The sequence below is a fragment of the Amycolatopsis sp. La24 genome, from assembly GCF_029087445.1.
In the GTDB taxonomy this organism is placed as follows: Bacteria; Actinomycetota; Actinomycetes; order Mycobacteriales; family Pseudonocardiaceae; genus Amycolatopsis; species Amycolatopsis nivea.
On the sequence record NZ_JARACH010000033.1, the window covers coordinates 55123 to 95921 of the forward strand.

General features: G+C 69.0%; 42 protein-coding genes (1 of these 42 running past the window's edge). 25 read left to right on the forward strand and 17 right to left on the reverse strand.

Features of this window, described 5'->3' with window-relative positions; all coding sequences use genetic code 11:
* The 3 genes in view from PUT80_RS27665 to PUT80_RS27675 are tightly spaced (at most 42 nt apart) and all read right to left on the reverse strand, a layout consistent with a single transcriptional unit that may run on beyond the window.
* Positions 1-43 carry the beginning of a CoA-binding protein gene (locus tag PUT80_RS27665; protein WP_275293979.1) on the reverse strand. Its footprint begins 359 nt before the window's first position, so only the first 43 of its 402 coding nucleotides appear in the window; it begins with the start codon at positions 41-43; the stop codon falls past the left edge of the window.
* Positions 44-84: 41 nt separating this feature from the next.
* Entirely contained in the window at positions 85-651 is a 567-nt protein-coding gene (locus tag PUT80_RS27670; RefSeq protein ID WP_275293980.1) for a hypothetical protein, read from the reverse strand.
* A gap of 42 nt (positions 652-693) precedes the next feature.
* Positions 694-1197: a VOC family protein gene (locus PUT80_RS27675; RefSeq protein WP_037808045.1), complete on the reverse strand. Its 504-nt coding sequence runs from the start codon at positions 1195-1197 to the stop codon at positions 694-696.
* A 152-nt stretch (positions 1198-1349) separates the two neighbouring features.
* Here PUT80_RS27675 and PUT80_RS27680 point away from each other — a divergent pair, with 152 nt between their 5' ends.
* Both PUT80_RS27680 and PUT80_RS27685 read left to right on the forward strand, forming a co-directional pair.
* Entirely contained in the window at positions 1350-2147 is a 798-nt protein-coding gene (locus tag PUT80_RS27680; protein WP_275293981.1) for a 2-keto-4-pentenoate hydratase, read from the forward strand.
* A complete protein-coding gene (locus PUT80_RS27685; RefSeq protein WP_051728617.1) occupies positions 2144-2905 on the forward strand; it encodes a fumarylacetoacetate hydrolase family protein in 762 nt (253 codons plus the stop codon). Before PUT80_RS27680 ends, PUT80_RS27685 begins: the two co-directional genes overlap by 4 nt.
* Here the strand turns inward: PUT80_RS27685 and PUT80_RS27690 are convergent.
* Positions 2895-3752: an alpha/beta hydrolase gene (locus PUT80_RS27690; RefSeq protein ID WP_134728428.1), complete on the reverse strand. Its 858-nt coding sequence runs from the start codon at positions 3750-3752 to the stop codon at positions 2895-2897. The two genes, PUT80_RS27685 and PUT80_RS27690, sit on opposite strands and share 11 nt — an antisense overlap.
* Positions 3753-3843: 91 nt before the next feature.
* Between PUT80_RS27690 and PUT80_RS27695 the strand changes: the two genes are divergently transcribed.
* From PUT80_RS27695 to PUT80_RS27715, 5 genes are read left to right on the forward strand one after another with little or no spacing between them, the layout of a single operon-like run.
* Complete coding sequence (locus PUT80_RS27695) at positions 3844-4281, forward strand: hypothetical protein (protein ID WP_275293982.1); 438 nt, start codon at positions 3844-3846, stop codon at positions 4279-4281.
* A 32-nt stretch (positions 4282-4313) separates the two neighbouring features.
* A complete protein-coding gene (boxC, locus tag PUT80_RS27700) occupies positions 4314-5951 on the forward strand; it encodes a 2,3-epoxybenzoyl-CoA dihydrolase (RefSeq protein WP_275293983.1) in 1638 nt (545 codons plus the stop codon).
* 4 nt (positions 5952-5955) lie between these two features.
* Positions 5956-7377, forward strand: a complete 1422-nt coding sequence (gene boxB, locus PUT80_RS27705) for a benzoyl-CoA 2,3-epoxidase subunit BoxB (RefSeq protein WP_037808036.1) — start codon at positions 5956-5958, stop codon at positions 7375-7377.
* Between the two features lie 10 nt (positions 7378-7387).
* A complete protein-coding gene (locus PUT80_RS27710) occupies positions 7388-8950 on the forward strand; it encodes a benzoate-CoA ligase family protein (RefSeq protein WP_275293984.1) in 1563 nt (520 codons plus the stop codon).
* A 13-nt stretch (positions 8951-8963) separates the two neighbouring features.
* Positions 8964-9818 (forward strand): amidohydrolase family protein, encoded by an 855-nt coding sequence (locus PUT80_RS27715; protein WP_037808033.1) that lies wholly within the window; start codon positions 8964-8966, stop codon positions 9816-9818.
* Positions 9819-9820: 2 nt separating this feature from the next.
* Here PUT80_RS27715 and PUT80_RS27720 read toward each other — a convergent pair whose 3' ends face one another.
* Complete coding sequence (locus PUT80_RS27720; RefSeq protein ID WP_134661925.1) at positions 9821-10462, reverse strand: dihydrofolate reductase family protein; 642 nt, start codon at positions 10460-10462, stop codon at positions 9821-9823.
* 78 nt (positions 10463-10540) lie between these two features.
* Here PUT80_RS27720 and PUT80_RS27725 point away from each other — a divergent pair, with 78 nt between their 5' ends.
* Positions 10541-11035, forward strand: a complete 495-nt coding sequence (locus PUT80_RS27725) for a helix-turn-helix domain-containing protein (protein ID WP_275293985.1) — start codon at positions 10541-10543, stop codon at positions 11033-11035.
* 231 nt (positions 11036-11266) lie between these two features.
* A complete protein-coding gene (locus PUT80_RS27730; protein WP_275293986.1) occupies positions 11267-11770 on the forward strand; it encodes a sigma-70 family RNA polymerase sigma factor in 504 nt (167 codons plus the stop codon).
* Positions 11771-11776: 6 nt separating this feature from the next.
* Here the strand turns inward: PUT80_RS27730 and PUT80_RS27735 are convergent, their stop codons facing one another.
* Entirely contained in the window at positions 11777-12229 is a 453-nt protein-coding gene (locus PUT80_RS27735; protein WP_043827229.1) for a MarR family transcriptional regulator, read from the reverse strand.
* Positions 12230-12313: 84 nt separating this feature from the next.
* Between PUT80_RS27735 and PUT80_RS27740 the strand changes: the two genes are divergently transcribed.
* From PUT80_RS27740 to PUT80_RS27750, 3 genes are read left to right on the forward strand one after another with little or no spacing between them, the layout of a single operon-like run.
* On the forward strand, positions 12314-12913 hold the full coding sequence (locus PUT80_RS27740; protein ID WP_275293987.1) for an alpha/beta hydrolase: 600 nt from the start codon (positions 12314-12316) through the stop codon (positions 12911-12913).
* Positions 12910-14040 (forward strand): dipeptidase, encoded by a 1131-nt coding sequence (locus PUT80_RS27745; protein ID WP_275293988.1) that lies wholly within the window; start codon positions 12910-12912, stop codon positions 14038-14040. Before PUT80_RS27740 ends, PUT80_RS27745 begins: the two co-directional genes overlap by 4 nt.
* 37 nt (positions 14041-14077) lie before the next feature.
* Complete coding sequence (locus tag PUT80_RS27750; RefSeq protein ID WP_275293989.1) at positions 14078-14494, forward strand: lipopolysaccharide assembly protein LapA domain-containing protein; 417 nt, start codon at positions 14078-14080, stop codon at positions 14492-14494.
* Here PUT80_RS27750 and PUT80_RS27755 read toward each other — a convergent pair.
* Complete coding sequence (locus tag PUT80_RS27755; protein ID WP_275293990.1) at positions 14466-15257, reverse strand: hypothetical protein; 792 nt, start codon at positions 15255-15257, stop codon at positions 14466-14468. The genes PUT80_RS27750 and PUT80_RS27755 overlap by 29 nt on opposite strands.
* Positions 15258-15339: 82 nt before the next feature.
* Here PUT80_RS27755 and PUT80_RS27760 point away from each other — a divergent pair, with 82 nt between their 5' ends.
* The 8 genes from PUT80_RS27760 (at position 15340) to PUT80_RS27795 (ending at position 26972) form a co-directional block, all read left to right on the forward strand.
* Complete coding sequence (locus PUT80_RS27760; protein ID WP_275293991.1) at positions 15340-16131, forward strand: Abi-alpha family protein; 792 nt, start codon at positions 15340-15342, stop codon at positions 16129-16131.
* A 5-nt stretch (positions 16132-16136) separates the two neighbouring features.
* Positions 16137-17381, forward strand: coding sequence for a hypothetical protein (locus tag PUT80_RS27765; RefSeq protein ID WP_037808009.1), 1245 nt, complete (start codon positions 16137-16139; stop codon positions 17379-17381).
* A gap of 48 nt (positions 17382-17429) precedes the next feature.
* A complete protein-coding gene (locus PUT80_RS27770; RefSeq protein WP_275293992.1) occupies positions 17430-20438 on the forward strand; it encodes a patatin-like protein in 3009 nt (1002 codons plus the stop codon).
* 243 nt (positions 20439-20681) lie between these two features.
* A complete protein-coding gene (ectA, locus tag PUT80_RS27775; RefSeq protein WP_043827237.1) occupies positions 20682-21176 on the forward strand; it encodes a diaminobutyrate acetyltransferase in 495 nt (164 codons plus the stop codon).
* A gap of 41 nt (positions 21177-21217) precedes the next feature.
* Complete coding sequence (gene ectB, locus PUT80_RS27780; protein WP_037808000.1) at positions 21218-22468, forward strand: diaminobutyrate--2-oxoglutarate transaminase; 1251 nt, start codon at positions 21218-21220, stop codon at positions 22466-22468.
* 30 nt (positions 22469-22498) lie between these two features.
* Entirely contained in the window at positions 22499-22891 is a 393-nt protein-coding gene (locus tag PUT80_RS27785) for an ectoine synthase (protein WP_037807993.1), read from the forward strand.
* 63 nt (positions 22892-22954) lie between these two features.
* Positions 22955-23857, forward strand: a complete 903-nt coding sequence (gene thpD / locus PUT80_RS27790; protein WP_134728417.1) for an ectoine hydroxylase — start codon at positions 22955-22957, stop codon at positions 23855-23857.
* A 361-nt stretch (positions 23858-24218) separates the two neighbouring features.
* Complete coding sequence (locus PUT80_RS27795) at positions 24219-26972, forward strand: BTAD domain-containing putative transcriptional regulator (RefSeq protein ID WP_275293993.1); 2754 nt, start codon at positions 24219-24221, stop codon at positions 26970-26972.
* Positions 26973-27320: 348 nt separating this feature from the next.
* On the opposite strand, the gene PUT80_RS27800 is transcribed toward PUT80_RS27795, so the two are convergent.
* The 6 genes from PUT80_RS27800 to PUT80_RS27825 form a co-directional block, all read right to left on the reverse strand.
* Entirely contained in the window at positions 27321-27992 is a 672-nt protein-coding gene (locus tag PUT80_RS27800; protein ID WP_037807985.1) for a hypothetical protein, read from the reverse strand.
* Between the two features lie 234 nt (positions 27993-28226).
* Positions 28227-29111 carry a hypothetical protein gene (locus PUT80_RS27805; RefSeq protein WP_037809292.1) on the reverse strand — a complete coding sequence of 295 codons (885 nt, stop codon included), beginning with the start codon at positions 29109-29111 and terminating at the stop codon, positions 28227-28229.
* Positions 29108-29584 carry a hypothetical protein gene (locus tag PUT80_RS27810; RefSeq protein ID WP_037807980.1) on the reverse strand — a complete coding sequence of 159 codons (477 nt, stop codon included), beginning with the start codon at positions 29582-29584 and terminating at the stop codon, positions 29108-29110. Before PUT80_RS27810 ends, PUT80_RS27805 begins: the two co-directional genes overlap by 4 nt.
* 71 nt (positions 29585-29655) lie before the next feature.
* Positions 29656-30096: a LapA family protein gene (locus PUT80_RS27815; protein WP_275293994.1), complete on the reverse strand. Its 441-nt coding sequence runs from the start codon at positions 30094-30096 to the stop codon at positions 29656-29658.
* A 6-nt stretch (positions 30097-30102) separates the two neighbouring features.
* Complete coding sequence (locus tag PUT80_RS27820; protein WP_275294001.1) at positions 30103-30807, reverse strand: OmpA family protein; 705 nt, start codon at positions 30805-30807, stop codon at positions 30103-30105.
* Positions 30808-30963: 156 nt separating this feature from the next.
* Complete coding sequence (locus PUT80_RS27825) at positions 30964-31803, reverse strand: SGNH/GDSL hydrolase family protein (protein ID WP_043827249.1); 840 nt, start codon at positions 31801-31803, stop codon at positions 30964-30966.
* 277 nt (positions 31804-32080) lie between these two features.
* Here PUT80_RS27825 and PUT80_RS27830 point away from each other — a divergent pair, with 277 nt between their 5' ends.
* The gene (locus PUT80_RS27830; RefSeq protein ID WP_043827250.1) at positions 32081-32764 is read left to right on the forward strand and encodes a DUF3159 domain-containing protein; all 684 of its coding nucleotides are present in this window, start codon (positions 32081-32083) and stop codon (positions 32762-32764) included.
* Between the two features lie 90 nt (positions 32765-32854).
* Here the strand turns inward: PUT80_RS27830 and PUT80_RS27835 are convergent, their stop codons facing one another.
* Both PUT80_RS27835 and PUT80_RS27840 read right to left on the reverse strand, forming a co-directional pair.
* The gene (locus PUT80_RS27835) at positions 32855-33817 is read right to left on the reverse strand and encodes a BadF/BadG/BcrA/BcrD ATPase family protein (protein ID WP_275293995.1); all 963 of its coding nucleotides are present in this window, start codon (positions 33815-33817) and stop codon (positions 32855-32857) included.
* Positions 33814-34857, reverse strand: a complete 1044-nt coding sequence (locus tag PUT80_RS27840; protein ID WP_037807968.1) for an SIS domain-containing protein — start codon at positions 34855-34857, stop codon at positions 33814-33816. The genes PUT80_RS27835 and PUT80_RS27840 overlap by 4 nt, the downstream gene beginning before the upstream one ends.
* A 155-nt stretch (positions 34858-35012) precedes the next feature.
* Between PUT80_RS27840 and PUT80_RS27845 the strand changes: the two genes are divergently transcribed.
* Positions 35013-35762, forward strand: a complete 750-nt coding sequence (locus PUT80_RS27845; protein WP_009084055.1) for a GntR family transcriptional regulator — start codon at positions 35013-35015, stop codon at positions 35760-35762.
* Positions 35763-35766: 4 nt separating this feature from the next.
* Positions 35767-37266 carry an MFS transporter gene (locus tag PUT80_RS27850; RefSeq protein ID WP_275293996.1) on the forward strand — a complete coding sequence of 500 codons (1500 nt, stop codon included), beginning with the start codon at positions 35767-35769 and terminating at the stop codon, positions 37264-37266.
* Between the two features lie 23 nt (positions 37267-37289).
* Here PUT80_RS27850 and PUT80_RS27855 read toward each other — a convergent pair whose 3' ends face one another.
* On the reverse strand, positions 37290-37718 hold the full coding sequence (locus PUT80_RS27855) for a MarR family transcriptional regulator (RefSeq protein WP_275293997.1): 429 nt from the start codon (positions 37716-37718) through the stop codon (positions 37290-37292).
* 87 nt (positions 37719-37805) lie between these two features.
* On the opposite strand from PUT80_RS27855, the gene PUT80_RS27860 reads away from it, so the two are divergent.
* Entirely contained in the window at positions 37806-38495 is a 690-nt protein-coding gene (locus PUT80_RS27860; RefSeq protein WP_275293998.1) for an SDR family NAD(P)-dependent oxidoreductase, read from the forward strand.
* Positions 38496-38715: 220 nt separating this feature from the next.
* On the opposite strand, the gene PUT80_RS27865 is transcribed toward PUT80_RS27860, so the two are convergent.
* A complete protein-coding gene (locus tag PUT80_RS27865) occupies positions 38716-39660 on the reverse strand; it encodes a threonine/serine dehydratase (RefSeq protein WP_275293999.1) in 945 nt (314 codons plus the stop codon).
* Between the two features lie 154 nt (positions 39661-39814).
* Between PUT80_RS27865 and PUT80_RS27870 the strand changes: the two genes are divergently transcribed.
* Complete coding sequence (locus tag PUT80_RS27870) at positions 39815-40594, forward strand: hypothetical protein (RefSeq protein ID WP_275294000.1); 780 nt, start codon at positions 39815-39817, stop codon at positions 40592-40594.
* Positions 40595-40799: the final 205 nt, after the last annotated feature.

Sequence of the window (40799 nt, forward strand, 5' to 3'; positions counted from 1 at the left end):
CAGCTATCGTGCGCGCACCAGCGAGGATCTCTTCAGGCTTCATACTCTCCTCAACATCCCGACCCAGCGAACGATTCCGCTGCGTCACAACCGCCACAGCCGCAGCCCGCGGACGCGATACACCGGCCACAGCACGTGCCACGGCGACCGCCGCAGGAACGCGGAGCTGCAGGCCAAAACATTGCGCGCGACAGTGGACGCGACTTCGTTCCGGTCCGGCCACACTTCACCGCGGGCGCCGAGCGCTAGCCGAAAGACGGTCAGCAGACCGCGTCCTTGCAGGTCATAGCGGGCACCGGTATCACCCGCGTCCGGAAGGAGACGGCTGATCTCCGCGCGAAAAGCACCAGCGACCGGCTCGCCCACGGGCACGTCCGCGACACTGCCCACGATCGCGCGGCCGTGCAGCCGACGCGCGAACCGTGTGAGCAGCCGTCGCTCCCACCACGGCAGCAACCGCCGGTGCGCCAGCAGCGCGGCACACTCGCTGTGGCCGAGGGCGAAAACCTCGGCGAGTTCGTCGTACCGGCTGATCGCGGTCGGTTCCGCCAGGTGCAGCCGCACCTCGAAACGGACCCGCGCGATCAGCTTGTCGATCGCTTCCCGCCGGTCGAGCCGTGCTTTCTGCCGCGAAGCCGCCCAGTCGCCCATGGGCCCACACTCTGAACCCGGCGGCGCACCGAGTCCAGTGGTTCAGCCGATCTTCGACCCGTACATCTCGCCGAGGTCGTCCGCGATCAGCTCGATCCGGGCGCCGTCCGGGTCGGCGAAGTAGATCGAGGTGCCGCTTTCTTCCTGGTACTTGACGCCGGCGGCGTCGAGCCGGGAGCGCGCGCCCGCCCACGCTTCCGGCGTGAGCGACAGGGCCAGGTGGTGCAGGCCGCCGAGCACCTCCGCGTACGGACCGAGGTCGAGGCCGGGCAGGTCGAAGAACGCGACCGCGTTGCCGTTGCCGACGTCGAAGAAGAAGTGGCTCGACCCCGGGTAGTCGCGGTTTTCGATGAGTTCGGTGAGCGGGAAGCCGAGAATGTCCTGGTAGAAGGTGATCGTCCGCTCGACGTCGCTGGACAGCAGCGCGGTGTGGTGGATGCCGCGGCCGACGGTCGCCGGACGTTCCTCCGCCGGGTGCAAATGCTGCTCCCGCAGCCGGTCGCGGGTCTGCGCGAGCTGGGCGACTTCGGTCTCGGTGGGTGCCATCGCGGGTCACGTCCTCTCTGGGAGCCAACACGAAGTACAGTACGCCGACAAACTCTCGCTCGCAAGAGATTAGCGAGCGAGAGAAGTGGCTCGTACCGGTGAATGGAACGGCCGGGTTGGCTGAGACGGCGCGGTCAGGCAAAGTCCGACCCGTGGAACCCGCTGAGCTGCAGGACGCCGTCGCGCTGCTGACAAGCGCGTACGAGCGACGCGAGCCGATCGATCCGCTCGTGAAGACCTTCCCCGACGCGACCGTCGAAGACGCCTACCGCGTGCAACAGGAGCAAGTCCGCGCGTGGGTGGCGGCGGGCGACGTGGTGCGCGGCCACAAGGTCGGCCTCGCCTCCGCGGCGATGCAGCGCCAGATGGGTGTGAACCAGCCCGACTTCGGGCACCTCACCAGCTCGATGTTCCTGCTCGAACACCAGCCGATCCCGACGACGCGGTTCCTGCAGCCGCGCATCGAACCGGAGATCGCGTTCGTGCTCGGCGCGCCGCTGTGCGGTCCGGGCGTGACCGTCGCAGACGCCGTCCGCGCGGTCGACTTCGTGCTTCCGTCGCTGGAGATCGTCGACTCGCGGGTCCGCGACTGGAAAATCTCGATCTTCGACACCGTCGCGGACAACGCGTCGTCCGGCGGCGTCATCCTCGGCAGCAGCCCGACCAACCTGCGCGACGTCGACCTGCGGCTCGCCGGCTGCACGCTGCACGTCAACGGCCAGCTCGCGGCCACCGGCGCGGGCGGTGCGGTGCTGGGTTCGCCGATCAACGCCTTGGTCTGGCTGGCCAACACAGTCGGCCCGCTCGGCGTGACGCTGGAGCCCGGCCACGTCGTGCTGCCCGGTTCGATGACCGCCGCGCAGACCGTCCGCCCCGGCGACACCGTCGTGGCGACCATGGCCGGACTGGGCAGTGTGACCGCGGTGTTCGCGCCGGAGGAGGACAAGTGACCGCCGAAATCGTTGCCGCAGCGCAGGATTTGCTCAACCGGACGGACGAAGGCGCGCAGCTCACCGACACCTGGGCAGACCTCGACCTCGCCACGGCGTACGCGATCCAGGACGAGGCTCTGCGGCTGCGTCAGGAACGCGGCGAGACGCTGATCGGAGTGAAGCTCGGGCTCACGTCGCGCGCGAAGCAGCAGCGGATGGGCGTCGAAGAACCCCTGCTCGCGTGGCTGACCGACGCGATGGTGCTGCCCGCGGGCGCGCCGACGCCGCAGCTCATCCACCCGCGCGCGGAACCGGAACTGGTGTTCGTGCTCGGTGAGCGGCTCGCCGGTCCTGGCGTCACCGCGGCCACTGCGCTCGCCGCGGTTTCCCAGGTGTACGGCGGAATCGAGATCATCGACAGCCGTTATCGCGACTACCGTTTCACGCTGCCGGACGTCGTCGCGGACAACGGTTCGTCGGCGCTGTTCGGGCTCGGCTCGGTCGGCCGTCCACCGTCCTCTTTGGACCTTTCGCTAGAGGCCGCGCTGCTGGAAGTGGACGGTCAGATCGTCGACACCGCGACCGGCGCCGCCGTGCAGGGGCACCCGGCCGAGGCGTTGGCGCTGGCGGCGAATTCGCTGGCCGCACGCGGATTGGCGCTGGAGGCAGGCTGGCTCGTGCTCACCGGCGGGATGACCGACGCCGTCGAACTGCGCCCCGGCTCCCGCGTCGCCGCGCACTTCTCGAACCTGGGCTCGGTGACGATCAGCGGGTAGCGAGCCGTTTGATCCCGGCGATCACTCGCGGCCACACCTCGCGCGGCAGGTCGTGTCCCATTCCTGGGATGAGGTCGAGGTCCGCGCCCAGCGCGCGGGCCGTCGCGCGGCCGCCGGACACGTGCACGAGCGGGTCGGCCGTACCGTGAATCACCAGGGACGGCACGGAAAGCCGGCGCAGATCGGCGGTCCGATCGCGGGAGGACAGGATCGCGGCGAGCTGCCGGAACACGCCGGCCGGGTTGAGGCCGCGGTCGTACGTGCGTTCCGCGCGCTGGCGGAAATGGTCCTCGTCGAACAGGTACTCGCGCGAGCCGATCAGCTTTGACGTGCGCACCAGCTGCGTCACGTAGTCCTCGCGCGTGCGCGGCCCCGGAGCCAGCATCGCGAGCGCGGCCCGCGGGCTGGGCAGGCCGACGGTCCGCGCGCCGGTGGTCGACATGATCGAGGTCAGCGTCCGGACGCGCTGTGGATGCCGGATCGCGAACTCCTGCGCGATCATCCCGCCCATCGACGTGCCGACGACGTGCGCGCGTTCGATGCCGAGTGCGTCGAGCAGTTTGCCCGCGTCGTCGGCCAGGTCGCCGAGGGAGTACGGCGCGGACCGCAGGAAGTACGCGAGCGGCAGGCTGGCCCGGCCGGTCCACCACTGCGAACGCCCGACGTCGCGGTTGTCGAACCGGTGCACGTGGAAACCGGCCTCGGCGAGCTGGGCGCAGAACTCGTCGTCCCACCAGATCATCGGCGCGGCGAGGCCCATCACCAGCAGCAACGGCGGCGCGTCCGGATCGCCGAAGGATTCGTGGCACAGGGTGATGCCGTCGGCCTCGATGGTCTGCTCGGTCATGGCTCCAGTTTCGCGCACGGCTTGGCCGGTCGCCGCCGTCCGGGTACGCTCCCGCTAGAGCGATCTATCAAATCGCAAGGGGGCGAGCGGCATGGACGTTCTGCGCGAGAAGGGGCTCGGCCCGCTGCGGCTGATCCTGGCGTTCACCCTGGCCAGCACGGTCCTGCACTACACCCACAACGTCGTGCGCGCGGCGGACTACCCGCAGGTGCCGGGCATCAGCGTGCCGGTCACGCAGGTCGTGGTGGCGATCAGCTGGGTGGTCTTCACCGCGTTCGGCGTGCTCGGCTATCGCGCCTACCGGCAGGGCCGGTACTGGCGTTCGCTGGCGTTTCTGCTGGTCTACTCACTGTCCGGGCTGGCGAGCGCGGGGCATTTCCTGGTCGGCGTACCGCAGGTCCCGGCGTTCTGGTTCGCGACGATCTTCACCGACACGTTCGCGGCGTTCGCGTTGTGGGTATTCGTGTGCTGGGCAGCCATGCGGCTCAACCGGGTGAGCGTTGCCGGGCAAATGTCTACACAACATTGACGTTCGTTGAAACCATGTAGACAATCGAGGGCGTGACCACCACCACACCTGTCACGTTCGAGCGGCATCCGGACACTTACCGGCACTGGCGGCTGACCGTCGACGGCGAGGTCGCCTGGCTGGAGATGGACGTCGACGAACAGGGCGGCCTCGTGCCCGGGTACGAGCTGAAGCTCAACTCGTACGACCTCGGCGTCGACATCGAGTTCTACGACGCGACGCAGCGGCTGCGGTTCGAACATCCGCAGGTCCGCGCGGTGATCGTGACGAGCGCCAAGGACAAGGTGTTCTGCGCCGGGGCCAATATCCGGATGCTCGCCGCGTCGCCGCACGAGTGGAAGGTGAACTTCTGCAAGTTCACCAACGAGACCCGCAACGGCATCGAGGACGCCACCGAGTTCTCCGGCCAGACCTACGTCGCGGCGGTGAACGGCAGCTGCGCCGGCGGCGGCTACGAGATCGCGCTGGCCTGCGAAAAGATCCTGCTGGTCGACGACAACTCGTCCACTGTCGCGTTGCCCGAGGTGCCGCTGCTCGGCGTGCTGCCCGGCACCGGCGGGCTCACCCGCGTGGTCGACAAACGGCGCGTCCGCCGGGATCTCGCGGACGTGTTCGCGACGCGGCCGGACGGGGTGAAGGGCAAGACCGCGGTCGACTGGCGGCTGGTGGACGAGCTGGTGCCGCGCGTCGGGTTCCGCGAGAAGGTGCTGTCGCGGGCGCACGAACTGGCCGCCGAATCCGACCGGCTGCCCGCTGAGCAGGGGATCGAACTGGCCCCGCTGGAGCCGTCGGTGACCGACGACGGCATCGAGTACCGGCACGTCCGGATCGCGTACGACCGGCCGAACTCGCTGGTCACGCTCACCGTGCTCGGCCCGGACGGGGAACCGGCGCTCGACGGCTGGCTGCTGCGGCTGACCCGCGAACTGGACGACGCGATCCTGCGGCTGCGCACGAACGAACCGGAACTCGGCACCTGGGTGCTGCGCACCGAAGGCGCCCCGGATCAGGTGCTCGCGCACGAGGAGGTCGTGCTCAGCGGGAAAGACTGGCTGAGCAACGAAATCCTGCACTACTTCAAGCGCACGCTGAAGCGGCTGGACGTCACCAGCCGCACCTTGATCGCGTTGATCGAACCGGGCAGCTGCTTCGCGGGCAGCCTGCTCGAACTGGCCTTCGCGGCGGACCGGCAGTACCTGCTGGACGGGCCGCCGATCGACGACGAGGACTCGCCGGAACGCGCGTCGATCACCTTGTCGGAAGCCAACTTCGGCGTGTTCCCGATGGGCAACGGACTGTCCAGGCTCCAGTCGCGGTTCTACGGCGACGACGACCACCTGACGTGGCTGGCCCGCGAACGCGACCGTGCGCTGAGCGCCGCCGAAGCCGTCGAACTCGGCCTGGTCACCGACGCGCCGGACGACCTCGACTGGGAGGACGAGATCCGGATCGCGCTGGAAGGCCGCGCCTCGCTGTCGCCCGACGCGCTCACCGGGATGGAGGCGAACCACCGGTTCGTCGGCCCGGAAACGATCGAAACCAAGATCTTCGGGCGGCTGACCGCCTGGCAGAACTGGATCTTCACCCGACCGAACGCCTCCGGGCCCGACGGCGCGCTGCGCCGGTACGGCACCGGCCAGAAGGCGGTCTTCGACAGGAAGCGGGTCTGAACCGATGCCCGAAAAGATCGACTACGACGCCAAAATCCCGAACAACGTCCAGCTCGCCGACGACCGCAGGCTCCAGCGCGCGCTGGAGGGCTGGCAGCCGAAGTTCATGAACTGGTGGGGCGAGATGGGTCCCACGCTGGAAACCGAGGGCGTCTACCTGCGCACCGCGGTGAGCGTCGGCCGCGACGGCTGGGCGCACTTCGACCACGTCAACGTCCCGGATTACCGCTGGGGCATCTTCCTCGCCGAACGGGAACCGGACCGGCGGATCGGATTCGGCGAGCACGCCGGAGAACCGGTGTGGCAGCAGGTGCCCGGCGAGTACCGGGCCGACCTGCAGCGGCTGATCGTGATCCAGGGCGACACCGAGCCGGCGTCGGTCGAGCAACAGCGACTGCTCGGACTCACCGCGCCGTCGCTGTACGACCTGCGCAATCTCTTCCAGGTGAATGTGGAAGAGGGGCGGCACCTCTGGGCGATGGTGTACCTGCTGCACGCGTACTTCGGCCGCGAAGGCCGCGACGAGGCGGAGGGGCTGCTGCTGCGCAACTCCGGCAGTCCGGACGCGCCGCGCATCCTCGGCGCGTTCAACGAGGAAACGGCCGACTGGCTCGCGTTCTACATGTTCACGTACTTCACCGACCGCGATGGGAAATACCAGCTCGGCACGTTGAAGGAAAGCTCGTTCGACCCGCTGTCGCGCACCTGCGAGTTCATGCTCAAGGAGGAGGCGCACCACATGATGGTGGGCACCACCGGCGTCGACCGGGTGGTGCAGCGCAGCGCCGAGCTCATCCGCGAGCACGACACGTACGACATCGCGTCGCACGGCGGGATCCCGCTGGACGTGATCCAGCGGTACCTGAACTTCCACTACACCGTGTCGCTCGACCTGTTCGGCAGTGAAACGTCGACGAACGCGGCGAACTACTACACCGCAGGACTCAAGGGCCGCTGGCAGGAGACGCGGCGCAAGGACGACCACAAACTCACCGAGGACAGCCGGCTGCTGGAGCGTCCGCGCGACGACGGGACCTGGACGTCCGAGGAATTGCAGGCCATCCTGCTGCTCAATCTCGACCTGCGCGGCGAGTACACCGCGGACTGCCAGACCGGGGTCAACCGGTGGAACAAGATCCTCGGCGACGCCGGCATCGACTTCCGGTTCGCGTTGCCGCACCCTGGTTTCAACCGCGAGGTGGGCATAAACTCCGGCCACCACGTCACTCCGGACGGCAGCATCGTCGACGAGGCGACGTGGGAGGCAGCGCGGCACAAGTGGCTGCCGACGGCCGAGGACCTGACGTTCGTCCGGTCGCTCATGCACCCGGTGTACGAGCGCGGGAAGATCGCCAGCTGGGTCGCGCCGCCGAGGCAGGGCATCAACGGCAAACCTTTCGACTACGAGTACGTGTACCTCACCTGAGGGGGCACCGATGACGGTTCCCGCGAACTTCAACGCCGCGGAGTACCTGCTCGGCCAAGGCCGTCCGGACGCGCTCGCGGTCGTCTCGCCGCGGCGCACGCTCAGCTACGGCGAACTCGCCGCCGAGACCCACCGGGTCGCTTCCGGGCTGCGCGCGCTCGGCGTGCGTCCGGAAGAGCGGGTCATGTTCTGCATGGTCGACGACGTCGAACTGCTGAGCGGGATCCTCGGCGCGATGCTCGTCGGCGCGGTCGCGGTGCCGGTGTCCACTATGGTCACCGGGCTGGAACTGGGCCAGGTGCTCGCCGATTCGCGGGCGCGGGTGCTGTGCGTGTCCGGGGAGTTTTCCGCGCAGGCGGCGGGTGCGCTGACCGGTGCGCCCGAGGTGACCGACGTCGTGCTCGACCGGGCGGATCCGGCGGAATTTCCCGCCGGGGTGCGAACGCACCGTTGGCCGCTGACCCCGACGGACGACGTCGTGGCCTCGCCGACCTGGGAGGATTCGCCCGCGCTGTGGCTGTACACCTCGGGCACGACCGGCAAGCCGAAGGGTGCGATGCACCGGCACGGGAGCATCCGCGCGGTGTGCTCGACTTACGCCGCGCAGGTGCTGGGAGTGTCCTCTTCGGACCGGTTCTTGTCGGTGCCTAAGTTGTTCTTTGCATACGGTCTCGGGAATTCGGCGTTCTTCCCGCTCTCTTGTGGAGGGACGACGCTGCTGGAACCGGCCCGTCCGACGCCGGGGGTCATCGCCGCGCGGGCGCGGGCGGACCGTCCGACGTTGTTCTTCGGAGTGCCGACGTTCTATGCGGCACTGTTGGCCAGCGACGTGCCGGACGACTCGTTCTCCTCGGTGCGGTACGCGGTTTCGGCTGGGGAGCCGTTGCCGTCGGCGCTGTTCACCCGGTTCCGCGAGCGGTTCGGGGTCGAGATTCTGGACGGGATCGGGTCGACCGAGGCGTTGCACATTTTCCTGTCCAACCAGCCGGGTGCGGTGCGGCCGGGCAGCACCGGGGTGGCGGTGCCGGGATACTCCGTCGAGCTCCGGGACGAGCAGGGCGCGGTGATTTCGGAAGCGGGACGGCCGGGCGAGCTGTTCGTGTCCGGCCCGTCCATCGCGACCGGGTATTGGGCGCGATACGAAACTACGAAACAGGTTTTCCAGGGTCCGTGGCTGCGGACCGGGGACAGCTACGTGCGCAACTCGGATGGCACGTATACGTGTCTCGGCAGGTTTGGGGACATGCTGAAGGCGGGCGGGATTTGGGTGTCTCCGTCCGAAGTGGAGGAACGACTGCTGCAACATCCGGCGGTTGCCGAGGTAGCGGTGGTCGCCGCGCCGGACGAGGACGGATTGGACAAACCGGTGGCCTGCGTCGTCGCCGCCCCCTCGTCCACTGTGGATGCTGAGGAGCTGATCGAGTTTTGCCGGGAGGGCTTGGCGGCGTTCAAGCGGCCGCGCGGAGTGGTCGAGATGGCCGAACTGCCGAAGACCGCGACCGGGAAGATCCGGCGGAACGTGATCCGCGAAATGGTGCGCGAGTCGCTGCTCGTGCCGCAGCCGCAATTGTGATCGACTGGCCGGCATGATCGACGAGCATTTCGTGGTGGACGCCCACGTGCACACCCCGCGGCTGCCCACGCTCAAACCCGCGTGGCTGGACTGGGCGCGCGACTTCGCCGGCGAGTACCCGTGGCGCACGGTGTACGACGCGGACGGCGCGGTGATCCCCGCGGCGATGGACGACCTCATGGCGCAGGAGGGCGTCGACCGCGTGCTGCTGTTTTGCGAATACAGTCCGCGGGCTACCGGGATCCAGGCGATTGAAGACAATCTACCGTTGGTCGCATACAACCCCGAGCGATTTCGCTTGGTGGCCAACGTGAACCCGCATCTGCACCATCCGCTGGTCGACGAGGTGGAACGGCAGCTCGCGCTGGGTGCGGTGGCGTTGAAGATCCACCCGGTGCACGGCGCGTTTTCCCCGGCGGACAAGGAGCTGTACCCGGTTTACGCCTTGTGCGCCGAACGCGGGGTGCCGGTGATCCTCCACTCCGGACTGTCGGTGTTTCCCGGATCCCGTGCCAGCTATGGGGATCCTTCGCTGCTGTCCGATGTGGTCGAAGACTTCCCGTCGGTGAACTTCGTGTTCGCGCACGGCGGCCGGGGCTGGTGGTACGACGTGGCGGCGTTCATGGCCCAGGCGAGGCCGAACGTGTGGCTCGACCTCGCCGGGCTGCCGCCGAAGAAACTGCCGGAATATTACGCGCGGTTCGATCTCGTGCGGTTGGCCCGGAAATGGATCTTCGGCACGGATTGGCCGGGGGTGCCGGGAACCGCCGTGAACGTCCGCGCGGTCGCCGATTTGGGGTTGCCCGCGGAGGTGCTGGACGGGGTACTGTCCGGCAACGCGTTACGGCTGATGCCCGGCTTGCGCTGAGTCTATTTGCGCCAGAACAGGTGGTGCACGACTCCGCTGGGGCTGGGAATTTTCTCCAGGTGGTAGCGGTCGGTCAGCTCGTCCGGGCTGGTCCAAAGCCGTTCCCCGGAACCGAGTTCGACCGGCGAGACGGCGATGTGCAGCGTGTCGATGAGACCGGCTTCGAGGAATTCGCGCACCGTGTTGACGCCTCCGCCGATGCGCACGTCCTTGTCGCCAGCGGCTTTCTTCGCCTGCGCGAGTGCTTCCTCCGGTGACGTGTTGAGGAAGTGGAAAGTGGTCTGGCCCAAGGTGATCGACGGGCGTTCGTGGTGGGTGAGGACGAAGACCGGGGTGCGGAACGGGGGTTCGTCGCCCCACCAGCCCTGCCAGTCGTGGTTCTCCCACGGGCCGCGGTGCGGGCCGAACTTGTTGCGTCCCATGATTTCCGCGCCGACGTCACCGCGGTGCATGTCCCGGGTGAAGTAGTCGTCGAGCCCGCGAGTGCCGCCGGGCTCGCCGCGCATCGGCCAGCTGGCGGTGGCCCCGGCCCAGGCGAAGAGCGGTCCCGGGTTCGGATGACCGAACGGCTGCTCGAGCGTTTGGTCCGGACCGGCGCCGTAGCCGTCGGCGGAAACGTTGAAGCACTGGACGCGTACCAGCATCGATAGTCCCTGCTTGTCTTTTGCAAGCACTATGCCGGAGGCGATGGTAAAGTGCAAGTGGTTTGGAGGAGGTATGCGATGCCGGACGGCCCGCGCTCGGGGTGCCCGATCAACGCCGCGATCGAGGTCGTCGGCGACCGCTGGAGCCTGCTGGTCCTGCGCGACGTGATGTTCGGCGACCGGCGGCATTTCCGGCAATTGCAGTCGCAGTCGGAGGAGGGAATCGCGTCGAATATCCTCGCCGACCGCCTGCGCACGCTTACCGAAGCCGGTTTGCTCACCCGCGATTCGGCCGGTCGCGGACAGCGCGCGACGTACAGCTTGACCGAAGCGGCGATCCAGCTGGTGCCAGTTTTGGTGGCGCTGGGAAGCTGGGGTTTGCGGCACCGGCCGACGACGCCGGAACTGCGCGTGCGAGCGGAACTGCTTGAGGCTGGTGGTCCGGCGCTGTGGGAAGAGTTCATGGCTGAGTTGCGGGAGCGGCATCTTGGGATCCCTCGGCCGGACGGCGACGGACCGACGGCAACGGAACGCTTGGCGGCCGCTTACGCGGAGGCTGTCGCGCGGTCTTGACGTGGCTGGCTTGGCGCGACTGGCTAGATGTGGCGGTTTTGGCTCGGCGGGGCTAGCAATGTGCGCCGTTGCCGTGCATCGATTTGTCGACCTGCCGCGGCGTCTTCGTGAGTCTGAGACGCGTGCCCGCCCCTGGATACATCCGGACGAAGTTGATCACTCAATCCGGCATCCGCGCTGCTGAAACGGATCCGCCGAGCGGCCAGGTCCGTCAGCGTTCCCGTGCAAGGAATGCGGAACGAGGACGAAGTACGCCGTCTGTCGACGAGAATGAACCGGATCGTCGGCGCGAACCCGGGATTTCGCGCCGAGGTGGACGACGCTTGCCAAACGGCCTGGCTGGAATTGCTCAGCCGCCAGCCGGACTTGCAGGATCCGAACGGCCTGGCCGGTTGGCTGACGACCGTCGCGCGGCGGCACGCGCTCCGGGCAGCCGAAAATCGCGCACGGGTGCAACTGGTCGATGACGCGTGCCTGGACGCGCACGAACCAACGGAGTCACCCGAGGCGAAGACCTTGGCCGGAGAACTGGCGGCAGCGCTGTGGCGAGCGGTGGAGAAGTTCCCGGAACGCCACCGGCGGATGCTGCTCCTGCTGGCGCACTACCCGGAGTTACGACACGACCAGCTGGCCGCCGAACTGGGCATCTCGCCGTCGAGCGTGAGCCGGATCCGACACCGCTGCTTGACGGTCCTCCGTCGTCGGCTGGAGGCTGAGGGCTTCAGTTATCCATGACCCGGCTCACCCGTTCACCGAACGAAGTGTCCGCATCGCCTCCGCCAATCCCTCCGCATCAGGACCCAGCGGCGTCAGCACGATCCGGCGCAAGATTTCCGCGCACGCGGCTCGTGCCTTGAGCGCTACCTCCAACCCGTGCTCGGTCAGGGAAGCGAACGTCACCCGGCGGTCTTCCGGGCTCGGGATGCGGCAGATCAAATCCGCGGCGACCAAGCGGTCCGCCACCTTGGTGAAGCCTCCGCTCGACAGGGCGGCTTCGGTGGCCAGGCGGGTCATCGGCATGCGGTGTTCCGGCGACCGCACCAGGCGCAGCAGGATGTCGAACGACGCGGGGGCCAGGCCGAACCGGTCGGCGATTTCTCCCATCAGTGCGTTCTGTGTGGCCAGATAGCCCTCGATCACGAGGCCCCACCACGTCACGATCTCGTCGTCGTCCGTCTGCGGATCCGGGGTCATCTGCCGGAGTCTACCCGGAATACATCTTGCGCGCGAGAAGTTACCCTGGACAATGAAGGAAGCGGTGTCCACAGAGGAGCGACGATGATGCACCGGTACATCGAGGGCGACCCGGATCTCCCGGTGTTTGTTCTCCTGCACGGAACCGGCGGTGGTCCAGACGATTTGCTCAGTGTGGCGCGCGAACTGAGTCCGGAATCGGCAACGCTCGCGCCGACCGGGCCGGTTTCGGAAAACGGGGCGGCGCGGTGGTTTCGGCGGCTGTCGGAGGGCGTGTTCGATCACGAGGACGTCCGGGCGCGGGCGGGCGAGCTGGCGGATTTCCTCAACGACGCCCGGGAAAAGTACGGGTTCGGCAGGGCGGTGGCGGTCGGCTTTTCGAATGGGGCGAATATCGCGGCGGCGGTAGCGCTCACCCGGCCGGACGCGCTCCGGGAAGCGATTCTGTTCTCGTCGATGTCTCCGTTGCCGGAATTGCCGAGCCTCGATCTCACCGGAACTCGCATATTCCTTTCCAACGGCGAGCACGACCCGATGGCTCCGCTGCCCGCCAACGACGAACTCGTGCGCCAGTTCCGCGAGCGGCATGCGGACGTGACGACGCACCGCTGGCCGGGAGGGCATCAGGTGACCGTCGACGGAATCAGCGCGGCAAAGGCCTGGCTCGCTAGGGTCGAGGCATGACCGAGCTGACCCGCGCGCAAGACCTGCTCGCCTCCACGATCCTCGCCGACGGACACAACGACCTGCCATGGGCGCTCCGCGACAAAGCCGGGCCGAACCCGGTCGAGGCGGTGGCCGGCGTGGATCTCACGGTGCCGCAGCCGACGCTGCACACCGACTTCCCCAAACTCGCCGAAGGCAAGCTGGGCCTGCAGTTCTGGTCGGTGTACGTCCCGTGCGAGTTCAAGGGCGACAGCGCGGTCACCGCGGTGCTGGAACAGATCGAGGTGGTCTACCAGCTCGCCGAGCGCTACCCCGAGCGGCTGCGGCTGGTCACCACGGCCGACGAGGCCGAGGCGGCGTTCTCCGACGGGCGGATCGCGTCGTTGCTCGGGGCCGAAGGCGGGCACAGCATCGCCGAATCCCTCGGGGTGCTGCGGATTCTGCGCCGGCTCGGCGTCCGCTACATGACGCTGACCCACAACTTCAACACCACCTGGGCGGATTCCGGGACCGACAAACCCGAGCACGACGGGCTCACCGAGTTCGGCCGCGAGGTCGTGCGCGAGATGAACCGGATCGGCATGCTGGTCGACCTTTCCCACGTCGCGCCGAGCACTATGCGCGCCGCGCTCGAGGTGTCGAGCGCGCCGGTGATCTTCAGCCACTCGTCGTGCCGCGCGGTCAACGACCATCCGCGCAACATCCCCGACGACGTGCTCGCGCAGCTGCCCGGCAACGGCGGCGTCGCGATGATCACCTTCGTGCCCGCCTTCATCTCCGCCGCGGTCACCGAGTGGGACAACCAGCTCCGGGACGCGATGACCGCCGCCGGGCAGGAATTCCTCGACCTCGGCCAGCGCGGCCGGTTCGCGAAGACCTGGGACGCGCCGCCCAAGCCGAAGTCGACGATCGCGGACGTCGTCGCGCACATCGAGCACGCGCGCGAGGTCGCCGGGATCGACCACATCGGGCTCGGCGGCGACTACGACGGCGTCGGCGAACTGCCCGAAGGCCTCGAGGACGTGTCGAAGTACCCCGTGCTCATCGCCGCCCTGATGGAACGAGGCTGGAGCGACGAGGACTGCGCGAAACTCGCCGGCCGCAACACGCTGCGGGTGCTGCGCGAGGTCGACGGCAAGCGCTGAATTAGCGCATCACGGCGAGTGGGCGGACAATCACGATATGTCCCACGCGCGAAACGACGGTCCCGACGAGGCCGCGAAATCGGAAATTCCCGAGGCGCCGGGCACTGAGGTGCCCGGCGCACTCGACCACGCCGCCCCGGGCACCGCACCGGGAGCCGAACCCGGACCGCGGCCGTCCGCCGCGAAACCCGCGGGCCGCAAGGGCAAGGTCAAATCCACCCGGATCAGCGGCACCTGGATCGCCGTGATCGTGGCGATCGTCGTGCTGGCGTTCCTGCTGGTGTTCATCCTGCAGAACCTGGACACGGCGACCGTCCACTTCCTCGGCGCGTCCGGCAGCATGCCGCTCGCGGTGGCGATGCTGTTCGCCGCGATCGCGGGCGCGGCGCTGGTCGCGCTGATCGGCGGGGCGCGGATCCTGCAGCTCAGGAAGCAGGCGCGGCGTCGGCGGTGAAGGGCTCTCGAGCCCGCAGGCTCAGCAGGAGCTCGCACACCGCGGGATCCCCGCTGACCTGCACTCGCGCGTCCGCTTCCGCCGCGGGCAACGTCCCGCTGCACAGCCGCCACAACGCGTCCGCGTCGGTCGCCAAAGCCGCGAGCGGAGACCGTGACGTCGCGGCACCGCGGTCGATCGTCCAGCCCACCGCGGTAGCACGGAGCGTCCACCGCCCGGCCCCCTCCACCGAACACGCCACCTGACGTCCGGCCCGCGCGGGCACCGCCCGCAACGTCTGCGGCAGCGAACGCAGCAACGTGTCCACCACCGGCGTCCGGAACTCCGGCTCGTCGAGCAGCGGAGCTTCCACTGCCTCCCGGACCTGCTGCTGGAGCACCCACTGCTCCGCGTAATCGCGAGCGACCGTCAGCCACGTCGGCATCACGGCTGGTTCGTCCAGGTCGCGGTGCTTCCACAGTTCGGTCAGCTGCGTCGTACTGTCCACGAGCATCGCGAACAGCACCTCCGGCGACAGTTGCCGGCAGGCAGAGACCCAGGACGTCCCCTCGCCGAAGTGGCCGTCACGGTCCCGCGAGAGCCGCCTGAGTTTCAGTCCCAGGATGTGCGCGGTCAGATCGTGCACCGTCCATTCGCCCAGCGCGGGCAGGGCCCACTCAGGCGTCCGGAGGTCGGAGAGAACTCCGATCAGCGCCTGTTCCTCGCGCACGAGCAGCGGCAGCACGTCGATCGGCGGTCCCCACGGCGCGGTCATGCGCGTCATCCAACACCCACCGGCAAGGCATCACAGGGCCATTCGGCCTACTCGCAGGTAGCATCAGCGCGAACAGTGAGGGGAGCAGCCCGTGGACTACCAGCGACCGAACGGCCGGGGCACCGCCGAGGACGTGGCCAACCTGGCCCGCCGGGCAGGCCAGCTCGCCGGATGGGCGGCGCGCACCGGCTTCGACCTGACCCGCAAATTCCCCGGGATCGACACCGCCGAACGCGGCCTCAAGCAGGTCGAACGCGGGCTGCTGAGCGAACTGCGCCGCCGCCTCGACGAGGTCGACGATCCCTATCACGCGGCGCTGACCGCGGCGTCCGCGATGAACCGGGCCGACGTCGGCAGCCGCGCCGTCGAAACGACCGTGACGCTGGTGCCCGCCCGCGATCACGTCGAACCGCTGCGCGCGGCGATGGCCGAACTGCTCAACCACTCCATCGGCTTCGGCCGCGAGCGCGCCCGCGAATACCTGTACGCGATCATTCTCCGCCAGCTCACGCCGGACGAGGCGCGCATCCTCTCCGCGCTGTCGGACGGCTCCCCGTTCCCCGCGATCGACGTCGCCGAGCGCAGCGCCATCGGCGGCACCGGCCGGATCGTGCTGCGCAACGCCTCGACGGTCGGCAAGGCGGCCGGGGTGTCGCTGCCGGACCAGGTGCCCGGCTACGTGACCCGGCTGATCGGCCTCGGGCTGGTCGAACTGGACGAGGAGGTGCCCTCGCTCGAGACGCAGTACGAGATCCTGCTGACCGACGAGTCGGTCCGCGAGGTGGAGAAGCAGGTGAAGCGGATCAAGATCATCCGCCGCACCATCCATGTCTCGCGGCTCGGCGCGCAGTTCTGGCAGGCCTGCGACCCGAGCCTGGGCTGACCCCGATGGGCGAGTTCGTCTCGAGGCTCCTCGACGATTTCGTCCGGCACTGGCCGCTGTATGTCTCCATCCCGATCGTCGCCGCGCTGATCGGGTACGGCACGAAGCTGGTCGCGATCCGGATGATGTTCCAGCCGGTCGAGTTCATCGGCGTCAAGCCGTTCCTCGGCTGGCAGGGCATCGTGCCCAAACGGGCCGCGCGGATGGCGAGCATCGCCTGCGACACGATGACCGAGCAGCTGATCAAACCGGCCGAGGTCGTCGCCCGGCTCGACGCCGACCGGATCGCGAAGGAAATCGAGAAACCGCTGCTCGCGGCGGTCGAGGACATCGTGCGCGAGGTGGCCGGGCACTACCAGCCGGGTCTGTGGGAATCGCTGCCGGTCGGCGTGCAGCGGCTGGTGATCCAGCGCGTGCAGGCCGAATCGCCGCACATGGTCAAGGCCGTGCTCGAACTCATCCAGTCCGATGTGGACAGTGTGTTCGACCTCAAGGGCATGGTGGTCACCAGCCTCGTCAAGGACAAACGGCTGCTCAACCGGATCTTCCAGGAAGCGGGCGCGGAGGAGTTCAAGTTCATCGCGCGCTCCGGCCTGGTGTTCGGCGGCCTGATCGGCGTGATCCAGATGGTCGCGTGGGTGCTGTTCAAATTCCCGCCGATCATGCCGTTGTTCGGTCTCTTCACCGGCTGGTTCACCGACTGGCTCGCGCTGCGGATGATTTTCTACCCGCTGGAGCCCAAGAAATACTTCGGCGTCACCTGGCAGGGCCTGTTCCTCAAGCGGCGCGCGGAGGTCGCCGAGGCGTACGGCGAGTTGATCGCGAAAGAGATCATCACGCCGCACAACGTCATCGAGGCGGTGCTGCAGGGCCCGCTTTCCGACCGCGTGCTCGCGCTCATCCAGCGGCAGCTCGACCGCGAGCTGGGCCGGGCGGCGAATGTCGCGAAACCGTTGCTGGTCTTCGCCATCGGCAGCCGCCGCTACCAGGACATGAAGCTCGCCATCTCCGAGCAGATCATGACCCGGCTGCCGGACACCATGCGCTACATCGAGGATTACGCCACCGACGCGATGGACATCCGGAACGTCCTGGTCGGCAAGATGAAGGAATTGTCGCCGGAGGAGTTCGAGCAGCTGCTGCGCCCGGCTTTCCAGCAGGACGAATGGATTCTCATCGCGACCGGCGCGGTGCTCGGGTTCGCGGTCGGCGAGGCGCAGGTTCTGGTGCTGGAGCACCTCGCCTCCTGAATCCGCCCCCCTTGTGGAGGAGCGGGCCGGGCCGGGAGACTGACCCTCATGGGTGAGACGGCGGTGCCGTGGCCGCAGGAAATCCGGATCGCGATGGCCATGGTGGGGGGATCCAGCCTGGCAGTGTGGATGGGGGGAGTCGCTACCGAGACGTCGGCGTTGCTGCACGCTTCGCGCACGCCGGACGAAGGTAACGGCTATCGGAAACTGCTCGACCTTTTGCACGCTTCGGTGCGCCTGGACGTGCTCACCGGGACAAGTGCGGGCGGCATCAACGCCGCGTGTCTCGGATTGGCCGAGGCGTACCGGTCGACGCCCGCGATCTTGCGCGACACCTGGTTCTCGGCCGGGTCGCTGGAGAATCTGATCCGCGACCCCGGCGAGACGCGGCCGCGTTCGGTGCTGAACGGCGACAAGGTGCTGCTCGGCGGCCTCGTCCAGGCGATGCACGACATCACCGGATCCGGCGTCGTGCCCACCGAGCCGCCGGACGTGACCGTGCTGCTCACCGGAACCATGCTCGACGGCGAGACCACGCAGTACGACGACGCGCTCGGAAACCGGGTGCGGGACACCGAACATCGCATGCTGTTCCGCTTCGACGGTCCATTGTGGAACAACCAGGTGCACGGCCCGCTCGCGCTCGCCGCCCGGTCGAGCGCGTCCTTCCCCGGCGCGTTCGAGCTGTCGCGCATGCCGATCGGTCCCGAGGCGGCGGACCGGCTGCATCCGGACATGACCGACTACACCGAGCTGGTGCGTTCGCATTGGCTCGCCGACGGCGGCGTGCTGGTGAACAAACCGCTGCGGCCCGCGTTGCGGGAGATCTTCGAACGCTCGTCGTCGACGGATGTGCGGCGGCTGCTGCTGTACGTCGTCCCGACGGTCGACGGCGAAGCCAAGCCGATGACCTGCGACCCGGCTGAGCCGCCGATGCTCGGCACCGCGCTGGCGAAGGTCGCTTCCACGATCATGAGCCAGACCATCAGCGTCGAGCTGGAGGAATTGAGCAGGCACAACTCCGCCGTCACGCGCGCCAGGGACACCCGGGTCGCGCTCGCGTCGCTCGGCCTGCGCGGCGGGCAGCTGGTGGACGACCGGGTGCACCGGGCGTATCTCGACCGCCGGGTCGCGCTCGACGCGGCCGACCTGGTCCGCGCGGTCACCCGCCGCTACGAACTGTCCGATGAGGGCAGTGGGTGGGCAGCCGGGAATTCGGCGCTGCTGCAGGACATCGCCGCCGACGGACTGCGCCGCGGGATTCCCGGCACGCTGCCCGGCGAATCGGTCACGGTCGGCGAGATGGTCCGCTACCGCACCTCGACGCTGGAAGACGCGGTCGCCACCGGCATCCAGCTGATCAACGCGGGCTTCCGGATGGGCCCGGACCTCGACCAGGCGACCCAGCTCAACGAGGCCCGCGCGAAAATGCACGCCGCCCGCCGAAGCGCGGCTCGCGACGTGCGGCTGTCCGCGTGGGTGGCCCGGCACGAGCCGCCGCCGTCCGGCACCTCGATGCCGGACTGGATCGGTCAGCTCGCCGCCGAATGGGCGGATCTCGGGGCGTCGGACGCGGTCCGCGAGGCATGGCCGGAGGTGACCGGCGCGCTCCGGTCGGCCGCTCCGGTGCTGCAAGCGTTGTCGGGCAAGGAAAACCAGTGGTCCGCGGATGCCGCCGACACGGTGACGGCGCTGCTGGACTGGTTCGGCTTGGACAACGCGGACGTCGCGGACGGGTTCGTGCTGGCCCGGTTTTTGCTGCTGCACATGGCGACGCGCGGGCTGCTTGCCGAAGCGCCGGCGGTGGACCAGCGGGTCGACCTGGTGCAGCTGAGCGCGGACAGCCGGACCCTGCTGGACCTCGCGCGCCCCCGCGGCCGGGACAAGCTGACCGGCACCCAGGCGAACAACTTCGGCGCGTTCTACAAGGCGTCCTGGCGCGCGAACGACTGGATGTGGGGCCGGATCGACGGCGCGGGCTGGCTGATGCAGTGCCTGCTCGACCCGCAACGCCTGCGGGTGCTGCGCGACATCGTCGGCCCGGAGGAATTCCGGGAGCAGGTAAGGACGACGTTCCGCGAGATCGGCTGGGAGCCGCCCTCGCCCGCGGACAACGGGATGCCCTCGGACCTGCCCGGCCTGCTCGCGCAACTGGGCGACGAACTGGCTTTCCTCGGCCTGGACGCGAATCTGTCCCCGGTCGACTTCGGCAAGGAGGTGCCGACCAGTCTTCCGGTGACCTCGATGGTGCTGGCGAAGTCGCGGCAGCTGGCGATCGCGCGGGAGGAACTGCCGGTGCTCGCGAGCCAGGCCGAGGCGGATGCGAAGGAGGGCAACGGAAAGGCTTCGGAGAGTTTCCGGAAGCTGATGGCCGCCCGGCCGCTCGAACGGGAAACGGCTGCCCAGCCGGAAAACTCCGGCCAGCAGGACGCGGCGCAACGCGCTTTCCAAGCCTGTCAGGTTTCCGCTGAACGTTTCGAAGGCGAACTCGGCAGTACCCTGCTCACCAAAACGATTGTCAAAGCCGGAGCGGCCGGGCTCAATGCCGCTTCCACCGCCACCCGGGTTCCGAAAACGCTCCAGCCGCTGGCGAAATTCGCGCAGCTCAGCAGCCGCAGTTCGTGGTGGGTCACGCAAGGCGCGACGCGGCTGGGCCGGCCGTGGAACCTGCTGGCCGCCGCCATCACCGCGGTCGCCGGGTTCGTGCTCAGCGGCGAGGGCGGATCCGTCCTGCAATGGCTCGGCCTTCCGGTGGCGGGCGGCGCACTCGTGTTCCTCGTGGTGAGCCTGCTGACCTTGAGGCGTACGTGGCGAATGGTGCTCACCGTGCTAGGCGTGCTGGTGATAGCCGCGTTGCTGTTCGCGGCTTTCCTGCCGCCCATCGCGCAGCCGTTGTTCGGCTGGCTCGGCACCGTTGTGGACGGTTGGCGGCGCGGGCAGGCTCCGCTGTGGTGGCTCGTCGTGGTCGCGCTGCTCCTGCTCCCGGCGGTCTGGACGCCGCTGTCCGGGCTCGGGCGGAAGAAGCGGCGGCGGTCGCGTCCGGACAGTCCACGCTGACCCCCAGGTAGACCACGATTTTTCGGCGCTGGAGTTGCGGTAGCGCCGCGGAAGGCCCATGGTCTGGGGTCACAGGTCGCATACCGATGGTGTGCGGCCCAGGCGCACGCATGCCCAGAACTTCCCCCTGCTAAACATGTTTGTGGTCCTCCTCACCGGGGTATCCCTGTCGTCCCTGGTGAGGGCGGTGGACGTGGCATGGATCGCTGGCGGCGCGAAAATTCTCTGTTACGTTTCCAAAGTATGTCCGGAAAGCACTTGATCGAATCCCCGACCAAGGCCGATGGTGCCGCTCTCTGGCGAATCGCACGCGATTCGCAGAAGCTTGATCTCAACTCGCCGTATGCGTACCTGTTGTGGTGCAAGGATTTCGCGGAGACCTCGGTCGTCGCCCGCGTCGACGGTGAGCCAGTCGGATTCGTGATCGCTTACCGAAGGCCGTCCGCGCCGGACGTCGCACTCGTGTGGCAGGTCGCCGTCGACGCCTCGCAGCGCGGAAAAGGCCTGGCCGGGCAGTTGCTGGACAGCCTGTACACGCGGCTGGTCGGCGAGGGCGTGCGGTACCTGGAAACCACGATCACCCCGGACAACGCGGCGTCGATCCGCCTGTTCGAGTCGTTCGCGAAGCGCTGGAACGCGGATCTGGAACACCGCCGGCTGTTCGAAGTCGCTGATTTTCCGCAGGGGGAGGCACACGAACCCGAGGATCTTTACCGCATCGGGCCGTTGCGCCGCTAATAACCCGTCAATTTCGCCGAGTAGGAGCGAAAGAAATCGTTATGAGCATCTTCGAAGAGCTCGAATCAGAAGTCCGCAGTTACAGCCGGGGCTGGCCGGTCGTCTTCGACCGGGCGCAGGGCAGCAGGCTCTACAGCGAGGACGGCAAGGCCTACCTCGACTTCTTCGCCGGCGCCGGCGCGCTGAACTACGGGCACAACAACCCGCATCTCAAGAAGGCGCTGATCGACTACATCCAGCGCGATGGCGTCACGCACGCGCTCGACATGTACACCGTCGCGAAGCGGGACTTCCTGGAGACCTTCCGGGAGAAGATCCTCGCGCCGCGCGAGCTGGACTACAAGGTCGTCTTCCCCGGCCCCGGCGGCGCGAACGCCGTGGAGGCCGCGCTGAAGCTCGCGCGCAAGGTGACCGGCAAGGAATCGGTCATCAACTTCACCAACGCGTTCCACGGCATGACGCTCGGCGCGCTGTCGGTCACCGGCAACTCGATGAAGCGCGGCGCCGCGGGCATCCCGCTGGTGCACGCCACGCCGATGCCGTACGACAAGTACTTCGACGGCGCGATGCCGGACTTCATGTACTTCGAGAAGCTGCTCGAAGACTCCGGCAGCGGCCTGAACGAGCCCGCCGCGGTGATCGTGGAGGGCGTGCAGGGCGAGGGCGGCATCAACGCCGCGCGCCTGGAATGGCTCAAGGGCCTCGACGACCTGTGCAAGCGGCACAACATCCTGCTGATCCTCGACGACGTGCAGATGGGCTGCGGCCGCACCGGCCCCTTCTTCAGCTTCGAGGACGCCGGCATCTCGCCGGACATCGTGTGCCTGTCGAAGTCGATCGGCGGCTACGGCCTCCCGATGGCGCTCACGCTGATCAAGCCGGAGCTGGACGTCTGGGAGCCGGGCGAGCACAACGGCACCTTCCGCGGCATCAGCCCGGCGTTCGTCACCGCGACCGAGGCGCTGCGCGTCTACTGGAGCGACGACGAGCTGGAGAAGTCGACCAAGGCCAAGGGCGAGCGCATCGCGAGCACCTTCAAGGACCTGGTGGAGAGCTACCCGGAGGCGAACCTCGTCGCGAAGGGCCGCGGTCTGGCGCGCGGTCTCGAATTCGCGAACGGCGAGCTCGCGGGCGCGGTCTGCAAGGCGGCCTTCGAACGCGGCCTGCTGATGGAGACTTCCGGTCCGGACGGCGAAGTGATGAAACTGCTGCCGCCGCTTACCCTCACCGACGAGGAGCTGAGCGAAGGCCTCGCGATCATCACCGAGTCCGTCGCCGCCGTCCTCAAGTAACCACCCGAAGAACAAGAAGGAGCCTTTCACTTGCTGGTCCGCACGCTCGACGAGATCACCGACACCGACGCTGACATCAAGACCCCGAACTGGCGCAGCAAGCGCATCATCCTCGCGAAGGAGGGCGTCGGCTTCTCGGTGCACGAGACGACGCTGTACGCGGGCACGGTGAACGACTTCTGGTACGCCAACCACATCGAGGCCGTGTTCATCACCTCCGGCGAGGGCGAGATCGAAGACCTCGCCACCGGCGAGGTGCACCAGCTCAAGCCGGGCACGCTGTACCTGCTGAACGACCACGACAAGCACCAGGTCCGCCCGAAGACCGAGATCAAGTGCGTGTGCGTGTTCAACCCGCCGGTCACCGGCCGCGAGGTGCACGACGAGAACGGGGTCTACCCGCTCGTCACCGAAGACTCCTGAGACTGAGCCACTCCCACCACCCCGAGAAAGAAGAAACGCCAGAAGAACTGGAGGCGAGCCACTGTGACGATCATGGACACCCGGGTCGAAGACGGTTACCCGACCCGGATCACCGGTACGCCGGAGCATCTTCCGCGCGTGCACCCCACGGTGTGGGGTACCGAGGCTGACGGCCCGATCGACGCCGCGACCCTGGCTAATCACGACGCCAAGGGCTACACGGTCGTGGACGGACTGCTCTCGCCCGGTGAGGTCCAGACGTACTGGCAAGAGGTCGTCCGGCTGTCGTCGGACGAGAAGCTGCACGACGACGAGCGCGTGATCACCGAGGCGCGGACCGGCGAGGTCCGGTCGATCTTCGACGTGCACGAGATCTCCGGCCTGATCGCCGAGCTGGTGCGCGATCCCCGGGTGCTCGACCGGGCGCGGCAGATCCTCGGCTCCGAGGTCTACATCCACCAGAGCCGGATCAACTACATGCCGGGCTTCAAGGGCACCGGCTTCTACTGGCATTCCGATTTCGAGACCTGGCACGCGGAGGACGGCATGCCGTCGCCGCGTGCGGTGAGCTGCTCGATCGCGCTCACCGACAACTACCCGTACAACGGCGGGCTCATGGTCATGCCGGGTTCGCAGCGCACGTTCGTGCAGTGCGTGGGCGAGACCCCGGACGCCAACTACAAGAGCTCGCTCAAGGACCAGCGGGTGGGCGTGCCGTCGCCGGACGACATCACCAAGCTGGCGGCCGACTGCGGCATCGACCAGTTCACCGGTTCGGCCGGTTCGGCGCTGTGGTTCGACTCGAACATCATGCACGGATCGTCGAACAACATCACGCCGTATCCGCGCTCGAACATCTTCCTGGTGTTCAACAGCGTGGACAACGCGTTGCAGGAGCCGTTCGCCGCGAGCGCGCCGCGGCCGTCGTTCATCGCCGGCCGCAACTCGACGCCGATCACGCGGTGACCAGCGTTACCTTCGCCAACCGGCGGGTCGCTCGTAACGAAGAATGTGCGCCCTGTTACGTTGTCGGCACCTCGCAGCTCGTCTGCGGAGGCGTGGTTGTCCGCAGCGGTCCGGGTTCTTGCTCGGGGTGAGCCCCCCGAACCGCCGGCGGACGGCCGAGATGCACGGGTGGACCGCGCCCCCTGGCGGCCCGGCCGACGATCATTGAGTCCGGCCCCGCACCATCAGATCGGGACTGATGGTGCGGGGCCGGACTCGTCTGTTCAGGGTCGAAATTCACGAAAGAGCGGTGTCTGCGGGCCGCCGCTGACGGTAAGTTGACCTGTCTGGCTGGGGGTGAGCCTGGGAGGTGCGCGCGAGCATGGCCGATGCCGGCGCGCGGGTCGAACTGCTCGGCCCGGTGCGGCTGCTCGACGGCAGCCGTGCGGTTCCCGTCGGCGGCCCCGGGGTGCGGGGGCTGCTGGCGCTGCTCGCGCTGCGCGTGGGCAAGGTGGTGCCGCTCGAGGAGATCATCGACGCGCTGTGGGGCCACGATCCGCCTGCCACCGCCCGCACCATCGTGCACGGCAACGTGTCGCAGCTGCGCCGGCTGCTGCGCGAGATGGCCGATCCGGTGGCCGAGATCAGCACCCGTCCGCCGGGCTACCAGCTTTCCCTCGCACCGGACCGGATCGACGCGCACCGGGCGCGGGCGCTGCTGGACCAGGCCGCGCTGGAATCGCCGGAGAGCGCCTCGAAGCTGCTCGCCGAGGCGCTCGCGCTGTGGCAGGGGCCGACGCTGTCCGGTGTGCCCGATTCAGTACGGGCGCCCGAATTGGACGAGTTGCGGCGCGCGATCCGCTACGCCCGGGTCAACGCGGATCTCGACCTCGGCCGCTACGACGAGCTGATCGTGGAGCTGAGCCCGATCGTCCGCGCCGACCCGCTCGCCGAGCGCGTCGCCGGGCAGTTGATGCGCGCGCTCTACCACGCCGGGCGGCGCGGGGAAGCGCTCGAGCTGTACCACACCGTCTCGCGGGCGACGCTCGGTTCGCTCGGCGTCGAACCCGGCGCGGATCTGCGCTCGCTGCACGAGCGGGTGCTCAACGACGATCTCGCCGCGCACGAGAGCGCGGTTCCGGAGCAGGCCGTCGCGCCGTCTCAGCTGCCGCCCGCGCTGCCGACGCTGGCCGGGCGCGAGGCGGAGCTGGAATGGCTCGACGGGCTCGCCGGACGCGGCGACAGCACGGTGATCGTGTCCGGCACCGCCGGGGTTGGCAAAAGCGCGCTGGTCATCTGGTGGGCGCACCGCGCGGCCCGGCTGTTCCCGGACGGGGTGCTGTACGCGGCGCTGCAAGGGTTCGATCCGCATCAGCCGCCGCTGGAACCGGGCGATCTGCTGTCGCAGTTCCTGCTCGGGCTGGGCGTGCCAGCGGACGAGGTGCCGGAGCAGGTGCACGAACGCGTGGCGCTGTACCGCTCGCTCATCGCCGGACGACGGATGCTCGTGCTGCTCGACGACGCGCGTTCCGCCGAACAGGTGCGTCCGTTGCTCCCTCCGGGCGCACGGTCGATGACGGTGGTGACCAGCCGGTCGCGGCTGGAGGCGCTGGCGGTGTCCCACGCGGCGAAGCTGCGGGTGCTCGGCACGCTCGCGCCGGAAGCCGCGGTGAGGGTGATCGAGGAATTGGCCGGGCCGGCGGACTTCGACCTCAACCACGCGCTGGCCCGGCTGTGCGGCTACCTGCCGCTCGCGCTGCGGATCGCCGGGGCCAAGCTCGCCGCGAGTCCACAGTGGACACTCAAGGATCTGGTCGGGGAGCTGGGAAACGAACGCACCCGGCTGGCCGGACTCGACGTCACCGGAGCCGAAGACGGCGTCCGGGCCGCCTTCGACGTCTCGTTCCGCGGCCTTCCGGACGGGCTGGCCCGGACGCTGCTCCGCCTGGGCGCGGTGCCCGCGCGGCACACCGGTCCGCACCTGACGGCGGCGATCGCGGAGATCCCGGTCGAGCAGGCCCGCCGCGAACTCCGCACGCTGGCCGCGCACAACCTGGTCGCCGAGACCTCGCGCGACGCCTTCGCCCCGCACGACCTGGTCCGGCTGTACCTGCGCGAGCTGGCGGAAACCGAACTGGACCCGGCGGAACGCGCGGCGGTGCTCGACCGGGCGATCCGCTACCACCAGGCCGCCTCGGACACCGCGCGGCGGAAGATGCTGCGCATAGTCGACCCGCTCGACCTCACCGGCCTCGTGCCGCCGGACGCGCTGCCGCCGCTGGAAACCTTCGCCCAGGCCCAAGACTGGTTCGCCGCGGAATGGCCGAACCTGCTCGCCGTGCTCGACGCCGCACACGCCGACGGCCGCTACGCCGACGTCTGGCGGCTCGCCCGCGTCGCGCACACCTACCGGGTCGTCTGCCCGCTGTACGAGGAATGGATCCGGCTGGTCGACCTCGGCCTCGCCGCCGCCGAAGCCGCGAACGAACCGCTCGGGCAGTGCTGGATGCTGATCTCCCGCTGCGCCATCGCGCTCACCTTCGAGCTGTCGCAGGGCAGCATCGCCGACGCCGAACGCGCGGTCGGGCTGGCCACCCGGCTCGACGGCCGCTCGCTCATCGTCGCCAAGATCCACCTCGGCAGCGTGCTGACCCTGCTCGGCCGCTATTCGGAGGCGATCGAACGGCTGCTGGAGGCGGTCGCGGAGACCGAACGCACCGGGGATCTCGAACTGCGCGGCCAGGCGCTCAACAACTGCGCGGAGACGGAGAAGCGCGCGGGACGCCCGGCCGAGGCGATCACGCATCAGCTGGCCTCGCTGGAGATAGACCGCGAACTCGGGGACGACAGCTATGCCGTGGTGTCGCTGAACAACCTCGCGGAACTGCATCTGGGCATCGGCGAGCTGGAAGCCGCCGAACGCTACGCGCGGGAAGCCGTGTCGCTGGCGGTCTCGCGGCAGTTCGAGCTGCAGGAGGGCATCCTGCGGGTGACCCTGGCGCGGATCCTGCGCGGCCAGCAACGGCTGGAGCCGGCGCGCGAGCAGTACCGGCTGGCGGTGGCGCTGTACGAGCGGATGAACCCGCGGCAGGTCGAGGACTTGCGGAAGGAAGCGGCTGACCTGGCGGGTTCGTAGCAGCCGCCGCCCCTCGGCCAGGTCAACCCGAGAATTCGCCGCTCGGCCGAAGACGCAGTCGGCGCGCAGTGAGCGGGCAGTCGTCCGCGCTCGGCTCTTGTACAATGTTCAGCTGTGTTTTCCCAGGTCACCGTGGTAATAATCGCGTCCGCTTAGCGGATTCTTAGCCATCAGGCGGTCAGCGCGCGTAGGGTCGGCCGCGACGCTGGCGGAGCCCTAGGGGAGGGGCAGGCTGTGAAGCCGGCGACGGGACCGCGGCAGTACCGCGCGGACCTGGAAGAGCCGCCAGGAGCGGTTCGGTGGCGGTTGGCCGGCCGAGATGGGGGTAGGCCGGCCGGCCGCCAGGCCCTATTCGACGTTCGAGGTGCAGAGCGCGATCGAACTGCCGCTGCTTTCGGCGACCTTCTTGCCGTCGACGATGATCTGGCAGCTGATCTGGTTCGTCACGCCCGCGTTGGCGGTGTCCGCGGTCAGCGAAAGCACCGGCCTGCCGCCGTCGTAGGAGGCGTGCCCGTGCCAGTCGTCGGTGCTCGGCGGGGTGGTCGCGGTGCGCTGGTCGTTCAGCGTGCCGTAGCGGACCGTCGCGCCGTTCGCCGAGCTCACCACGAAGTCGACCGAATGCTTCTCGCCCGGCTGCGGCGGGATGTGCAGATCGCCCGCGCGGGCGGTGCCGAACATCGACGGGTAGAGCAGCATCGCGCCGCACAGCAGGGCGGCCAGTGCGGAAAGCGTGGTTCCGGTGAGCGCGACGCCCAATCCGCGCATTTTTCCTTTGGAGGAAAGGACGATTCCCGCAATTCCGCCGGCGAGGCCGATGCCGGCGAGCGGCCAGGCGAGGAAGCCCCAATCCGGGAGGAAGGCGACGCCCGCCGCGGCCAGTCCGAGGGTGACCGCGAGCCCGCCGGGCCAGTTGGCCTGTCTCCGGGACGGCTCCTGCTGGGGCGGACGGTGCGGACCAGGACGAGCAGTGGTCCTGCTGTGTCGCGCGGGTGCGGCCGGATACGGCTGCTCGGTCGTCATGCGTGCCTCTTCCGCTGGGATGGCGAAGACGCTAACGCAGATGCCCGCGTGGTTGGAATAATCGTTATCGACTGACAATGTCATCCATTTACCGCGTCCGGGCGGACGGGGTCATTTCCCGCCGGATTGCGCGAAGCGGCACCATTCGCTGCCCGAAAAAGGCAGCGTGATTCCGCAGAGCGACCATGCGCTTACCCGGCGGTCCTGACCTGGCGACGCGGCACCGCGCGCCATTCACTGATCGAAAAGATTGACTTCCGGAGTGATCTCGAGAAGTTCGTGCACCGGCCTGCCGCGCCGTCCGTCGATGGTCGTCGTGCGCACTACGCGCAACCGCGCGGTCACCGGCCGATCGAGGTTTTCTTTGATCTGGTCGAGCAGATCCGGGGCGACCGCGCCCTGAATGGTTCCGCCCGATTCCCGCTCCAGGTAGAAAATCCGCCGCCGGGTGCGCACGCCGTCGAGGCGTCCGGTCACCGTCTCGTAGCCGACCGCCTCGCGGGACTCGCGCAGGCTGCCCTGCAGCACCCGCGCCTGTTCGGTGGTCATGCTCCGGGTCACCTGCTCGCCCGCGGTGGGCGTGAGCGCCATCCCGATGCCCGCGTGCTTGCTGACCGCGTTGACGACGTCGCTGACCGCGTTGCGCACCGTGTCGCGCTGCAGCAGCACCGCGTCGAGCGCGCCGTCGTCGGAACCGTTGGCGGGCAGGAAATCGCAGAGTTCCTTCACCGCGCGCTCGGACAGCGTTTCGATGCCGTCGTGGATCAGCGCGTCGTCGACCGCCGGTTCGGGGAAACCGAAGAAGATCGCGTTGCCCGCCTGTCCTTTTTGGATCAGCGGGGCCTTGTCCCGGTCCGCCTGCTGGACGAAGGTGACCTCGTTCGACGGATTGCGGATGATGTGCCCGATCTTCGCCGTCGCGTCCTGGAGCGCGCGGCTGATGTCGGAAAAGGTGTACGCGTCGATGTGCGTTTCGCCGATCACCGACACGTGCAGCAGCGGCGCGCGGCAGGTCCGCTCGAACTTCGCGTTCGCCGCCATCGCCGAGGCGCGCGCGAGGTCGTCCAGCCACGTGCCGCCGGGGATCTCGTCGGCGATCCGCCGGAACTCGTTCCTCACCACACCATCTCCGGAATGCCTCTGCCGCCGTCGGCCCACACCGCTTCCCACACGTCCTCGTCGCCGGGACGGCACAGGAAACCGTCGAGCATGCCGCCCACCGGCTGGATCTGGTCGAGGTACATCGCGGGCTGGCCGACGATGATGCCGCGCAGGGTCAGCAGGCCGTACAGCGCGGTGCGGCCGCTGTCGTCAAGCCGCTTCAACGCGCCCCACTCGTCCGGCAGCAGCACCACGTCGAGCCCGCGCGGCGGATGCGCCGTGCGGGTGACGAACGCGCCGCCGAGCCAGGCCCGCCCGGACGTGATCACCCGCTGGGCGACCCCGAGGTAGCTGTTGAGCGCGCTGAAAAGGATCTCGCGCTCGTTCTGGTGCGGCGCGTCGTAGACCAGGCGCTCGTAGACGTCGGCGAGGTCGGCGTGATGGCGGCCGGGGGGCAGCAGGTTCTGTGGCGTCCAGTGCGGAAGCGCCATCGGACCTCCTGACGTCGTCCGGGGCCCTCGGCGCCCGCTTACCGTGCGTAGCCGAATCTACCAGGTGGGTGTCAGCCACTGCGTCCAGGTCGGCGGGGCGCGGGTTCGTCGGCCGGCCAGTGCGGGCTCCGCTGGTCGTCCTCGGGCCAGCTCAGTTCGCCCGACAGCCGCGGCTCGGGATCGGGCAGCGGATGCCCGGCCGGGCCGTGCGCCGGGTGCTGCCCGTGGTACGGATCGTCCGGGTCGACTTCCGGATAGTCGTTGTAGACGCGCTCCGGCTGGTCCTCGTAATGCGGGTACGCCGGTTCCTCGTAGTCCTCGTACGGGTTCGCCGGCGGGATGTGCCGGGTCTCCTCGGCCGCTTCCTCCGCCGGAGCCGCCGCGGGCCGGTACGGCTCAGCCTCGGGTTCGGCCTTCGGCCGGGCGGCCCGCGTGAACAGCCACATGACCGCCGCCCCGAGCAGGAACGAGACGAGCAGCCACAGCCAGATCTGCCCGAAGAGCCAGAGCATCCGCCATCACCTCTGTTCCACTGTGATCTCGACCCGCCGGTCGCTGTCGCCCCCGTTGTCCGAACTGTCCGAGCCGCTCGCGCTGGCCACCGCGAGCAAGCGGTCGGGCGGCACGTCCTCGCGGATCAGCAACCGGATCACGGTCAGCGCCCGGTTGCGGGAGAGCTTCAGCGCCGCGCTGCGCCCGCCCGGACCGTCGGCGACCCGGCCGACGAGGCGGTAGCGGAAGTTGTCCGGTGCGTCGCGCAGCAGCGGCGCGAGATCGCGCGCGGCCTGCTCGCCTTCGTCGGTGAGCTTCGCGGTGTCCGGTTCGAAGGTGATCGGCGCGGCCGCGAGCTTGCGGTCCACTTCGGCCTGGATCCCGTCGCGGTCGGTCGGCGGCGCGGACGGCGGGGCGGAAGAACTCGGCGGGCTGGACGGCGGCGTCGTCGACGGTTCGGGCGACGGCGCGGACTGCACCGGCCCGGCCCCGCCGGAGGCTTGCGCGGATTCGACCCCGTCGACTCCCTGCACGATGCCCAGCGCGCGGCCGGCTTCTTCGGCCGGGAATCCTTCGAGGGTCGCCTGCCGTCCGGAGAATTTCACCTCGCCGCCGCGCAGGCCCGCCGCGTCGAGCGCGGAGCGTGATCGCGCGGCGAGGTCGTCCTGGATTCCGCTGCCCTGCAGCCAAGTCACGAGGCCCGCGAGCAGGGCCGTGACCACCACTGCCACGGGGATCAAGCGAAGCCACCCTCGTGCACCGGACATAACAGGACCCTATGCCGGGCCGGTCGGCTTGGCGACCTGGTAAAGGCCGCCGTTCGGGTGGCTCTCGCGACAGTGCCCGCACCGGTGGTGACCGGCGCGGGCACTGTCGGGGGACGGCGTTCAGGAGGCGGTCGCGTTGCCCCGCACGTCGCCCCGCAGGTCGAGGTCGATGCTCGCCGGGTTGTCCGGCACGAGCGGGACGAGCGGAGCCAGTTCCGGGCGCTTCGGCGACAGCCCGTCGCCCATGGACTCGCCGCGCAGCTGACGGCGGATCCACGGCAGCAGGTGCACCTTGGTCCACGCGAGATCGGACCGGCGCGACGTGATCCAGGTGGCCGGTTCGGTGCTCGCCGGGTACGGCTCGCGCCAGTCCTCGGTGACCGGGACGCCGAGCACCTCGGCGGTGAGCAGCGCGATCCGGCGGTGCGCGTCCGGCGTGAAGTGCAGCCGGTCGTCGCTCCAGGCGCGCCGGTCGTGCAGCGGCTCCATCGTCCAGAGGTCGACCATCTTCGCGCCGTGCCGGGCCGCGATCGCCCACAGATGCGTGTTGTAGATCGCGACCTTGCCGCGCAGCACGCTCATCACCGACAGCGTCTTGGTGTCCGGCCCGTTGAAGATCACCACCGGGATCCCGGCCGCGCGCAGCTTCGCCACCCCCGCTTCGAAGCGCTCCGCGATGGCGTCGACGTCCGCCCCCGGCACGATGACGTCGTTGCCGCCCGCGCACAGCGTGACCAGATCGGGCTTCAGCTCAAGGGCGATCGGGAGCTGCTCGTCCATGATCTCGTCGAGCATCTTGCCGCGCAGCGACAGGTTCGCGTACTGGAAGCCGGGCTCGTCGCCGGCCAGCATCTCCGCGAGCCGGTCGGCCCAGCCCCGGAACGTCCCGTCGCCCCGATGGTCGTTGAGGCCCTCGGTGAAGCTGTCCCCGATGGCTACGTAGCTGTTGATCCCGTACACGCTGGGTTCCCCTTTCCCGCTGGTGCGTGCCTGTTCCCCGTGAAGTCCCGGATCTAGTTGTACACCCCAACTAACAGTCGGATATCCCCATATCCTTCCCGCCGGACACGACCGGTTCTCACCGGACGTCACAGTCTCTTACCTTGTCGGGGGTTCGCGCCTCCCTATTACGGCAATTTCACCGGGACGAACCTCACGTTCCGCCCCGTACCGGGCGCCATGTGGGGTAGGTCTCCCGACCTGGGGCTCCGCCGGGAGTTGCGGCAGGCTGGAAGGTGTGACAGACGAGACTGCGAAAGGGCCGGCGCGGGAGTCGCTCACGCAGATCCTCGGCGGGCGGCGCGGCGCGATCGACGCCAGCATCCCGCCCGCCGCGTTCGTCGTCGGCTGGCTCGTTTCCGGCCAGTCGATCGCCTGGGGAGCGGGCGTCGCGATCGGCGTCGCCGTGCTGCTCGGCGCGTACCGGCTGATCCGCGGCGACAAGGCGCGCGCGGTGGTGGTGAGCCTCGCCGCGGTGGTGATCGCCGCGCTGATCGCGATGCACACCGGCCGCGCCGAGGACTTCTTCCTGCTGCAACTGTTCTCGAACGCGGCGAGCGCGCTGCTGTTCGCGGCGAGCATCGCGGTCCGCTGGCCGCTGCTCGGCGTGATCGTGGGACTGCTCCTCGGGCAGAAGACGCGCTGGCGGCGCGACCCGGCTCTGCTGCGCGCGTACTCGTGGGCGAGCGCCGTGTGGGTGCTGCAGTACTTGCTGCGAGTGGTCGTTTACGGGCTGTTGTGGTGGACCGGGCAGGTGGTGGCGCTCGGAGTGGCGCGCACCGTGCTCTCCTGGCCGCTGGTGGCCGCGACCGTCGCGGTGAGCGGCTGGGTCCTTTACCGGAGCCTTCCAGCAGAACACCCGGGCCTTCGCCTGGCGAAAGACCCGGGTGCGGGCGAGTCCGAAACCGGACCCGGAAGTTAAGGCGGCCCCCGGCGAGGGGGGAGGGTCCGGGGGCCGGTTCCTACGGTACCCGGACCGGAGGGGTTGAGTCGACGGTTTCGACTCTTCCGCTCAAGTTTTGGTGGCATTCACCCGTCGGGATGGTCGCGGGGTGTCCTCGCCCCACGCGTGCACCGCCGCGAGCCAGGCCGCGCCGAGCACCCCATCGGAGCTGGTCAGAACGTTAAGATCGGCGAATTCGGCCCGCACGCGAGCCCCGACCGGGCCGTTTTCGGCCAGCACGCTGCCCACGAGCACGATCGGAGTTTTTTCTCCCGGCTCGCGCGTGGCGCGAGCGACGCGCACGAGATGCCGGGCGCCCCGCGCGACGATCTCCTCCGCGACGGGCTCTCCGGCGGCAGCGGCGGCACTCACCAGCGGCGCGTACCGGGCCAGCCGGACCGGAGGTTCCGCGTTGGCATGGGTCACCAGCGCCCACATGACCTTGAAGCGATCGGACAGGTCCACTGCGGACGGTCCGAACGCTTCGGCGAGGACCGCCTCGGGCAATCCGCCGAGCGGGCCGTCGCCCTCGAGCGCGGCGAGCGTGGCGCGCACGGCTTCGCGGCCGAGCCAGAAGCCCGAGCCCTCGTCGCCGAGCAGCCAGCCGTGCCCGCCCGCGGTGGCGATCATCCGGCGGCCGCGGATGCGCCCGGCGATCGAGCCGGTGCCCGCGACGAGCACGGTGCCGTCCGGCTCGGCCGTCGCGGACGCGTAGGCCACCTCGGCGTCGCCGGTCACCCGGACCCGGCCGGCGAGGCCGATCCGCTCCCACGCCGCGGTGAACTCCGCGGCGACCGCCGGGTCGGACAGCTTGCTCTCGCCCGCCATGCCGACCACGACGCCGAGCACGTCGGTCCGTCCGTCCACTGCGGACTCGATGGCCCCGGCGATCCGGGCCGCCGCCTCCGCGGGCGGATGCGAGTTCGGGTTCGCGCCCGCCGCGGCTCCGGTGCCGTGCACGACGCCGGCGGCGTCGATCGCGATCGCTCGCGTCGACGTGCCGCCGGCGTCCACGCCTACTACGAGGCTCACCGGGTCTTGGTCACCTTCAGCAGACCGCGCGGGTTGTCCGGGTTGCCGCCGCGCGCGAGCGAAAGCCCGAGCGCGATCCGCTGGATCGGCAGGATTTCCAGCACTGGAGCCAATTCCTCGACGGTCGGGGCGACCGGGATGCGCACCGCGGCGGGCACGTCGTTCGCCGCCGAGCCGACCGCGAGCACGTCCGCGCCGCGCTCGCCGACCGCTTCGAGGACCTCGCGCATGGCCTCGCCGCCGCGGCCGAGGCTGGTGGCGGCGAGCACGGCGGTCTCGCCGTCGACCGCCGCGACCGGACCGTGCAGCAGGTCCGCGCCGCTGTACGCGCGGGCCGCGAGGTAGCTCGTCTCGGCGAGCTTCAGCGACGCTTCGAGCGCGCTGGCGTAGGAGTAACCGCGGCCAGTGGTGAGCACGCGGTCGACAAAGCGATAACGGTCCACCGCGCGCTGCACGCCTTCGGCGGCGCCGTCCAGCGTCTGCTGGGCCAGTTCGCCGATCTTCTCCGCGTCCTCGCCCTTGCCGCCGCGGATCGCGTCGATGAAGAGGTACAGCGCCATCAGCGTCGCCGAGTACGTCTTGGTCGCCGCGACCGCCTTCTCGACGCCGGCGCCGATGTCCACGCCCAGTTCCGAAGCCGCGCGCAGCGGCGAGTCCGGGGTGTTGGTGACCGACACGGTCAGCGCGCCCTGCCTGCGGGCGGCCTCGGTGACCTCGATCAGGTCGGGCGACCCGCCGCTCTGGCTGACGGTGATGAAGAGCACGTCGCGCAGGTCCGGACGGGCGCCGTAGAGCGTCGCGGTGGACGGGGACACGAGCCCGGCCGGGAGGCCGAGGAGTACCTCGATCAGGTATTTCGCGTACAGCGCGCCGTGGTCGCTCGAACCGCGAGCGGCGAGCAGGGCGAACCGCGGCGGGTTCTGTGAAATCTTTTCCGCGACTGCTGCGATGCCGGACCGCCGCTCGACCAGCCCGGCCAGAATGCTGGGCTGCTCCGAGATTTCCGCGGCCATGTGCTCGCCGGGACGTAGTTGGGTCATCACTTTCCTCTCCGCCGGGACGGGTGTCCCGGTGTGCTGAGCGGCGTCCGGTCAGGTCTAGACCAATGCTAGCCGGGCGGAGCGGGTCGGGAGAAGGGTACGTTTCCTCACGGGGCAGTGGCGCGTTTAATGTGGGAAGACTGAGGGAGCCGGGCATGCTGGAGACACCCCCCGCGAGCGAGGCGGGGACTGCTGCGCGAGGGCAGCGCGAACCCAAGTACTGGGCGCTGAAGCAGCATCTGCTGGACCTGCTCGACGCACTGCCGCCGGGATCGCCGATCCCGACCGAGCGGGCGCTGGCGGGAGAATTCACCGTTTCGCGCACCACCGTGCGCCAGGCGCTGGCGGATCTCACCGCCGAGGGCAGACTGCACCGCGTCCAGGGCAAGGGCACCTTCGCCGCCGAGCCGAAGCTCGCGCAGCGTCTGCAGCTGTCCTCTTATACCGAGGACATGCGCAAGCAGGGCCTGAAGCCGTCGTCCCAGTTACTGGAACTCGAAGAGCTTCCGGTCGAGGGCGAGATGACGAAGCTGCTGCAGTTGCGCAACGGCGCGAAGATCCTGCGGCTGCGCCGGCTCCGGCTCGCCGACGGCCAGCCGATGGCGCTCGAGACCACGCACCTGCCGCTCGGCCGGTTCCGCGGGCTGCGCAAGCACATCACCGCGGGCGGTTCGCTGTACGCGGTGCTGCGCGAGCATTACGGCGTCGAGCTGGAGCGCGCGGAGGAGACGATCGAGACGTCGCTGGCCGGGCCGCAGGAAGCGGAGATCCTCGGCGCGGACGTCGGCATGCCGGTGATGATGCTGACCCGGCATTCGTTCGCCACCGACGGCAAGCCGGTCGAGTTCGCCCGCGCGGTCTATCGCGGCGACCGGTACAAGTTCGTCACCACGCTGCTGCCCTGATCGCGTGAGTGTCGCGGGGGACACCGGCATCCGCTGGGGCACGCCCGCGGCTCGCGGCGTGCTCTGGACGACCATCCTCGGGTCGGGGATGGCGATGCTCGACGGCACGATCGTGAACGTCGCGCTGCCCCGGATCGGCGAGGAGCTGGGCGCGTCCGTCGCCGGTCTGCAGTGGATTCTCGACGGCTACCTGCTGGCGCTGGCCGCGCTGATCCTGGTCGCCGGGTCGCTCGGCGACCGCTACGGCAGGCGGCGGGTGTACCTGATCGGGGTCGTGTGGTTCGGGCTCGCGTCCGGGCTGTGCGCGGCGGCGACGTCGACCGAGCTGCTCGTGCTGTTCCGGGTGCTGCAGGGAATCGGCGGGGCGTTGCTGACGCCGGGTTCGCTGGCGATCCTGCAGTCGTCGTTCTCGCACGAAGACCGCGCGCGGGCGATCGGCTCGTGGTCCGGGCTCGGCGGAATCGCCGCGGCGGTCGGCCCGCTGCTCGGCGGACTGCTGGTGCAGGCGTGGTCGTGGCGAATGGCGTTCCTGATCAACCTGCCGCTCGCGGTGATTGTCGTGCTGATGGCGCGGCGGTTCGTGCCCGAGTCGCGCGATACCGCGGCGACCGGACATCCGGATTATGTCGCCGCTGCGATCGGCGCGCTCGGGCTGGCCGGGGTGACCGGTGCGCTGGTCGAGGCACCGGTGCGCGGGATCGGCGATCCGGTCGTGCTGGTCGCGCTGGTGGTCGGTGTCGCCGGGCTCGGGATGTTTCTGTGGCTCCAGCACCGGGCTGCCGAACCGCTGGTGCCGCCTTCGTTGTTCCGCGACCGGACGTTCACGCTGTCGAACGCGCTGACGTTCGTGGTTTACGCGGCGCTCGGCGGCGTGATGATGCTGCTGGTGCTGCAGCTTCAGGTGTCGCTGGGTTATTCGCCGACGCTGGCCGGGCTGGCCGGATTGCCGATCACGGTGATCATGCTGTTGCTCTCCGGCCGCTCAGGGGCGCTCGCGCAGCGGATCGGACCGCGGCTGCAGCTGGTGGTCGGGCCGATCGTCGTCGGCGTCGGGATGTTGCTGCTGACGCGGGTCGGACCGGGGTCGTCGTACCTCGGGTCCGTGCTGCCCGCGGTGGTGGTGTTCGGGCTGGGCCTGGCCACTGTGGTCGCCCCGGTGACCGCGACGGTGCTGGCCGCCGCCCCGGACCGGTACGCCGGGGTCGCGTCCGGGGTCAACAACGCGATCGCCCGATCGGGTGGACTTCTGGCGGTGGCAGTCCTGCCCGCCGCGGCGGGTCTGACCGGTTCGGCTTACCGCGATCCCACCGCGCTGACCGCCGGATGGCAGACGGCGCTGGTGATCTGTGCGGTGCTGGCGATCGTCGGCGGGCTGATCGCGTTAGGAATTCACAACGGGGTGCTCGGCGCTGCCGAACCGGACGATTCGCCGCATCCCGGGGATTGTCTGCATTGCGGGGTGGAAGGGCCGCCCACGCACGTCCATCCGGGCGGGCATCGCTGATTTTCGCGGGGTTGCTGGCTGGCCTACGTGGTGCTGCGGGATCGGGCGACTAGCCGGGTCTCGATGCCCTGCAAGGCAGTGATCAAGGCGCTGGCCTCGGCCGGTTTCGTTCCCTCCAGCAGGCCGGACCACGTGTCGCGCAGCCGTTGCAGGTTTTCCGCTGCCTTGTCGGTGGGGTAGAGCCGCACTCGGCGGGCGTCGTCGGGATCGGCTTCGCGGCGCAGCAGCCCCTTGTTCTCCAGGCCCCGGACGGCTCGGCTGACGTTGCTGGAGATCATCTGGGTCGCCTCGGCCGCGGCGTTGACCGTCGTTCCGGGGTGCCGGTCGACGAACCGCATCACCGCTCCTTCCAGCGGCGTCCCCGACTCGGCGTTGGCTTCCTTGGCGGCGTTGATGTGCCGGGCCACCGCGAGGATCAGGTCGGCCAACTCGAAGAGCTGTTCGTCTTTCACCCGGCTAGCGTAGCCCAATACCTATCGTTTGACAGGTATCTCCCCGGCGACGTAGGTTAGCTATCAATTGATAGCTAAGGGGAAGTCATGACCACAGGCAAAAGCGCGTTGATCATCGGGGCGTCGCGGGGGCTCGGCTACGCGCTGGCCGCCGAGTTCCTCCGCCGCGGCTGGCAGGTCACCGCGACCGAACGCACGCCGTCCGCACTGCACGAGCTGGCCAAATCGGCCGAGGGCAGGTTGACGGTGGAGACCGTCGACATCACGGCGCCCGAGCAGGTCGCCGCGCTGCGTGCCCGGTTGGGGCGGTTCGACCTGCTGTTCGTCAACGCGGGGACCAACTACACGACCGACCCCTCGGCGACCTTCGCCGACGTGTCCACCGAGGACTTCACCCGAGTCATGGTGACCAACGCGCTGAGCCCGATGCGCGTCGTCGAAACCCTGCAAGACCTGGTTCCCGCGACGGGCACCATCGGCGTGATGTCGTCGGGCCAGGGCAGCGTCTCCGGCAACACGAACGGCGGCTTCGAGGTCTACCGGGCGAGCAAATCCGCGCTGAACCAGCTCATGCGCAGCTTCGCCGCACGGCACGCCGACGACCCGCGCACCCTGTTGCTGATGGCGCCGGGCTGGGTGAAGACGGACCTGGGCGGTCCGAGCGCGCGGCTGACCGTCGACGAGAGCATCCCCGGAGTCGCCGACACGATCGAAGCTTGGGCGGGCAAGGGCGGGCTGCACTACCTGGACCGGCAGGGGCAGACCGTCAACTGGTGACCGGCCTTGAACATCCCCAATGCCACTTTGGGTGCGCTAGATGCACCGAATGCCGCATTGGGTGCGCTAGATGCACCGAATGCCACTTTGGGTGCGTTAGATGCACCGAGCGCCACTTTGGGTGCGCTAGACGCACCGAATGCCACTTTGGGTGCGCTAGATGCACCGAGCGCCGCATTGGGTGCGTCAGATGCACCCAATGCGGCATTGGGGCGCTCGGCTAGGCGAGCAGTTCGGCCAGCATCGCCGGATCGATGTTGCCGCCGGAAACGACCGCGACGGTGCGTCCGCCGGGGAGTTCGTCGGCATGGTGCAGGTAGGCGGCCGGAGCGGTCGCGCCGCTGGGTTCCGTCACCAGGCGGCCCTGCTGGGCGAGCGCGCGGACGGTGTCGCGGATTTCGTCCTCGGTCACCGTGATCACGCCGTCCAGGACGTGCCGCAGGTGCGCGAACGTGAGCTCGGACGGTTGCGCGCGCAGGCCGTCCGCGATGGTGCGGGCGCGGTCCGTGATCGGCCACTCCACGATCTCGCCCGCGGCGAGGCTGGCGGCGGTGTCGGCGGCCAGTTCCGGTTCGACGCCGTAGACCTTCGCGTTCGGGCACTTCGCCTTGATCGCCACGCCGACCCCGGAGGCGAAGCCGCCGCCGCTGACCGGGACCAGCACGGTCTCGACGTCCGGGAGGTCCTGCGCGATCTCCAGCCCGACGGTGCCCTGCCCGGCGATGATGTCCGGGTGGTCGAACGGCGGGATCAGCGTGAGGCCGCGTTCCTCGGCGAGGGCGAGCGCCGCCGATTCCCGTTCCGCGATCGGCACTTCGCGGACTTCCGCGCCCCAGCGGCGGGTCGCTTCGACCTTCAGCCGCGGAGTGACGTCCGGCACCACGATCACCGCGGTGATCCCGAATTCGCGCGCGGCGTAGGCGACCGCTTGCGCGTGGTTGCCGCTCGAATACGCGACCACGCCGCGTTCCCGTTCGGCGTCGGTGAGCGCGGCGATCGCGTTGTACGCGCCGCGGATCTTGAACGCGCCGATCGGTTGCAGGCTCTCGGGTTTCACCCAGAATTCGCCGGGAACCCAGAGCTGGCGCAGCAGCGGGGTGTGCACCGCGGTGCCCTTCAGCCGTCCGGCCGCGGTTTCGATGTCGGAGATCGTCACGAGGTGCATGAGGCGAGTATGTCAGGAAAGTGTGAGCTTTAGTCCATCCATTGTGGACAGTCAACGTGGCGTCCCTCACGCCGGGGCAACGAAGGGAGCACCTCGGACGACTTAACCGTTGAAGAAGCAGGGAACAGGGCTGGGAAACGATCAGATCGGAATCATGAGCGAGGAGCAGAAGGAAACCGCGGAGGACAAGAAGAAACTCCGCATGACCTCGGTGCTCGCCGCGGCGCTCGCGGCGGTCACCGCCGCGTTGCTGGGTTCGACGCTGGGGGTCGCGGGAACAGTCATCGGCGCCGGGGTGGCCAGTGTGGTCAGCACCGTCGGCGGCGAGTTGTACCTGCGGTCTTTGCAGCGCACTCGCGATGCCGCGCGGAAGGCGATGGAGACGGCTGCCCGGCGCAGCAGGGGTGCGCTGGTGCCGGTGGAGGCGGTGCGGGAGTCCGGTTCCGGCGACGCGGCGACGGTGCATGTCGACGCTGACGTGGCGAACATGCCTACGGTTCGGTTGCGTCCCACTCAGCCGGATGCGGCCGAAGGCCTGGGCGAGAAGCTGCGGAAGATGCGGTGGCCGTTGATCATCGCGTCCAGTGTGGTCGCGTTTGTCGTGGCGTTGGTTGTGCTGGTGGGGATTGATTGGACGACTAAGGGGAATGTGTCGACTGGGTTGATTCCTCGGCAGCCGGAGACCAGTCAGCCGCGGGATGATCATCCGGACAACACGCCCAGTACTCAGCCGCAGGTGCCGCCGACTGGGGAGTCTCGGTCCAACGGTTCGACGTCTACGCCTACTACTACGGCTAGTGCGCCGCCGTCTTCGCAGGCTACGCGGGAGAGTCAGGCGCCGACTTCTTCGTCTAAGCCGTCTAGTAGTTCGCAGGCGCCTAGCGGTAGTCAGACGGCTACTGCGCCTGTGGTTCCGTCTAATGGTGGGGAGTGAGTGGCTCGTCGCCTGGCGGCGACATTGGCCCGTCTTGGTTGCGTGGGGCACCCCGAAGGTTGATTGTGCTGACGGTTCGGGGGTGCTTGTCAAGGCGGGAAAGATGCCTTGACAAGCACCCCCGAACCGCAGGGGAGCTTCGTATCGGGGTGCGGGGGAGGTGTGGGTGCCTCGCTCGTTGGGTGGATTGGCTGCGGTAGAGGGG

Coding starts and splice junctions, on each gene's coding strand:
- PUT80_RS27730 (WP_275293986.1), top strand. CDS start 11,267: ATGCGGAACGAGGACGAAGTACGCCGTCTGTCGACGAGAATGAACCGG.
- ectB (WP_037808000.1), top strand. CDS start 21,218: ATGAGCATCTTCGAAGAGCTCGAATCAGAAGTCCGCAGTTACAGCCGG.
- PUT80_RS27720 (WP_134661925.1), bottom strand. CDS start 10,462: ATGCTGGTACGCGTCCAGTGCTTCAACGTTTCCGCCGACGGCTACGGC.
- PUT80_RS27840 (WP_037807968.1), bottom strand. CDS start 34,857: ATGACCCAACTACGTCCCGGCGAGCACATGGCCGCGGAAATCTCGGAG.
- PUT80_RS27735 (WP_043827229.1), bottom strand. CDS start 12,229: ATGACCCCGGATCCGCAGACGGACGACGACGAGATCGTGACGTGGTGG.
- PUT80_RS27870 (WP_275294000.1), top strand. CDS start 39,815: ATGAGCGAGGAGCAGAAGGAAACCGCGGAGGACAAGAAGAAACTCCGC.
- PUT80_RS27795 (WP_275293993.1), top strand. CDS start 24,219: ATGGCCGATGCCGGCGCGCGGGTCGAACTGCTCGGCCCGGTGCGGCTG.
- PUT80_RS27750 (WP_275293989.1), top strand. CDS start 14,078: ATGTCCCACGCGCGAAACGACGGTCCCGACGAGGCCGCGAAATCGGAA.
- PUT80_RS27740 (WP_275293987.1), top strand. CDS start 12,314: ATGATGCACCGGTACATCGAGGGCGACCCGGATCTCCCGGTGTTTGTT.
- PUT80_RS27690 (WP_134728428.1), bottom strand. CDS start 3,752: ATGACCGAGCAGACCATCGAGGCCGACGGCATCACCCTGTGCCACGAA.
- PUT80_RS27755 (WP_275293990.1), bottom strand. CDS start 15,257: ATGACGCGCATGACCGCGCCGTGGGGACCGCCGATCGACGTGCTGCCG.
- PUT80_RS27810 (WP_037807980.1), bottom strand. CDS start 29,584: ATGGCGCTTCCGCACTGGACGCCACAGAACCTGCTGCCCCCCGGCCGC.
- PUT80_RS27770 (WP_275293992.1), top strand. CDS start 17,430: ATGGGTGAGACGGCGGTGCCGTGGCCGCAGGAAATCCGGATCGCGATG.
- PUT80_RS27815 (WP_275293994.1), bottom strand. CDS start 30,096: ATGCTCTGGCTCTTCGGGCAGATCTGGCTGTGGCTGCTCGTCTCGTTC.
- PUT80_RS27725 (WP_275293985.1), top strand. CDS start 10,541: ATGCCGGACGGCCCGCGCTCGGGGTGCCCGATCAACGCCGCGATCGAG.
- PUT80_RS27670 (WP_275293980.1), bottom strand. CDS start 651: ATGGGCGACTGGGCGGCTTCGCGGCAGAAAGCACGGCTCGACCGGCGG.
- PUT80_RS27695 (WP_275293982.1), top strand. CDS start 3,844: ATGGACGTTCTGCGCGAGAAGGGGCTCGGCCCGCTGCGGCTGATCCTG.
- PUT80_RS27715 (WP_037808033.1), top strand. CDS start 8,964: ATGATCGACGAGCATTTCGTGGTGGACGCCCACGTGCACACCCCGCGG.
- PUT80_RS27765 (WP_037808009.1), top strand. CDS start 16,137: ATGGGCGAGTTCGTCTCGAGGCTCCTCGACGATTTCGTCCGGCACTGG.
- ectA (WP_043827237.1), top strand. CDS start 20,682: ATGTCCGGAAAGCACTTGATCGAATCCCCGACCAAGGCCGATGGTGCC.
- PUT80_RS27845 (WP_009084055.1), top strand. CDS start 35,013: ATGCTGGAGACACCCCCCGCGAGCGAGGCGGGGACTGCTGCGCGAGGG.
- PUT80_RS27860 (WP_275293998.1), top strand. CDS start 37,806: ATGACCACAGGCAAAAGCGCGTTGATCATCGGGGCGTCGCGGGGGCTC.
- PUT80_RS27675 (WP_037808045.1), bottom strand. CDS start 1,197: ATGGCACCCACCGAGACCGAAGTCGCCCAGCTCGCGCAGACCCGCGAC.
- boxB (WP_037808036.1), top strand. CDS start 5,956: ATGCCCGAAAAGATCGACTACGACGCCAAAATCCCGAACAACGTCCAG.
- PUT80_RS27800 (WP_037807985.1), bottom strand. CDS start 27,992: ATGACGACCGAGCAGCCGTATCCGGCCGCACCCGCGCGACACAGCAGG.
- PUT80_RS27745 (WP_275293988.1), top strand. CDS start 12,910: ATGACCGAGCTGACCCGCGCGCAAGACCTGCTCGCCTCCACGATCCTC.
- PUT80_RS27710 (WP_275293984.1), top strand. CDS start 7,388: ATGACGGTTCCCGCGAACTTCAACGCCGCGGAGTACCTGCTCGGCCAA.
- PUT80_RS27865 (WP_275293999.1), bottom strand. CDS start 39,660: ATGCACCTCGTGACGATCTCCGACATCGAAACCGCGGCCGGACGGCTG.